Source organism: Gilliamella apicola (assembly GCF_003202655.1).
Classification (GTDB): domain Bacteria; phylum Pseudomonadota; class Gammaproteobacteria; order Enterobacterales; family Orbaceae; genus Gilliamella; species Gilliamella apicola_R.
Genome location: NZ_QGLR01000012.1, coordinates 115,344 through 173,014, shown reverse-complemented (window position 1 = coordinate 173,014; position 57,671 = coordinate 115,344). Strand labels below are relative to the sequence as shown.

At 35.2% G+C, this 57,671-nt stretch carries 50 protein-coding genes, 3 pseudogenes and 1 riboswitch (1 of these 54 only partly in view); of the genes and pseudogenes, 44 read left to right on the top strand and 9 right to left on the bottom strand.

Translation table 11 applies throughout. The features are described 5' to 3' along the window. Nucleotides 1-95 precede the first annotated feature (95 nt). Complete coding sequence (locus DKK70_RS10655) at nt 96-701, bottom strand: hypothetical protein (protein ID WP_110433975.1); 606 nt, start codon at nt 699-701, stop codon at nt 96-98. Nucleotides 702-872: 171 nt separating this feature from the next. Here DKK70_RS10655 and DKK70_RS10650 point away from each other — a divergent pair, with 171 nt between their 5' ends. The 8 genes and pseudogenes from DKK70_RS10650 to DKK70_RS17255 all read left to right on the top strand — a co-directional run. After that, nucleotides 873-1,682, top strand: coding sequence for an HAD-IIB family hydrolase (locus tag DKK70_RS10650; RefSeq protein ID WP_110433974.1), 810 nt, complete (start codon nt 873-875; stop codon nt 1,680-1,682). Between the two features lie 216 nt (nt 1,683-1,898). Beyond that, nucleotides 1,899-2,141 carry a FeoA family protein gene (locus tag DKK70_RS10645; protein ID WP_219999761.1) on the top strand — a complete coding sequence of 81 codons (243 nt, stop codon included), beginning with the start codon at nt 1,899-1,901 and terminating at the stop codon, nt 2,139-2,141. After that, nucleotides 2,138-4,456 (top strand): Fe(2+) transporter permease subunit FeoB, encoded by a 2,319-nt coding sequence (gene feoB, locus DKK70_RS10640; RefSeq protein WP_110433972.1) that lies wholly within the window; start codon nt 2,138-2,140, stop codon nt 4,454-4,456. The genes DKK70_RS10645 and feoB overlap by 4 nt, the downstream gene beginning before the upstream one ends. Nucleotides 4,457-4,474: 18 nt before the next feature. Then, nucleotides 4,475-4,711 carry a FeoC-like transcriptional regulator gene (locus DKK70_RS10635; protein ID WP_110433971.1) on the top strand — a complete coding sequence of 79 codons (237 nt, stop codon included), beginning with the start codon at nt 4,475-4,477 and terminating at the stop codon, nt 4,709-4,711. A 288-nt stretch (nt 4,712-4,999) separates the two neighbouring features. Beyond that, complete coding sequence (rpiB, locus tag DKK70_RS10630) at nt 5,000-5,455, top strand: ribose 5-phosphate isomerase B (protein ID WP_110433970.1); 456 nt, start codon at nt 5,000-5,002, stop codon at nt 5,453-5,455. Between the two features lie 208 nt (nt 5,456-5,663). After that, nucleotides 5,664-6,614 carry a transaldolase gene (gene tal / locus DKK70_RS10625; protein ID WP_110423768.1) on the top strand — a complete coding sequence of 317 codons (951 nt, stop codon included), beginning with the start codon at nt 5,664-5,666 and terminating at the stop codon, nt 6,612-6,614. A gap of 116 nt (nt 6,615-6,730) precedes the next feature. Further along, nucleotides 6,731-8,737 (top strand): transketolase, encoded by a 2,007-nt coding sequence (gene tkt, locus DKK70_RS10620; protein WP_110433969.1) that lies wholly within the window; start codon nt 6,731-6,733, stop codon nt 8,735-8,737. Nucleotides 8,738-8,978: 241 nt separating this feature from the next. Beyond that, nucleotides 8,979-9,197, top strand: a pseudogene (locus tag DKK70_RS17255) (transketolase-like TK C-terminal-containing protein); the annotation flags it as partial. Nucleotides 9,198-10,491: 1,294 nt separating this feature from the next. On the opposite strand, the gene DKK70_RS10610 reads toward DKK70_RS17255, so the two are convergent. Beyond that, the gene (locus DKK70_RS10610) at nt 10,492-11,733 is read right to left on the bottom strand and encodes an MFS transporter (protein WP_110433968.1); all 1,242 of its coding nucleotides are present in this window, start codon (nt 11,731-11,733) and stop codon (nt 10,492-10,494) included. Between the two features lie 31 nt (nt 11,734-11,764). Beyond that, nucleotides 11,765-12,532, bottom strand: coding sequence for an SDR family oxidoreductase (locus DKK70_RS10605; RefSeq protein WP_110433967.1), 768 nt, complete (start codon nt 12,530-12,532; stop codon nt 11,765-11,767). A gap of 246 nt (nt 12,533-12,778) precedes the next feature. Between DKK70_RS10605 and DKK70_RS10600 the strand changes: the two genes are divergently transcribed. The 20 genes and pseudogenes from DKK70_RS10600 (at nt 12,779) to DKK70_RS10500 (ending at nt 32,756) form a co-directional block, all read left to right on the top strand. After that, on the top strand, nt 12,779-13,492 hold the full coding sequence (locus tag DKK70_RS10600; protein WP_110434119.1) for a FadR/GntR family transcriptional regulator: 714 nt from the start codon (nt 12,779-12,781) through the stop codon (nt 13,490-13,492). A gap of 110 nt (nt 13,493-13,602) precedes the next feature. Next, nucleotides 13,603-14,850, top strand: coding sequence for an enolase C-terminal domain-like protein (locus DKK70_RS10595; protein ID WP_110433966.1), 1,248 nt, complete (start codon nt 13,603-13,605; stop codon nt 14,848-14,850). Nucleotides 14,851-15,368: 518 nt separating this feature from the next. Further along, a pseudogene (locus DKK70_RS10585) lies at nt 15,369-15,800 on the top strand (transketolase-like TK C-terminal-containing protein); the annotation flags it as partial. Nucleotides 15,801-16,105: 305 nt separating this feature from the next. After that, nucleotides 16,106-18,220, top strand: coding sequence for a BglG family transcription antiterminator (locus tag DKK70_RS10580; RefSeq protein ID WP_110433963.1), 2,115 nt, complete (start codon nt 16,106-16,108; stop codon nt 18,218-18,220). Between the two features lie 5 nt (nt 18,221-18,225). Beyond that, nucleotides 18,226-18,699, top strand: coding sequence for a PTS sugar transporter subunit IIA (locus DKK70_RS10575; RefSeq protein ID WP_034884671.1), 474 nt, complete (start codon nt 18,226-18,228; stop codon nt 18,697-18,699). Nucleotides 18,700-18,719: 20 nt separating this feature from the next. Continuing rightward, nucleotides 18,720-19,001 carry a PTS sugar transporter subunit IIB gene (locus tag DKK70_RS10570; protein WP_110433962.1) on the top strand — a complete coding sequence of 94 codons (282 nt, stop codon included), beginning with the start codon at nt 18,720-18,722 and terminating at the stop codon, nt 18,999-19,001. 66 nt (nt 19,002-19,067) lie between these two features. Beyond that, nucleotides 19,068-20,339, top strand: coding sequence for a PTS galactitol transporter subunit IIC (locus DKK70_RS10565; protein ID WP_110433961.1), 1,272 nt, complete (start codon nt 19,068-19,070; stop codon nt 20,337-20,339). A gap of 63 nt (nt 20,340-20,402) precedes the next feature. Then, nucleotides 20,403-21,452, top strand: a complete 1,050-nt coding sequence (locus DKK70_RS10560) for a galactitol-1-phosphate 5-dehydrogenase (protein WP_110433960.1) — start codon at nt 20,403-20,405, stop codon at nt 21,450-21,452. A gap of 4 nt (nt 21,453-21,456) precedes the next feature. Then, nucleotides 21,457-22,488 (top strand): zinc-binding dehydrogenase, encoded by a 1,032-nt coding sequence (locus DKK70_RS10555; protein WP_110433959.1) that lies wholly within the window; start codon nt 21,457-21,459, stop codon nt 22,486-22,488. A gap of 111 nt (nt 22,489-22,599) precedes the next feature. After that, on the top strand, nt 22,600-23,040 hold the full coding sequence (gene rpiB / locus DKK70_RS10550) for a ribose 5-phosphate isomerase B (RefSeq protein WP_034884755.1): 441 nt from the start codon (nt 22,600-22,602) through the stop codon (nt 23,038-23,040). A 7-nt stretch (nt 23,041-23,047) separates the two neighbouring features. Next, entirely contained in the window at nt 23,048-23,722 is a 675-nt protein-coding gene (locus DKK70_RS10545) for a ribulose-phosphate 3-epimerase (protein WP_110433958.1), read from the top strand. A gap of 18 nt (nt 23,723-23,740) precedes the next feature. Continuing rightward, nucleotides 23,741-25,744, top strand: a complete 2,004-nt coding sequence (tkt, locus tag DKK70_RS10540) for a transketolase (protein WP_110433957.1) — start codon at nt 23,741-23,743, stop codon at nt 25,742-25,744. A 9-nt stretch (nt 25,745-25,753) separates the two neighbouring features. Further along, complete coding sequence (rpe, locus tag DKK70_RS10535; RefSeq protein ID WP_110433956.1) at nt 25,754-26,401, top strand: ribulose-phosphate 3-epimerase; 648 nt, start codon at nt 25,754-25,756, stop codon at nt 26,399-26,401. Between the two features lie 43 nt (nt 26,402-26,444). Beyond that, a complete protein-coding gene (gene tal, locus DKK70_RS10530) occupies nt 26,445-27,395 on the top strand; it encodes a transaldolase (RefSeq protein ID WP_110433955.1) in 951 nt (316 codons plus the stop codon). A 506-nt stretch (nt 27,396-27,901) separates the two neighbouring features. Beyond that, a complete protein-coding gene (locus DKK70_RS10525) occupies nt 27,902-28,849 on the top strand; it encodes a sugar-binding transcriptional regulator (RefSeq protein WP_110433954.1) in 948 nt (315 codons plus the stop codon). Between the two features lie 217 nt (nt 28,850-29,066). Next, nucleotides 29,067-30,314, top strand: coding sequence for an NAD(P)H-dependent oxidoreductase (locus DKK70_RS10520; RefSeq protein ID WP_110433953.1), 1,248 nt, complete (start codon nt 29,067-29,069; stop codon nt 30,312-30,314). A gap of 79 nt (nt 30,315-30,393) precedes the next feature. Beyond that, nucleotides 30,394-30,777 carry a transcriptional regulator GutM gene (locus tag DKK70_RS10515; protein WP_110433952.1) on the top strand — a complete coding sequence of 128 codons (384 nt, stop codon included), beginning with the start codon at nt 30,394-30,396 and terminating at the stop codon, nt 30,775-30,777. Between the two features lie 44 nt (nt 30,778-30,821). Further along, nucleotides 30,822-31,343, top strand: a complete 522-nt coding sequence (gene srlA / locus DKK70_RS10510) for a PTS glucitol/sorbitol transporter subunit IIC (RefSeq protein WP_110433951.1) — start codon at nt 30,822-30,824, stop codon at nt 31,341-31,343. A 12-nt stretch (nt 31,344-31,355) separates the two neighbouring features. Beyond that, a complete protein-coding gene (gene srlE, locus DKK70_RS10505) occupies nt 31,356-32,384 on the top strand; it encodes a PTS glucitol/sorbitol transporter subunit IIB (protein WP_110433950.1) in 1,029 nt (342 codons plus the stop codon). Nucleotides 32,385-32,402: 18 nt separating this feature from the next. After that, nucleotides 32,403-32,756, top strand: a complete 354-nt coding sequence (locus tag DKK70_RS10500; RefSeq protein WP_110433949.1) for a PTS glucitol/sorbitol transporter subunit IIA — start codon at nt 32,403-32,405, stop codon at nt 32,754-32,756. A gap of 120 nt (nt 32,757-32,876) precedes the next feature. Here DKK70_RS10500 and DKK70_RS10495 read toward each other — a convergent pair whose 3' ends face one another. The 4 genes from DKK70_RS10495 to DKK70_RS10480 form a co-directional block, all read right to left on the bottom strand. After that, nucleotides 32,877-34,448 carry a phosphoethanolamine transferase gene (locus tag DKK70_RS10495; RefSeq protein WP_110433948.1) on the bottom strand — a complete coding sequence of 524 codons (1,572 nt, stop codon included), beginning with the start codon at nt 34,446-34,448 and terminating at the stop codon, nt 32,877-32,879. A 208-nt stretch (nt 34,449-34,656) separates the two neighbouring features. Continuing rightward, the gene (locus DKK70_RS10490) at nt 34,657-36,045 is read right to left on the bottom strand and encodes an MATE family efflux transporter (protein WP_110433947.1); all 1,389 of its coding nucleotides are present in this window, start codon (nt 36,043-36,045) and stop codon (nt 34,657-34,659) included. A 9-nt stretch (nt 36,046-36,054) separates the two neighbouring features. Further along, complete coding sequence (gene rimO, locus DKK70_RS10485; protein WP_110433946.1) at nt 36,055-37,371, bottom strand: 30S ribosomal protein S12 methylthiotransferase RimO; 1,317 nt, start codon at nt 37,369-37,371, stop codon at nt 36,055-36,057. 229 nt (nt 37,372-37,600) lie between these two features. Then, the gene (locus DKK70_RS10480) at nt 37,601-38,521 is read right to left on the bottom strand and encodes a siderophore ABC transporter substrate-binding protein (protein WP_110433945.1); all 921 of its coding nucleotides are present in this window, start codon (nt 38,519-38,521) and stop codon (nt 37,601-37,603) included. Between the two features lie 168 nt (nt 38,522-38,689). Here DKK70_RS10480 and DKK70_RS10475 point away from each other — a divergent pair, with 168 nt between their 5' ends. The 8 genes from DKK70_RS10475 to DKK70_RS10440 all read left to right on the top strand — a co-directional run bounded on the left by DKK70_RS10475 (nt 38,690) and on the right by DKK70_RS10440 (nt 46,591). Next, nucleotides 38,690-40,663 (top strand): TonB-dependent receptor domain-containing protein, encoded by a 1,974-nt coding sequence (locus DKK70_RS10475; RefSeq protein WP_110433944.1) that lies wholly within the window; start codon nt 38,690-38,692, stop codon nt 40,661-40,663. Nucleotides 40,664-41,787: 1,124 nt separating this feature from the next. Further along, nucleotides 41,788-42,171 (top strand): dihydroxyacetone kinase phosphoryl donor subunit DhaM, encoded by a 384-nt coding sequence (dhaM, locus tag DKK70_RS10470; protein ID WP_110433943.1) that lies wholly within the window; start codon nt 41,788-41,790, stop codon nt 42,169-42,171. Between the two features lie 13 nt (nt 42,172-42,184). After that, nucleotides 42,185-42,664: a Lin0368 family putative glycerol transporter subunit gene (locus tag DKK70_RS10465; protein ID WP_110434118.1), complete on the top strand. Its 480-nt coding sequence runs from the start codon at nt 42,185-42,187 to the stop codon at nt 42,662-42,664. Nucleotides 42,665-42,683: 19 nt separating this feature from the next. Then, nucleotides 42,684-43,031, top strand: coding sequence for a Lin0368 family putative glycerol transporter subunit (locus DKK70_RS10460; protein ID WP_110423750.1), 348 nt, complete (start codon nt 42,684-42,686; stop codon nt 43,029-43,031). Nucleotides 43,032-43,071: 40 nt separating this feature from the next. Next, nucleotides 43,072-44,070, top strand: a complete 999-nt coding sequence (locus DKK70_RS10455; protein WP_110433942.1) for a dihydroxyacetone kinase subunit DhaK — start codon at nt 43,072-43,074, stop codon at nt 44,068-44,070. 17 nt (nt 44,071-44,087) lie between these two features. Beyond that, nucleotides 44,088-44,738 (top strand): dihydroxyacetone kinase subunit DhaL, encoded by a 651-nt coding sequence (gene dhaL, locus DKK70_RS10450; RefSeq protein WP_110433941.1) that lies wholly within the window; start codon nt 44,088-44,090, stop codon nt 44,736-44,738. 70 nt (nt 44,739-44,808) lie between these two features. Further along, nucleotides 44,809-45,588: a triose-phosphate isomerase gene (locus DKK70_RS10445; protein WP_110433940.1), complete on the top strand. Its 780-nt coding sequence runs from the start codon at nt 44,809-44,811 to the stop codon at nt 45,586-45,588. A 19-nt stretch (nt 45,589-45,607) separates the two neighbouring features. Continuing rightward, on the top strand, nt 45,608-46,591 hold the full coding sequence (locus DKK70_RS10440) for a sugar-binding transcriptional regulator (protein ID WP_110433939.1): 984 nt from the start codon (nt 45,608-45,610) through the stop codon (nt 46,589-46,591). 64 nt (nt 46,592-46,655) lie between these two features. On the opposite strand, the gene pssA is transcribed toward DKK70_RS10440, so the two are convergent. Beyond that, nucleotides 46,656-48,011 carry a CDP-diacylglycerol--serine O-phosphatidyltransferase gene (gene pssA / locus DKK70_RS10435; protein ID WP_110433938.1) on the bottom strand — a complete coding sequence of 452 codons (1,356 nt, stop codon included), beginning with the start codon at nt 48,009-48,011 and terminating at the stop codon, nt 46,656-46,658. Nucleotides 48,012-48,163: 152 nt separating this feature from the next. Beyond that, nucleotides 48,164-49,210, bottom strand: coding sequence for an AI-2E family transporter YdiK (gene ydiK, locus DKK70_RS10430; RefSeq protein ID WP_181415989.1), 1,047 nt, complete (start codon nt 49,208-49,210; stop codon nt 48,164-48,166). Between the two features lie 107 nt (nt 49,211-49,317). Here ydiK and eco point away from each other — a divergent pair, with 107 nt between their 5' ends. The 8 genes and pseudogenes from eco to DKK70_RS10390 all read left to right on the top strand — a co-directional run. Next, nucleotides 49,318-49,812 (top strand): serine protease inhibitor ecotin, encoded by a 495-nt coding sequence (gene eco, locus DKK70_RS10425; protein WP_146210870.1) that lies wholly within the window; start codon nt 49,318-49,320, stop codon nt 49,810-49,812. A gap of 313 nt (nt 49,813-50,125) precedes the next feature. Then, on the top strand, nt 50,126-51,235 hold the full coding sequence (locus tag DKK70_RS10420; protein WP_110433936.1) for an extracellular solute-binding protein: 1,110 nt from the start codon (nt 50,126-50,128) through the stop codon (nt 51,233-51,235). 101 nt (nt 51,236-51,336) lie between these two features. Beyond that, the gene (gene potG, locus DKK70_RS10415; protein ID WP_219999759.1) at nt 51,337-52,473 is read left to right on the top strand and encodes a putrescine ABC transporter ATP-binding subunit PotG; all 1,137 of its coding nucleotides are present in this window, start codon (nt 51,337-51,339) and stop codon (nt 52,471-52,473) included. Nucleotides 52,474-52,797: 324 nt separating this feature from the next. Next, nucleotides 52,798-53,670, top strand: a pseudogene (potH, locus tag DKK70_RS10410) (putrescine ABC transporter permease PotH); the annotation flags it as partial. Between the two features lie 243 nt (nt 53,671-53,913). Next, complete coding sequence (locus DKK70_RS10405) at nt 53,914-54,672, top strand: ABC transporter permease subunit (protein WP_110434114.1); 759 nt, start codon at nt 53,914-53,916, stop codon at nt 54,670-54,672. Between the two features lie 106 nt (nt 54,673-54,778). Further along, nucleotides 54,779-54,917, top strand: a riboswitch (FMN riboswitch). A 150-nt stretch (nt 54,918-55,067) separates the two neighbouring features. Continuing rightward, nucleotides 55,068-55,706: a 3,4-dihydroxy-2-butanone-4-phosphate synthase gene (gene ribB, locus DKK70_RS10400; RefSeq protein WP_110433935.1), complete on the top strand. Its 639-nt coding sequence runs from the start codon at nt 55,068-55,070 to the stop codon at nt 55,704-55,706. A 130-nt stretch (nt 55,707-55,836) separates the two neighbouring features. After that, nucleotides 55,837-56,766, top strand: a complete 930-nt coding sequence (locus DKK70_RS10395; protein WP_110433934.1) for an alpha/beta hydrolase — start codon at nt 55,837-55,839, stop codon at nt 56,764-56,766. Nucleotides 56,767-56,881: 115 nt separating this feature from the next. Next, nucleotides 56,882-57,671: the start of a TonB-dependent siderophore receptor gene (locus DKK70_RS10390; protein ID WP_110433933.1), read on the top strand. 1,457 nt of this gene lie beyond the right edge of the window; only the first 790 of its 2,247 coding nucleotides appear in the window; the start codon lies at nt 56,882-56,884; its stop codon lies beyond the right edge, outside the window.

The window sequence follows — 57,671 nt, the reverse complement described above, 5'->3', positions numbered from 1 at the left end:
ATCAGGCCTTACAAGCCGCTTAATAAAAGTGTCCAACTTTATGGTGTCACTTCATAACTTTTCAGGCTTATTTTAAATAATTAAAAAAGCTTATATTACAACGGATTTACATCAGAAAATCTAAAAATATATTCAGGCTCTGTTAACTTACCATCCAAACTTAGACTTGATTCATAAATGCAGGTCTCGTTATCTTTAAAAAAGTTACCTGAAAACTTCACTTTTTGACCTTTTTTCATATTAGCAACTTTATCGAATAAAGGCGTATCAGGTTTAAGTAATGTTTTATGGAACGTGTCTGATATTGCATTATTCCAAGTTTTAACATATATTTTTCTGGCAATTTCAACTTCTAATACACCGTAACCATCAGAATTTGAATCAATCTTCTTAATAGTTCCTACCCAATCTTTAACTGACAAATTAGTGATACCGTTACAAATTGCCTTGCTTCTCTCTCTTAGGGCACTGCCTTTTTGCATATCGTTATCAGCCTTTATAGCTTTATCCATAGCAGTTTTACTTGCTTCAATTAATGTAGTTTGATCTTGAGGATATTGGATTTCAGGAGTTGCTTTTTTATCAGTATTATCATTGTTGCTATGTCCAAAAATAGCCACAAAAACTATAAAAATTACCGCAGCGATTAAAATCTTTTTAGTTTTAGAACTCTTCTTTTTTGGGGAGGTTACATTCGTCATAAATCATCCTTTTAATTATGTTGAAAATACATTCTAATAAAAAATTATTAAATTTCAAATGAATATTTATTTTAATCTCAACCAGATATTGTTAATACACTATATTGCATGTTTTAGAATAATTGGGCAGAATAAACATAAACTCGATTAACAACCCCAAAGGAAGCAAGCATGATTAAGTTGATTATTACTGATTTAGATGGAACGTTCTTAAACAATCAAGGCGACTATGACCGAGCTTTATTTACCCAAGTATATGAACAAATGGCGAAACAAAATGTGCAATTTGTTGCTTGCACAGGCAAACAGTGCGAACGCGTTGAAGAACTTTTTGGTGACTATAGTGATAAAATTTGGATAGTCGGTGATAGTGCTACGGCTATCAAACATAAGGGTGAATTTATTTATCGCTCTTTCATCCAAAACCAACTTGGTCAACGTATAATCAAAACACTTGAGGACGTAAGCCAAGAGCATGTTGTAATTGCCTGTACTGCAAAAGGTGCGGTCATTAAATCCGATCTACCTGCACATCTAAAACAAAAAGTGCGTGGTTCTTATGCCACCATTATTGAGGTCAGTGATTTTAAAACCGTTACTGATGATTTTATTAAAATCACAGTTTATGATGAAAAAGGTCAATGTCCAAAAACGCGTATTCACCTAACGCCTTATGATAACGACGTTTACATTGTAGTTTCCGAAGCCGCTTGGATAGATATTACCGAATACAACGTCCACAAAGGTAATACCATCAAAAAATTACAACAAATTTTAAATGTCACCTATCATGAAACCATGGCTTTTGGTGATGGTTTCAATGACATCGAACTTCTCGAACAAGCCGACTTCAGCTTTGCGATGCGCAATGCCTTCGATGAAACCAAAGCCGTAGCTAAATTTATTACCGGTCTAAATGATGAAAGCGCAGTAATGAAAACTATTCAGCTTATGTTAGGTTTACAAAGCAAAACTAATTAAAAGCAACAAATGCATGATATGGAGTTTTTTAAAGCTTTAGCATCCACCAATTTTTTAAATAGATGCAAATAATCTTTGATTTTCTCCATTAACTTCCTATTTTTCACTTATTTTAGAAGTTTTTTTCACTTTATTCGCAATTAAGAGCTAAAAATGCGAATGATTATCTTTTAAAATGTCGCATTTATTGAAATACAACCGTATTTGATAGGAAGTATGATGTCTGTATTTACGCTTGATCACCTTTCATCAGGACGAGAGGCTATTATTAAACGCTTGTTACCTGAATCGTTACCTTTTCGTCGTAAACTTTTAGCTATGGGCATGACCCCCGGATGTCAGTTGACTGTTATGCGAATTGCGCCATTAGGTGATCCAATTGAAATAAATCTTCGTGGTTTTCTGCTTTGTTTGCGTCGTCATGAGGCTGCTGCTATTGAAGTCGAGGTTGCTGCATGAAAATTGCCTTAATTGGTAACCCCAACTGTGGTAAAACCACCTTATTTAATTTGTTAACGGGTTCAAAACAGCGTGTTGGTAATTGGCCAGGGGTGACGGTAGAGCACAAGTCTGGTACGTTTAATTATCAAAATCAACATTATGATATTGTGGATTTGCCGGGGACTTATTCGATCGAGCCAGATCCCGCAGGCGTCGCGCAAGATGAATTTATTACACGTCAGTTTTTGTTAACTGATAAGAATAGCCTGATAGTTAATGTTATTGATGCCACTAATTTGCAACGTAGTTTGTATTTAACTTTTCAGTTAATTGATATGCAAGTACCGATGATAATTGTGCTTAATATGGTTGACTCATTGCAAGCTATGGGTGAGAAGTTAAATATTACCAGATTAGCTAAAGTATTAGGTTGTTCGGTTGTGGCGATTTCATCGACACAAAAGATGGGATTAGCTCAGTTTTATCAGCAAATCGAAATTAGCACTCAGGATTTAAAAGCCGCTACACCAACAATTGATACCTTAAGTTGGGATTCACAAGCCATTTTTAATCGTTACTTAACTGAGTTACCTGCGACAAGTGCGATTCATCAATTCAATCGTTGGCAATTGATAGAAGCATTGCTTAATGGTGCTGATTCTTCATTAGATTTAGTCGAAAACGAAAAGCTAGATACTTGTCGTCGTTTGTTATCGATCAATTTCGATAATCAAATAGATGTCGCTCTTGCTAGTGCGCGTTACGATACGATTGACGTTGTTTGTAAGATGGTGATCGATAAACCGCGAGAGGCGAGTATTAATATCACTGAGAAATTAGATAAATTGGCTCTAGGACGAATAACCGGTATTCCATTATTTTTGTTGGCAATGTATGCCATGTTTTTAGTTGCGATCAATTTTGGTACGGTTTTTGTTGATTTTTTTGATGGCATATTTAGCACCATTTTTGTTGATGGTTTTGCTTATCTTTTAAATATGTTACATGCACCGACATGGTTGACGGTCATTTTAGCAGACGGACTAGGGAATGGTATCACGACAGTGTCGACATTTATTCCTGTGATTGCGGCGATGTTTTTTGTTTTGTCGTTTTTAGAAGATTCAGGTTATTTAGCTCGTGCAGCGATGATTGTCGATCGTTTTATGCGATGTATTGGATTACCTGGTAAAGCTTTTGTGCCGATGCTAATGGGATTTGGTTGTGGCGTGCCAGCAATTATGGGAACGAGAACATTAGATAGCCCACGTGATCGTATTTTATCTATTTGTTTAATTCCTTTTATGTCATGCAGTGCACGCTTACCGATTTATGCTTTGTTTGCTGTCGTTTTTTTCCCTAATTATGCCTCAACTGTGGTTTTTATGTTGTATCTGTTAGGGATTTTTGTGGCGATGCTCACGGGATTCGTCTTAAAAAATACCTTACTTCAAGGTGAATTAACGCCATTTATTATGGAAATGCCTGTTTATCGAATCCCGACTCTACGTAGTATGTTGCGAATAACTTGTCAACGTTTGAAAAGCTTTGTTTTGCGGGCGGGAAAAGCGATCGTGGTGATGGTGACAATACTAAGTGTCTTAAACTCATGGGGTGTTGATGGCTCTTTTGGGCATGAAAACTCCAATGATTCAGTGTTATCAGCTATTGGTCAGAAAGTCACTCCAGCATTTATTCCAATGGGAATCGATAAACAAAATTGGCCAGCAACCGTTGGTATCTTTACTGGGATCTTTGCTAAAGAATCGGTGGTTGCTACGTTAAATTCCCTTTATTCAATGGATCATCATGAACAAGAAGATTTTTCGTTTTATGCTGGGATTAAATCAGCGTTTGCCACCATTCCTGACCATCTTATTGATTTAGCAAGTTCAATAGGTGATCCGCTTGGCTTGTCTAGCGTCAATCAAGATGTGAAAAGCGTACAAAATCAATTGTCCGTCGATTCAAGTACGATATCTAAAATAAGCAGTTCATTTGTTACGTCGACATCTGCCATTGCTTATCTTATTTTTGTTTTACTTTATACCCCGTGTGCAGCAGCATTGGGCACGATTTATCGTGAGGCAGGGCTAAAATGGATGATGTTTGTCGCGGTTTGGACATTTGTCGTCGGTTGGCTATGTGCAACGGTATATTACCAATTTAGTTTATTAGGCCAATCGCCATCAGCGCTTTATTGGTTAACTGGTATCGGTTTATTGGTTATTTTGGTATTTATCATTATGCGTAAACTTGGACGTTTACCATGTTTCAATCAACACCAGCTACCTACAGCAAAATCACACAAACAATCGGCCTGTTGTGAGTAGCGTTAAATATTCATTAATATGTTAATAACTTCTATCCGCGATTATGTTCAACTAAAAGGGCGAGTCAATTTGCAAGATGTGGCTCGTCACTTTCGTTTATCGGCAAGCGCCACCGAACCTATGCTTAATTTTTGGGTGAAAAAAGGAGTGATTAAATTAGTTAATAATGATTTATTTACATGTGCAGGCAAGCAGTGTTCGGCATGCATTAGTTGTCATTTGACCGTTTATCCTAATTATGTGTGGATTGAGTAAGTTAACCTTTAAAGTAATCACCATTAATTCTTTTGATGAGTTTGAATTATTGTTGATGTATCAAATGTGTTAATCATTAACCTTTGATTAAATTTTATTACTTTTTTTATTTCACTCCTTAATTTTTACCTAATTTTCACTTTTTTGTTGCGTAAAAAAGCCCAATAATTTTTTTCTTTGAATTTCTTTTTTGAGACCTATGTCACAAAAATAAATTTATTTATACCTCAAAATAACAAATGATATTAATATGAACTTATGTTCATTTTAGCGCGTGAAGGAGAATATATGAAGCCTATAGCAATTGGTGCGGATGATGCTGCATTCGAATTCAGGGATAGTATTGTACTATATTTAAAACAACTAGGATTTGAAACGGTCGATTATAGTAGTGATAAACAAGCAACTAATTCATTGTATCCCGATGTGGCAAATGCAGTTGCTTATGCGATTAAAGATAAAAAACATGATAGAGGTATTTTAGTTTGTGGAACGGGAATTGGAATGGCAATCACTGCAAATAAAGTTCCCGGCATTCGTGCCGCACAATGCCATGATGTATTTTCAGCCGAACGAGCAAGAAAGAGTAATAATGCTCACATTATGACCATGGGCGCAAGAGTGATTGGTATCGAATTAGCCAAAAAACTGGTTCATGCGTGGTTAGAATCTGAGTTTGAAGGCGGACGATCAAGCGAAAAAGTACAACGTATTGATTATTATGATAAGTTATATAGTAAGTGATTATCTTACTATTTTATACGATGTTTTACTTTTGAAATAAATTTAGCTAGTTTAAAATTGCTGATATTTAATTTTAATTGTACCTTGTTTTTATACTATTTTTGATAAAAATAGTCTTAACTGAACCGACTATGTCCTGTCGTTTTATTATTTAATAGATGTTATTATAACAATGTTTAAAAAAACATGTAGTAGAGGAATTAGAAGTATGAGTCAATTAGATGAATTTAAAAAGTTAACCGTAGTGGTTGCCGATACTGGTGATATCGATTCGATTAAACAGTTTTCTCCCGAAGATGCAACCACCAATCCCTCCCTTGTTTTAAAAGCTGCTCAACTTCCTCAATATCGTTATTTAATTGATTCTGCTGTTGAAACTGCGAAAAAACTTGGTGGCAGTAAAGAACAACAATTAGTTAATGCCTGTGATCAAGTAGCAGTAAATATCGGTGCTGAAATATTAAAAACTGTACCTGGTCGAATTTCAACCGAAGTCGATGCGCGATTGTCGTTTGATAAACAAGGTTGTATAGAAAAAGCCCGCAGAATTATTGAATTATATCAACAAAAAGGGATTGATAAATCGCGGATTTTAATCAAAATTGCTTCCACTTGGGAAGGAATTAAAGCGGCGGAAGTGTTAGAAAAAGAGGGAATTAACTGTAATTTAACCTTACTGTTTTCATTTGCTCAAGCGCGTGCTTGTGCTGAAGTAAATGCGTTTCTTATTTCGCCGTTTGTTGGTCGTATTTATGATTGGTATCAAGCTAAAAAACCAATCGACCCTTATGTTGCCGATCAAGATCCTGGGGTAGTATCGGTTCGTAATATCTATAACTATTATAAGCAACATGGTTATAAAACCATTGTGATGGGAGCAAGCTTCCGTAAAGTCGATCAGATATTAGCGTTAGCGGGTTGTGACCGTTTAACAATTTCCCCTAATTTATTGGCGGAAATGCAACAATCCAATGCACCAGTTGAGCGAAAATTAAATCCAAACCAAACTGTGGTTGAACGTCCAGCATTAATGACAGAAGCTGAATTTAGATGGCAACACAACAGTGATGCAATGGCAGTGGAAAAACTAGCAGAAGGAATTCGTGCCTTTGCTGTCGATCAGGGTAAACTTGAAGATATGATCGGCGCCTTGCTTTAATTAGCAATAAAAGAGGGGAGATAGTTCCCCTTTTTAATTTTACTATAACCTGTTTTATTCGTCTGTTGGCAACAGGCAATCAATGAATTATTAATTTATTTTTGGAGATTATTATCATGAATGCAACCACACTATCCCACCGCGAACTAGCAAATGCGATAAGAGCATTAAGTATGGATGGCGTGCAAAAAGCAAAATCAGGCCACCCAGGTGCACCTATGGGGATGGCTGATATGGCCGAAGTACTTTGGCGTGGATTTTTAAAACATAATCCAACCAATCCTAATTGGGCTGATCGGGATAGATTTGTATTATCAAATGGTCATGCATCAATGTTAATTTATAGCTTATTACATTTGACTGGTTATAACGTAACGCTTGATGACATAAAAAACTTTCGTCAATTAAATGCTAAAACCGCAGGTCACCCTGAATATGGCCATCTTCCGGGCATTGAAACAACCACAGGCCCATTAGGTCAAGGTATTGCTAATGCTGTTGGTATGGCAATCGCTGAAAGAACATTAGCTGCGCAATTTAATAAATCAGGTCATACTATTGTTGATCACAATACTTACGTATTTATGGGTGATGGTTGTATGATGGAAGGCATTTCTCATGAAGTTTGTTCATTAGCCGGAACCCTTAAATTAGGCAAACTGATTGCTTTTTATGATGATAATGGTATTTCAATTGATGGTGAAGTCGAAGGTTGGTTTACCGACGATACAGCCAAACGTTTTGAAGCATATGGTTGGCATGTGATTCGTGGTATTGATGGACACGATGCGAAAGCATTAGCTCAAGCGGTTGAACAAGCACAAGCAGTGACTGATAAACCATCATTATTAATGTGTAAAACAGTTATCGGCTTTGGTTCTCCAAACAAAGCAGGAAGTCATGATTGCCATGGTGCGCCACTTGGTGATGCTGAAATTGAAGCAACTCGCAAAGCATTAGGTTGGTCTTATCCTGCATTTGACATTCCAAAAGAGTATTATGACGCATGGGATGCGAAAGCAAAAGGTAAACAACGTGAAGACGAATGGAATGCTCGTTTTGATGCGTATGCTAAAGCTTATCCAGATTTAGCCAAAGAATTTAAACGCCGTATGAATGGTGATCTACCAAGCAATTGGCAACAAACAGCTAGAGATTTTGTTAATAAATTACAAGCTAATCCGGCAACTATTGCTACTCGTAAAGCCTCACAAAACGCGATTGAAGCTTTTGCGCCAGTGTTAACTGAATTCTTAGGTGGTTCTGCTGACTTAGCACCGAGTAATTTAACTATGTGGTCAGGCTCTAAAGAAATTTTAGCTAATCCAGCTGGTAACTATATCCACTATGGTGTACGTGAGTTTGGTATGTCAGCTATTATGAATGGTATTTCTCTACATGGTGGCTTTATTCCTTATGGCGCCACTTTCTTGATGTTTATGGAATATGCGCGTAACGCAGTCCGTATGGCAGCGTTAATGAAAATTCGCTCTTTATTTGTCTATACCCATGACTCAATTGGTTTAGGTGAAGATGGCCCAACGCATCAACCAGTAGAACAAATGGCAAGCTTACGTGTAACACCAAATGTAAGTACGTGGCGTCCTTGTGACCAAGTTGAATCAGCCATTGCTTGGCAATACGCGGTTGAACGTAAAGATGGTCCTACTGCACTTATCTTCTCAAGACAAAATCTTAAACAACAAGAACGTACTGAAGAGCAATTAGCTAATGTTTATCGTGGTGGTTATATCTTAAATGATTGTAGCGGTACCCCTGAACTTATCCTTATTGCTACCGGTTCAGAAGTTGAACTTGCCGTTGCTGCATATCATGAACTAACTGCAGCGGGTAGAAAAGTGAGAGTGGTTTCAATGCCATCAACCGATGCATTTGATAAACAAGATCAAGCCTATAAAGAATCAGTATTACCTTCATCTGTAACGGCTCGATTAGCTATTGAAGCAGGTATTAGTGACTTCTGGTATAAATATGTTGGCCTAAACGGTAAAATTATCGGTATGACAAGCTTCGGTGAATCAGGTCCAGCAGATCAACTGTTTGCTAAGTTTGGCTTTACTGTTGAGAATGTTGTAGAACAGGCAAAAAGTTTGTTGAAATAAATTATAGTTTGCTTAATAGTATAAAACTTCGCTAATAACTTTAGCGGAGTTTTTTTATACGTTTATTTTATGTTTCTATGAATTTTAATCTTAGATTTAAAACGCATTTATCGATTATTTTAATCACATATATATCCAACTTCCAGTAATGCAAGCCATTTTATAACCTATTGTTTATTATTTGGTTATAAATTTTTCTCCCACCTTGGCACAATCAAAAAATCGATGCTTTTGATAAGCAGATCAAACCTATAAAGAATCAGTATTACCTTCATCTGTAACGGCTCGCTTAGCTATTGAAGCAGGTATTAGTGACTTCTGGTATAAATATGTTGGCCTAAACGGTAAAATCATCGGTATGACAAACTTCGGTGAATCAAACCCAGCAAAACAACTGTTTGCTAAGTTTGGTTTTACTGTTGAGAATGTTGTGGAACAGGTGAAAAGTCTGTTGAAATAAATATAAATATAAAAACCTCCTTGTTATTGGAGTCTCTTTTGTTGCTATTTAAATATGAATATTTGAATATTCTTTTGTCTTGGTATATCAGTCAAATTATATTAAATATAATCATGTTGGATGTTCAATTGAATCCCTATCCAATGATTTAATAAATAAACGAATTAATAACCTGAAATTTGTTTATTAATTTTAACCTGATTGGTTTCACCTGAATTAAAAAATAGCAATGGCACTTAGTAACTATTTTTGGTTTTCTCAATTATGTTTTAAATCTTGGTATTGTTTAGTGTGCGAAAGCCCATGAGCAGCAAAATAAACTATGGAGTAATCTTCATTATATTTTTTTAGTATCTCTATTGTTGACTTTATCAAGTCGTCTGTTTATTTTATGCTACTAACATAACAGGATACATTTTTATTGTTAAGAACATATTGCATATCAAACTATACTCATTTTGCAAAAATGAGTATAGGAACCAATTAAGTGCATAACAATAAGTTTCGGTTTATCATACTGTTATGTTAATAAGGAATCTAATTCAGTTAAAAGTAAAGTATCGTATTTACTACGAGATAATTTACCGTTGTATTCGCCTTTTTTGGTATAGAAGATATTTTTACTATAAGCTGTAATTCTCTGTACCGTAATTTCCATTCTACCTTATATTCCTTAATTAGATAGCGAATAGGTTTCAAATCCTGCATTAATAGCAATCGCGATAATATTATTATTTAATTTTGTATTGACCTCATGATTATAAAAATAACTAGACTGACTAATTAAGGGAATTGAAATTTTAAAAAAAGAATAAAACCTATGACTAATAGTAATGGTATAAAATAAAAGTAAAGTAAAAGAGTAATTGTGAACAAAATTCTTGTATTTCTACAATATCAGTTTCTGATACTGCACTTACCACTGCAACTTTGGGACTTACATAATAAAATCCTATCGGAAAATAAAGTGCAGCAATAAAAAATAATAATTTCAATAAAAAACGGAAAAATGAGAACCTGACTAAAAAATTATAAATAAATAGTATATTATTAAATCTTTCTGGTTAACTTTGTAATTAAATCAGTAATATAGAAAGGCAAATAAAAAACTATGTGGAAATAATTCTTTTTTAATGATTATTAGAAAAAAATATCTTTTAAAACAGTAGATTGATAATTTGAAAATTATATAAGAAATCAAAATTTAAGCTACATATATTTACCTTAGATGAATATGAATAATCATTACATATTTATGCAATGATTATTTATTCGAAAAATTAATATATTAGGATTAGTTTTTATTTTTTATGCTATACATTAGAATTACTGCACCAAGTAGTGAGCAAGCCATCAATGTGTAGGAAGTGTTTGGGCTGCCAGTAATACCGTTTAAATAACCAACAAACCAAGCGCCTAAAAACGAACCTAATGCGCCTGAACAATTTATAGTACCAATGGAAATACCTAGAACATTTTTAGGTATAAGTTCTGGAACATAAGCAAAGAATGGCCCATATGGCGCATACATACATGCAGCTGCAACAATGAGTAAAAGATAAGAAACCCAAAAATATTCAATACCTAGTATATATGATGTAAAAAATGATACTGCTGCGATTGCATGTAATGGCCAAACAAATAGTTTACGATTCTGAAATTTATCTGATAACCACGAAATTGTTACCATCAAACAAATTGCAGCTAGATAAGGAACGGAGGTTAACCATCCTGTTGAAACTAAATCAAACGAAGACGCCGATTTGATGATTGATGGCATCCACATCATTAATCCATATACACCAATGTTCCATAAACCATGTATTAGGCTAAGTTTGATGACGATAGGAGAATGAAAAACAGCGCTATAATTTTTAATAGGAACAATATTTTCTTGCTCTTTATTCATTTCATTTTGTAAGTTTTCTTTTTCAGAAGTGCTTAACCATTTGACTTCATCAGGTTTATCCCGAACGATAGCAATCCAAAAAAAAGCCCAAAGAATAGCAGGTAAACCTTCAATTATAAACATTTCTCTCCATCCATATGCTTCAATTAAATAACCTGAAGCGATGGACATCCATAGTACTGTAACGGGGTTGCCAAGTATCAAATAAGTATTTGCTCGTGAACGTTCTGATTTAGTGAACCAATTGCTAATGTAGATAAGCATTGCAGGCATTACAGCTGCTTCAACAACACCCAAAATAAATCTAATCGCCATTAACATTGCTATATTCTGTACCATTCCAGTTGCAGCTGCACAAAGCCCCCACAATATCAAACACCAAAATATGAGTTTTCTAACACTTCGTTTAGATGCGTAAATAGCTCCAGGGATTTGAAAAAAAAAGTATCCTAAAAAAAACAACGCTCCAATCAACGATGAGATACTGTGGCTAATACCTAAATCTTGTTCAATTCCTGCTGCTGCTGCAAATCCATAATTAGCTCGGTCGAGATAAGCCAAACTATAGGTGATAAAAATGATTGGCATCAAATACCACCAACGTTTTATAGATAATTTTGTATTCATAATAACTCTTACCTAGATAATTTATTTTTAATTAAAGTACAGCTAACCAGCCACCATCAACGTATATTACTTGACCATTTATATAGTCTGATGACGAAGCAGAAAGAAATATTGCTGTTCCAATTAATTCTTCAGTTTTCCCCCAACGTTTTGTTGGGTTACTATTTTTAACCCAATTATCAAAAGCTTCATCTTTAATTAAAGCTTCATTCATATCAGTTAGAATGTAGCCAGGACCAATCGCATTGGCTTGAATATTAAATTGCCCCCATTCAGCTGCCATTGATTTAGTTAACATTTTTATACCACCTTTTGCGGCAGTATATGGAGCAACCGTCGGACGAGCCTGTTCACTAGTTAACGAACAGATATTAATGAATTTACCGCCTGATTTACGGGCGATCATTCTTTTAGCCGCTTCACGTGAAACTAAAAAAGTGCCGGTTAAATGAATATCTACTACACGTTGCCAATCTTTTAATTCGAGCTCAACCATTGGTTGCCGATGTTGAATTCCTGCATTATTAATGACAATATCAACATGAATACCATCTTTATCCATAAGGTTAAACGCATTAATAATTTGTTCTTCTTTAGCAACATCAATAACATAACCAGTTACTTTATAACCTTTAGCTTTTAATTTATTTACCGCTTCATTAAGAGGCTCCTGATGAAGATCACTCAGTATAATATTAGCACCAGCAGAGGCTAAACCTTCCGCGTAAGAAAAACCTAACCCTCGTGCAGAACCGGTGATCAAAGCAGTTTTTCCTGATAAATCAAATAATTTATGCATTATATTTGTCCTTTAAAATTTATTGTATGTTTAATAATATTGGCGAGATACATTGTCATACATTTACTTGTATTATGACATACAAGTTATTATTAGAATGCATTTAGTTTTTATTTTGATCAAGAAGAGAGTATTAATTTTGTGATCAAGTCTACAAAATTAATCGAGAATTTTGATAACGAATTGATTAAAAGCATTGATAAAATAGGAACAATCAGCTGTAATATCACTAATAACAATCAAAAGATGATAAAAGTAATGATTCAATCAATTCCAAAAAATAATATAGTTGATTCAGTCTATGAACAGATGTTAAGTAAAATACTAGATGGAAGCTGGCCTGAAGAGAGTAAATTACCATCTGAATTTGAATTAACCGATCTTTTTAGTGTCAGTCGTACCAGTATTCGTAGTGCGGTGCAAAAGTTACGTGATTTGGGGATTATCTATACAAAACATGGTATGGGTTCTTTTGTCTCTAAAAATTTGAATAAGAATAAAATATTGAATATTAATCAACCTATTATGCATTTAAGTCAAGAAGAATTTACTGACATGATGGTTTTTAGACAAACGGTTGAATTTAAGTGTATTGAACTTGCTGCTATCAATGCTAATGAGCAAGATATCTTAGCAATCGAAGAAGCGCTAAACCGTATGTTAATAAATAAGAATGATTACAAAAAATATTCACAAGCTGATTTAGACTTTCATATCGCGATTATAGAGGCATCACATAACAAAATATTTATTAATATTATTCATACTATTAAGGATGTGTATTATTATTATTTAGAAGAACTGAATCGAGTGTTAGGTATAACACTCGAAAGTATTGAAGCTCATATTAAAGTCTTTATGGCTATCAAAGAGCATGATGTTATTACCGCAAAACTCTCACTTGATAATGCAATGAAAACCAATGTTGTTGCAATTAATAAACTAAAAGAAGAAGTTTGATCAATGCTAATTTAAAAAACTTGCATACTATCTAAGATAGTGTTATTTTTAATTTGCGAGATACGATGTCATACAAGTTAGTTAGAAAACAAGTATACATCGGAGATTTTATGTTAAAAATAACAAATGTGAAAACTATCTTAACAGCACCGGGTGGAATAGATTTGGTTGTTGTTAAGATTGAAACTAACCAAGACGGTCTATATGGTCTAGGCTGCGCAACATTTACCCAACGAATTTTTGCAGTTGAAGCTGCAATAAACGACTACATAAAACCATTTCTTATAGGTAAAGATCCCCGTCGAATCGAAGATTTATGGCAATCAGCCGTGGTTAGTGGCTATTGGCGTAATGGTCCAGTAATCAATAATGCTGTATCTGCTATGGACATGGCACTTTGGGACATTAAAGGTAAAATGGCAAACATGCCTGTCTACGAGCTGTTAGGCGGAAAATGTCGTGATGGTATTCCTCTTTATCGTCATTGTGATGGTGGGGATGCTATTGCTGCCGAAGACAATATTCGCGCCGCCATGGAAGAGGGGTATCAATATGTGCGTTGCCAGATGGGGATGTATGGTGGTGCTGGCACTGAAGATCTCAAATTGATCAATACTCAATATGATAAAGCCAAAAATATTCACCCTAAACGTTCACCTCATAACAAAACTGCTGGTATCTATTTCGATCCTGATGCATATGCGCGCAGTATTCCTCAATTTTTTGACCATCTACGCAATAAAATTGGTTTTGATGTCGAATTTATTCATGATGTTCATGAACGAATTCAACCGATTGCAGCACTGCAAATGGCAAAAAGTTTAGAGGATTATCGTTTATTTTATTTAGAAGATCCTGTTGCTCCTGAAAATGTAGATTTTTTAAATGTTATGCGCCAACAAACTTCAACACCAATTGCTATGGGGGAACTTTTTGTCCATATTGCAGAATATAAACATCTCATTACCCAGCATTTAATTGATTTTATCCGTTGTCATATCAGTATGATTGGCGGAATAACACCCGCTAAAAAATTAGCGACACTTTGTGAATTACATGGGGTCCGTACCGCATGGCATGGTCCTGGTGATATTTCACCTGTAGGTGTTGCTGCCAATATGCATATTGATTTAAGTATTACTAACCTAGGTATTCAAGAATACACCCCAATGAACGATGACCTGAGAGAAGTGTTCCCAGGTTGTCCTGAAATTGATCAGGGCTATGCTTATCTAAATGATAGACCAGGATTAGGCATCGATATTGATGAACAAAAAGCGAAAAAATTTCCAGTGATTGGTGGATTACCATCATGGACAAATGCTCGAACTCCTGATGGAACCGCAGCACGACCATAACTACTGTAATGGATTAACTTATTTTTGTATAATTGAAGCAAAAATTATGTTAATCCTTTTAATGTTATATATTATTCAGAATCTATTTTTAAAAATTACTTTCAGTGGTTGCTTTTTACTGTTGATCATTTTAGAAATAAAGAAAAAATGTTGTTATTGCTAAAACTGATATTATTCTTATCCAAAAAAATCAGCTACGCCAATTGACTACATAATAAGATCGGTTAATCCTTTGTTATATCCATTAATTCAACTCATCAATAAGAGTAATGCAAAAACACTTTTAGTATTTTTATGACTTCGTAATACCTTAATTGCTACAACTCTTATATCATCTTGAACGATGATAGCAAGTAGAATAATAAAATTTAGACTAATAGATATAATATTGATCTCATGGATAAATAGAGTAATAACTGCTGATCGGGAAATGACCAAAATTGTTGCAACAACAGCGGCTAGCATGAAATTTATCGCTAAACTTGCATAGTGAGTTTACCCGGTGGCAATACACGGTTGATCTTAAACAACAAGAACATACTGAAGAGCAATTAGCTAATGTTTATCGTGGTGGTTATATCTTAAATGATTGTAGCGGTACCCCTGAACTTATCCTTATTGCTACCGGTTCAGAAGTTGAACTTGCCGTTGCTGCATATCATGAACTAACTGCAGCGGGTAGAAAAGTGAGAGTGGTTTCAATGCCATCAACCGATACATTTGATAAACAAGATCAAGCCTATAAAGAATCAGTATTACCATCATCAGTAACGGCTCGTTTAGCTATTGAAGCAGGCATTAGTGACTTCTGGTATAAATATGTTGGTCTAAACGGTAAAATTATCGGTATGACAAGCTTCGGTGAATCAGGCCCAGCAGATCAACTGTTTGCTAAGTTTGGCTTTACTGCTGATAATGTTGTGGAACAGGCAAAAAGTTTGTTGAAATAAATTATAGTTTGCTTAATAGTATAAAACTTCGCTAACAACTTTAGCGGAGTTTTTTTATATGTTTATTTTATGTTTTTTGAGGAATTTAATTTTAGTTTTAAAACACATTTATCGATTATTTTAGTCACTTATATATCCAACTCCCAGTAATGAAAGCCATTTTATAACCTATTGTTTATTATTTGGTTATAAATTTTTCTCCCACCTTGGCACAATCAAAACACCACACATTGGACCCAAAATCAATATCACTTTGTTTTAAGCTATCTTAGACTTTTTACTAACAAATGTGTGGAGGATGTCACATGTATTTAGATGAACGAAGTGCTATATTACTGAAAGAGATTTTGTCTCATCTCAATATAACCAGCATGGATTTGCAAGCGAGGTTAAATTTAACTCGAAGACAAATTGATTATAGTTTTAATAAAATTAATAGCTGGTTAGAAAAGCAAACTTATCCCAAAATACATCGAAGTTCAAATGGTCAATTTGTGGTTGAGCCTGATTTATTTCAATTGGTCTCCGATCTTAAACCACAAGAAAAAGCAAAGCAACGCTATATTCCCTCCGAAAAAGAACGCATTAGTTTAATCATCTTAATGTTAGTTGCGAGCACTGAAAAATTATCTCTTAACCATTTTATTTTTGGTTTATCCGTCAGTAAAAATACCGTGTTAAATGATTTAAAACTGACCCAAAATGCGCTAAACAAATACCAAATAGATATCTGTTATTTTCGAAAAACTGGTTATCAAATTAAAGGTGATGAATGGCGAATTCGTACCGCCTTCATTTATGCTCTAGAACATATTATGGAGAGTTTTTGTGGTGAATTGGCGGTTAGTGAATTCACCGGTATAAATACCGATACCATTGAAAAACATCGGCAAAATTTAGAGCAGGTCGAGGAACAATTAAAAATCCGTTTTATTGACAAAAAAATGCGGATTTTGCCTTATATCTTAGAGACAATTTTTAGGCGAATTAAAAAAAACTCGATTATCAAAGCTGATTTTTTAATCGATTATTCCGAACTATCTGATACGCGAGAATATAACGCAACTGAAATACTCATTGGTAATCGAAATAATATTCCTCAACCAGAAAGATTTTATATCACTTTGCAGTTGTTAATCTCTAATGTTCTCTTAGAACAATTACAAACCGCTAAACCAATCAATAAATATAAACAAGAATTGCGCGCAGCATTAGTCAAGATCATTGATGAATTTGAAAAAAATGCTGTCGTTGTATTACAAAATAAAGATCTCTTATTAGAAAGGCTTTATGCACATATTAAGCCAGCCTATTATCGAATTAAATATAAATTATCAACTGATTATACTAGCGCGTTTGATGAAACTGATAGTGAATTCAATATTATTCATTTTTTTATCAAACAATCTTTAAAACCGTTAGAAGAGGTTATTGGCACCAAGATTCCTGATAATGAAAGTATGCTAATAGCGTTGTTTTTTGGTGGTCATTTAATCGAAATAAATAAGAATTTTAATTCGCCAATTAAAGCCGTTATTGTTTGTTCTGGTAGTTTATCCATTCTTCGAATTATGGATAAGACATTACGATCGATTTTTCCAGAAATCATGTTTTATCCTGCCATGTCTGCCCGGCAATTTGAGCAAACCAATGTAATTTATGACGTGGTTTTTACCACCATACCTATTTATACCTCAAAAACCATGTTCGTCATCAATCAAGTTATGAACGAAAAAGAACAATATGATCTTAGATGTCGAGTTATGCGCACGGTGTATAACATTGAATGCAATATTATCGGCGTTGAAGAGCTGATGAGATTGATTGATAAATATACCATTATTCAAGAAAGAAAAAAATTAGAGCGAGCAATTGTTGACTCATTAGCTTCAACATCAAATTTACTGGAACATCAAAAAGAGACTCAAAAGAATCTTGCCGAGCTTTTAACGCTTACCCATATAACGAAAACCGATAGCGTTGAAACTTGGCATGATTCAATTCGTTTAGCTGCCCAACCATTATTAAATGAAAATTTAATTAGCCAAACTTATGTTGAGGCAATGATCTCTCGTTATCCAGAAATCAGTGAAAGTATTGTTCTGCGACTGGCTATCGCGATTCCTCATGCCGAAATTGAGAAAGGTGCAAACCAGCTTTGTATGAGTCTTTTACATATTAAGCAAGGTATTGGTAGTGAACAACTCGGCAAACTCCATTTTGTGGTGGTTATTGCTGCAACAGATAGACGATCACATTTCACAGCATTATTGCAACTAATGGAGTTAGCTAACGATCGTTCAATATTAAAAAAACTACATGATACCACTACTTCAGAACAGCTATACCAAGAAATACAAATGTTTGTGTCTCAAAATGAATTCAAATTAAAACAACAAGTTATATTACAGGAGAATTAAGTTCTATGTATTTAATCGATTTCTTAAAAGAAAAAATGATCTGGTTAGATAGCTATTGCCGTGATACGAGTGAGCTTTTTCAAATGGTCGCTAATCAGGCTTTACAGCTTGATTTAGTTACCAACGCTTTCTTATCTAAGATTAATGAGCGAGAAAGTTGTTTTCCTACAGGAATTCAACTTAATGGTTATGGTGTTGCTATTCCACACACCGATCCTGATTGCATAAAAGAGCAGTTCATCGGAATTATTATTCCGCAAAAAACTATCCAATTTAAGTCAATGGAGAATGAAAACCAGATGGTAAATGCCAAACTAATTTTTGTTCTTGGTTTAAATAAACCCCATTGTCAATTAGCCGTCTTACAGCAAATTATGAGGACAATACAAAATAAAAATTATGTTAATCAATTAATTAAAGCAAAAAGCCATAATGAAATAACCCAAATCATTCAAGATATTTCATTGGATAACAAGTAATACTATTAGGAGAGTTAATCATGAGCCAACTTAAAATATTAGTCGCGTGCGGTGCTGGAATTGCCACTTCAACCGTGGTGACAGATAGAGTCGAACGTTTAATCAAAAAACATCAAATTGATGCTGAAGTAAAACAGATAAAAATTGCCGAAGCTGCCTCACAACAACATCAGGCTGATCTTATTGTTTCAACCACAATTTTACCAACTACTTACCAAATCCCGGCCATTATTGCTACGGCTTATATCAGTGGCATTAACGAGGAGGCATTAGATGAAGAAATATTGTCTTATTTGAGATGAAAAATTAAGTCCCTAGGTAACTCAAATTTACCTACACGTTAAATATTACTGAGCAAGGAATGGAATATGGATACATTATTAGCAAGCGTGCAATATGTACTTGGTTTAGGCCCTACGGTTATTTTACCAATTGCTATTTTTCTTATCGCTATTATTTTTAAAGTCCCGGTGGGGCGAGCAATTCGTTCGGCAATTATCATTGGTATTGGTTTTGTTGGTATCAACCTTGTTATTGGATTACTTTCACAAAGTTTGGGACCAGCCGCACAGCAGATGGTTGAACGTTTCGGTTTAAGTTTAACCATTATTGATGTTGGTTGGCCTGGGGCAGCAGCGGGTTCTTGGGCATCCCCGGTTGCGGCTATTTTAATTCCTATCTGTTTAGTGGCAAATCTTATCTTAATTTTCTTTAAGATGACCAAAACGTTAAATGTTGATATTTGGAACTATTGGCACTTTATTGCAGCAGGAGCAACCGGTTTTATCGTCACAGGTGGTAACTGGTGGTTTGCAATTTTATGTGCACTTATCTATGAAGTGCTATGTCTATGGATGGCCGATAAAACGCAACACTTAGTTGAAAATTTCTATGGTCTTAAAGGAGTGTCCTTACCAACTGGTTCAACAGCAGCATTCGGTTTTGTCGGAATACCTATTGGTTGGGTTATCGGTAAAATTCCGGTGATTAAAGATTTACATGTCGATCCGGAAACCATCCAAAAACGCTTTGGTATTTTTGGTGAACCAATGATTATGGGCTTAATACTAGGTATTGTCATCGGTTTGCTTGCTGGTTATGAAATAGGTGAAACCTTTAAACTCGGAGTTTCTATGGGGGCGGTAATGTTATTAATGCCTCGTATGGTAAAAATTCTGATGGAAGGCTTAATTCCTATTTCAGAGGCAGCCCGTGAATATATGAAATCACGATTCAAGGGGCGAGAACTCTATATTGGTTTAGATGCCGCGTTATCGATCGGCCATCCAGCTAACATCTCAACAGGTTTATTACTGGTACCAATAACCCTATTTTTAGCGATTGTTATTCCCGGTAATAAAGTATTGCCATTCGGTGATCTGGCTACCATTCCATTCTATGTGTCATTCGTTGTCGCTTCACGCAACGGTAACATTCTCCACTCGGTCCTAAGTGGTACGGTAGTTATTGCTTTTGCATTACTTATGGCAACTGATTTTGGTGCAGTGCATACCGCAATGTTAGATGGGGTTTATAAATTCCCTGAAGGTGCTAGTGAATTAAGTACTTTAGATATGGGCGGTAACTTCTTTAACTGGATAATTCTTAAGTTCTCTCAATTATGGGAAACCTTTTTTTAATTAATGGTTAACAAATATTTATTTAATCAATTGGATATTGCAATTAAGTGGTAAGGAAAAAATATGAAAGCAGCAGTTCTTTATCAAAACAAGATTATTAATACTGAGGATGTTAAACCTCGAGTATGTGGCGCTAATGATGTTCGAGTCAAAGTGATGGCAGCTGGCATCTGTGGATCGGATATCCACAAGATGCAAACTCAATGGAAATATCCTTTACCGGCAGTAATGGGGCATGAATTTTCAGGCGTTATTAGTGAGATAGGTAGCAATGTTACAGGATTATCAATAGGACAAAGAGTAGCTGGCATACCATTTTTACCATGCTATACATGTGTTAATTGTAAAACTGGCAAGTTTTCACTTTGTGAACATTATCAAATGTTAGGCGCTCATTTCTTTGGTGCTTTTGCGGAAAACGTCGTTTTAAATGCAAATAATGTTCTTCCGGTTGATGATCTTGATTTTGATGAAGCCGCAATGCTTGAACCCCTTGCCATCGCACTGCATGCCACATTAGGTATTCAACCACAATTAGGGGATACCGCTGTCATTTTTGGATTGGGGGTTATTGGGATGTTAACCACCCAATGTTTAATAACCAATGGAGTAACTCAGATTATTGCTGTTGATATTAGTGATAAAAAATTATCTTTTGCAAAGAGTTTAGGTTGTCACTACACCATTAATCCGACCAGAGAAGATTTAAAAGAGAGAATTGATGATATTACCCGTGGTGTTGGCGCTGACATTGTTATGGAATGCGCTGGTTCAAAAGTGACACAAGAGCAGTGTTTATTAGTGAGTAGAAAAGGGGGCAAAATTGGTTATGTGGGTATTGCTTATTCCGATGTGTTATTGCACGAAGAAGCGTTTGAAAATATCTTTCGTCGTGAATTGATACTCAAAGGTTTTTGGAATTCCTATTCAGCGCCATTTCCTGGCAGGGCATGGACAACCGCCATTGAACTTGTTCGACAACAACGTATTAAGTTAAAACCCCTGATCTCTCATCGCTACCCACTAGTAGAAACTAAAGAAGCATTTGACATGATTTTATCTGGTCAACATGACTATAACAAAGTTCTTATTCTGCCTTATATGGAGAAATAATATTATGAAAGCATTAGTAAAGACAGCTTCAGGCTATGATCAAATGGAATTAAGAGAAATTGATGAACCTGAAGTATATGGAGATAGAGTAAAAATTAAAGTCGTTTATACCGGTATTTGTGGCTCTGATATTCATACTTTTAAAGGTGAATATAATAACGCTAATACACCAGTTGTATTAGGACATGAATTTTCCGGTGAAGTGGTAGCGATTGGTCCTGATGTTAAAAGTATTAAAGTCGGCGATCGCGTTACCAGTGAAACAACTTTCCAAACTTGTGGTACTTGTCCATATTGTCTGAAAAAAGACTATAACCTATGTGGAAATCGTAAAGGAATAGGTACTCAAATCAACGGTAGTATGGCTGAATTTGTATTATCGCGTGAAGAAAGTTGCCATGTTCTGCATGACAATATTAGCTATAAATCAGCGGCACTTACTGAGCCTTTAGCATGTTGTGTTCATGCTGCTTTAGAAAAAACAACGATTTCGCCAACAGATATTGTGCTTATTTTTGGTCCTGGACCTATCGGATTACTTCTTGCTCAAGTTGTTAAATCACAAGGAGCAACTGTCATTATGGCGGGAATTACCCGAGATCTTCCGCGCTTAGAATTAGCCGTTGAACTTGGTGTTGATCGCATTATCGATCTACAAAAAGAAGATCTAACCACTTTAGTCTTATCAATGACCAACAATATAGGTGTCGATCGTATTTTTGATTGTTCGGGTGTGATTTCCGCTGTAAATCAAGGGTTACCTTTAATTCGTAAAAAAGGCGATTTTGTTCAAGTTGGACTCTTTGCTAAGAAAACTAACGAACTAGATGAGGAGTCCATCATCCAACGTGAAATTAATTATATTGGTTCACGTTCACAAAAACCGAGTTCTTGGATTACCTCATTAGATCTATTGGCCAAACATAAAATTAATACTGAGAAGATGATCACTAAGATTTTTGACCTTTGTGACTGGCGAACAGCATTCGATAAAGTCATGGAAGGTACAGAAATAAAGGTATTAATCAAATCTTAATTTCAAATCGTAATAAGATGAATCTTTTAATAAATAATTGATAACACATCTATTTTTTAATTTAAAAACTAGGTGTGTCAAGTAACGCTTAGATAGTTATGAGGTAATAGTATGAAAATTGCAATTGGCTGTGACCATGGTGGAAAGAATTTAAAAGATACTATCATTACTCATTTAACAACCAATGGATATGAAATTATTGATGTCGGTTGTTATAGCCATGAAAGTGTCGATTTTCCAATTTATGCAAAAAATGTAGCTGAGTTAGTTGTTAGTAAAAAAGCTGAACTCGGTATTCTATGTTGTGGTACCGGTATTGGTATGTCGATTGCGGCCAATAAAATCAAGGGAATTCGAGCGGCGGTAGTTGCTGACTGTTTTTCAGCTAAAGCAACCAGAGAACATAATGATAGCAATGTTCTTTGCTTAGGTGAACGGGTTTTAGGTATTGGTTTAGCACTTAATATTGTTGATATATGGGTCACCAGTGAGTTTGCCAAAGGTCGACATAAAAGACGAGTTGATATGGTAACAGAACTCGAAAATAAGTGAGGTTGTTATGAAACAGATTGCAGCTTCTATAATGTGTGCTGATCAACTTAACTTACAGCAAGAGTTAACACAACTGGAGCAGGCAAAGGTTGATTTATTACATTGTGATGTCATGGATGGCGTCTATGTTAAAAATCTTGCCTTAGGTCCCGAACATCTTGCTTGGGTGAAATCCGCCACAACAATTTCGTTAGATATCCATCTAGCAACAGTAGCGCCGTTAAAATATGCTCAAATGTTTGCTTCGATCCAACCAAAGTATATCTCTTTCCATATTGAGGCTTGTGATGACGCATTTTCCATAATTGATTATCTACGCGAACAAAATATCTGTCCCTCTATCGCTATTAATCCATTATCACCAATTTCATTATTAGAACCTTATTTGCCCCACATCGATATGATTTTACTCATGACGGTTAATCCAGGGTTTGCTGGACAAAAAATTCAACTAAATACTATAGATAAAATTGCGCAATTAAAAATCAGATTAAGTGAGTTAGAAAATCCGCCTCTAATTGAAGTAGATGGCAATATTAATCTGCAAACCATTAATTTAATGCAAAATAGTTTGCCTGATGTTTTTGTTTTAGGGACATCCGCACTGTTTAATAAAAAAAATAATGATAATTACACGGTAAGAGTTGAGAAAATTAGAAAACAAATAGAATTAACAGAATAATATTAAGGAGTTAGCATTATGTTAGAAAAAGATTTACAACAAAAAATCGTCAATACTATAAGAACACTGTCAATTGATATGATTGAAAAAGCAAAATCAGGCCATCCAGGAATGCCAATGGGTGCAGCTCCAATGGCTTATTCTCTATTTGCTAATCATTTAAAATTCAATCCCAATAATCCGAATTGGTTTAATCGTGACCGCTTTGTATTATCAGCCGGCCATGGTTCAGCACTATTGTATAGTTTATTACATCTTTTTGGTTATCAAGTCACATTGGATGATTTGAAATCATTCAGGCAACACAAAAGTCGAACACCAGGTCATCCTGAATTTGGCTGGACTCCAGGGGTTGATGCGACTTCTGGTCCATTAGGCCAAGGTATTGCCATGGCTGCGGGTATGGCTCTGGCCGAAAGCCATTTGGCGGCACAGTATAATAAACCAGATAATCAGATAGTTGATCATTATACTTTTGCAATATGCGGTGATGGCGATTTGATGGAGGGAGTATCAGCTGAAGCGGCATCATTAGCAGGACACCTATCATTAGGTAAATTGATTGTATTGTATGATTCAAACGATATCTGCTTAGATGGCGATTTAGATATTACTTTTAGTGAAAGTGTTGCTCAACGTTTTACATCTTATAATTGGCAAGTATTAACAGTAGCGGATGGTAATAACTTATCAGAAATAAATGCCGCCATCGAAAAAGCTAAGAAATCTGCAAAACCAACACTAATTGAGGTCAAAACAACAATTGGTTATGGGGCGCCAACTAAGAGTAATAGTTCTGCTTGTCATGGTTCCCCTTTAGGTAAAGAAGAAGCGCTTGCTGCTAAACAATTTTATCAATGTGAAAATGTTGAACCATTCTTTATTCCTGAAGATGTACAACAACATTTGAAAAAATATTCTAAATTAGGTGATCAAGCTAATACACAATGGAATCAACAATATGAAAAATATTGTCAATCTTATCCTGATGAAGGAAAACAACTTGGTCGTGTTATTGCGGGTCATCTCCCTTCTAATTGGCAAAAAAATCTTCCTGAGTTCAATGATGTTAAACCAATAGCTACTCGATCCGCCTCAGGCAAAATGATTAATGCCATTGCCGATGTACTACCCGAATTTTTTGGTGGTTCAGCCGATTTAGGTTGTTCTAACAAAACGTTTATCGATGCAAGCGGCGCATATAGCAAAAATTCTCCTGCAGATAAAAATATTTGGTTTGGTGTCCGCGAATTTGCCATGGGTGGTATGTTGAATGGGATGGCATTACATCGAGGGTTACGTTTGTTTGGCTCGACGTTTTTTGTTTTTTCTGATTATTTACGGTCAGCAATTCGTATGGCGGCTTTAATGAATCTTCCTGTTACCTATGTTTTTACCCATGATAGTATAGCCGTTGGCGAAGATGGTCCCACACATGAGCCTATTGAACATTTAGCATCATTACGCGCGATGCCAAATTTAACGGTTATTCGTCCTGCTGACGCCAAAGAGACTCGAGCAGCATGGGAAATCGCCATTGACAATGAAAGTGGACCAATAGCTTTAGTTTTATCAAGACAAGATTTACCTATATTAGCTAATCCACAACAAGAGGTGACCGAAGGCGTTAAAAAAGGAGGATATATTGTATCGCCGGCGATTAACGAAACGCCTGATCTTATATTGATAGCCACTGGTTCTGAGGTCTCTTTAGCGATTGAGGCGCAAAACCAGTTACGTGAAAAAAATATTGATGCATCAGTGGTTAGTTTATCCAGTTGGGAAATATTTGCTAAAACCACCAAAAGCTATCAAGAGACAATCTTTCCAAGTTCGGTTAAAGCTCGTTTGGCTATTGAAGCAGGTTGTTCATTTGGTTGGTCTCAATTTCTTGGTGAAAATGGCGATATGATTGCTATCGATCATTTTGGTGATTCTGCGCCGGCCAAAGATCTGTTTAAAGCTTATGGTTTTACCGTCGAGAATATCATTCATCATGCGCAACGATTGTTAAAAAAATAGGAGATTAACATGATTTACATTGCTCCTTCTTTACTGGCTGCTAATTATATGCGCTTAGAAGAAGAAATTCAAAGTGTTGAACAATCTGGCGCCGATTATCTGCATCTCGACATCATGGATGGTCATTTTGTACCTAATCTGTCTTTCGGCTATGACATGCTGGCGCAAATTAAAAAAATAACGTCGTTGCCGATTGATGTTCATTTAATGCTAAGTCAACCTGAAAATTATATCGAAAAGTTTGCTCAATCAGGAGCTGATATTATTTCAGTACATGTTGAATCATCACCGCATATTCATCGATTAATTCAACAAATTAAACAATGTGGTTGTTTAGCCGGTGTGGTATTGACTCCCGGAACACCGGCGCATCATTTGGATACGGTGTTAAGTGAGGTTGATCTGGTGTTACAAATGACAGTCAATCCGGGATTTGGCGGTCAATCATTTATTAATGAAACACTAATTAATATTCAATACTTAGCTGAGTGGAAGAAACAGCATAACCTCAACTATTTAATTGAAGTTGATGGTGGAATTAATGTTGAAACCGCGCAAATATGCAAGGCAGCCGGTGCCAATGTGTTAGTTGCAGGTACTACCTTCTTCAAAAGTCATGACAGAGCCAATATAGTCAGTCGCCTAAAAGCAATATAGCAGCTATATAGCCATGTCGAATAAATATTTTAAGGATAATGTTATGAGCCAATTAGATGAATTTAAAAAGTTAACCGTAGTAGTTGCCGATACCGGTGATATCGATTCGATTAAACAGTTTTCTCCCGAAGATGCAACCACCAATCCCTCCCTTGTTTTAAAAGCAGTTCAACTTCCTCAATATCGTTATTTAATTGATTCTGCTGTTGAAACTGCAAAAAAACTTGGTGGCAGTAAAGAACAACAATTAGTTAATGCCTGTGATCAAGTAGCAGTAAATATCGGTGCTGAAATATTAAAAACCGTACCGGGTCGAATTTCAACCGAAGTCGATGCACGATTGTCATTTGATAAACAAGGTTGTATAGAAAAAGCCCGTAAAATTATTGAACTATATCAACAAAAAGGGATTGATAAATCGCGGATTTTAATCAAAATTGCTGCCACTTGGGAAGGAATAAAAGCGGCAGAAGTGCTAGAAAAAGAGGGAATTAACTGTAATTTAACCTTACTGTTTTCATTTGCTCAAGCGCGCGCTTGTGCTGAAGTAAATGCATTTCTTATTTCACCATTTGTTGGTCGTATTTATGATTGGTATCAAGCGAAGAAACCAATAGAGCCTTATGTTGCCGATCAAGATCCTGGGGTGGTATCGGTTCGTAATATTTATAACTATTATAAGCAACATGGTTATAAAACGATCGTGATGGGCGCAAGCTTCCGTAAAGTCGATCAGATATTAGCGTTGGCGGGTTGTGACCGTTTGACAATTTCCCCAAATTTATTGGCAGAAATGCAACAATCCAATGCACCAGTTGAGCGGAAATTAAATCCAAACCAAACTGTGGTTGAACGTCCAGCATTAATGACAGAAGCTGAATTTAGATGGCAACACAACAGTGATGCAATGGCAGTTGAAAAACTAGCTGAAGGTATTCGTGCTTTCGCTGTCGATCAGGGTAAACTTGAAGATATGATCGGCGCCTTGCTCTAATTAGTAATAAAAAGGGGAGATAGTTCCCCTTTATTTTTCCTTTTTATATAACCAATTTTGCTAAATTCAAAGCTTACGACTGCTAATAATCCCTTAGCTATACTCGAAATAGTTTAATTGTTATCTGATGTTAGTGGAGCAAAAGACGTCCAACTAAATTAATTCATTCTGTTAAGTAGATATGATGAATATTTCACATAGCTATATTATATAAAAATTAAATTTAGTCATTTATCTCGACATATGAAAATATCGCCAAAAACGGAATCATTTTAGCAAATACTCTTTTCATCAGTTAATCAATCACAAAATGTGATAACTGTAATAAGTTATTTATTTTTAATTGGTTTAAATATTTTTATTAAAATTTATAACCATGTTTTACTAATATTAGTGATTAACCGCTAAGCTAATATTTGATTTTTTTCGATTTATGTTACTATGGGTTAAACATTTGTTATATTGATTAACTATTGTTAATTACAAAAAATCGGCAGGAGTGATTTATGAGATGGGAAGAAAAGCGAGATTTAGTCAAAATTGCGACTTGGTATTACCAGTATGGTTGGACTCAAGCTCAAATAGCTCAAAAGATAGGTATTTCACGATCAATAATTTCTAAAAAATTACAGGATGCTAAAGATTTAGGTATTGTTGAAATTTTTATTAAAGATGAAACTGCATATACCGTTGAATTAGAACAAAAACTTGAATCTAAATTTAAACTCGAAGAAGCGATTGTTGTTGCAACCCATGATCTGTCTTATGAAGAATCCTCTAATTGGTTAGCCAAAAAGGCCGCTTATGCATTGAATAAACGAATTTTGAAAGTTAATAAATTAGGTATTTCATGGGGAAAAACAATTAGAAAATTTGTTAATGAATTTCCTTATATTACTCATAAAGAGCTAGTTATTGTCCCTTTAATTGGTGGTATGGGGACAGAAGAAGTTGACTTGCACTCTAATCAAATTTGTTATGATCTTAAGAAAAAAATGCAGTGCACCTGTAAATATCTTTATGCACCGGCGTTAGTTGAAGATCAAACCATGAAATTAGATTTATCTAAAAATAAATATATAAATGAAGTTCTTAATGAAGGTAAAACTGTTGATATGGCCATCGTCGGTATTGCTAATCCTTATCATAACAGTACTATGCAAGAGATTGGCTATATTAATAACAAAGATCTTGAAGAGTTTCGTTATTACGATGTCGTTGGCGATTGTAATTCACGTTTTTATACTTCTGACGGCGAAGAAGCTAACAGCCCGATAAATCAGAGAATTATAGGTTTAAGTTTAGCTGATTTACGTGAAATTCCAACCGTGGTTGCCATTGTATCTGGTGAAAATAAAGAAAAAGCGGTGGTGGCGGCTTTAAATTCTAACATTATAGATATTGTCGTGATGACTGACAAAATGGCTGAATATATTTTAAATACCACTCTTTAACGAATTTAATATTTAAATTTTAGTTAGCAAGCCTCTTTATTTTTATAAAGAGGCTTTTTTATAGCCAAAATTTAAACATAATAGACAAATGTCATTTAGTGTGACAAATGTCACATAATAGTGTTTTATTAATTGTGGTTAAAATTTGTTATGTTATCTTTATGATAAATACATATTAAATCTATTTAATATTAATTTTTATAAGGAGAAAACAAAAATGACTATCTATAAACAATTGTTGCAAAGAGAAGAAAATGACAACCCAATTAGAGTAGGGGTTATTGGTGCCGGTCAAATGGGAACAGGAATGATAGCGCAAATCGCCACCATTCCGGGAATGTGTGTAACAGGAATTAGTGATATCAATTTAACAGCTGCACAGCAAGCCGCCAAAGACTATAAAGCGAGTGCAAATAAAAAAAATGATATTTTGGTTTCTAAAAACTTTAAAGAAGTTATTCAAGCAAAAGAGGTTGAAATTATCGTCGATGCTACAGGAGTACCGGAAGTAGGGGCAAAAATTGCCTTAGAAACATTATTAGCCAAAAAGCATCTAGTTCTGCTTAATGTTGAAATTGATATCACAATAGGTCCTTTGATGCACAAACTATTTAGTGCTGCCGATCTAATCTATAGCGGTTCCGATGGTGATGAACCCGCAGCAACACTTGAGATGTATGAATTTGCTAAATCAATGGGCATGGAAGTTTTAGTCGTTGGCAAAGGTAAAAATAACAAATTAAAAATCGAAGCAAACCCTGATACAGCTCAAGCTGAAGCTGATTCAAAGCATATGTCATCTCATATGTTAGCCGCATTCCAAGATGGTACCAAGACAATGGCAGAAATGAATTTACTTTCTAATGCCATGGGATTTATCCCAGATGTCGTGGGCATGCATGGTGTTAAAGGTGACTTGGATTCGGTCCTTCAAGATTTAAACTTAAAAGAAAATGGCGGCGTTCTTAATAAATTTGGCGTAGTTGAATATGTTGATGGTTTAGCGCCGGGTATTTTTGTCATTGTTAAAGGACAAAATCCTAATGTTAGTAATGAATTAAATTACTTAATGAAAAAAGGTGACAGAGATCATCATATTTTATATCGCCCTTTCCACCTAGCCAGTCTTGAAACTCCGCTGACTATTGCTAAGGCCATTTTAAATCACGATACCGCTATTGTTCCTTGTGGAGCTCCTGTCTCTGAAACGGTTGCTGTTGCTAAAAAGAATATTAAGTGTGGTGAAAAACTCGATGGCATCGGTGGTTTTTGTGTTCGAGGGGTAATTGAAACTCATGCGGATATGCGGAAAAACCAAAATATCCCAATTGGGCTTATCAGCGGTAATGTCGTTGCTAAACGAGATATACCAAATGGTAAGTTTTTAACTGAAGATGATGTTGTTTTAGATGAAACAACCACAGTTTGGCAATTACGCAAACTTCAAGATGAAGTCTTCGGCTAAAAATATAACCACTGCTGAATGATAAGACTCAGCAGTGGTTAGCGCAATGAGTTAAGTTGTTGTTATCGGAGGTAAAAACATGAATATTGTCATTATCGCCAGTGTTATTTTGGTCTCGCAGTCTATATTGAGTTTAATGCAAATTAACTATTATCAAAGATATATGTACAACATCACACAACAATATTTGCATTTTAAACATCATCAGCTTTATTCATCTATTGAACGTAAATGGTTAGGGGCAACTGCGATTGTAGTTATGGTGATCGATGAAAACCAAATGGTTAAAGAATGCCAACTTTTGAAAGGAAAATCAGTCTTTGCCAAATTTAAACCGCTACCAAGATTCTATGGACATCATCTGTCACAAATTTTGATTAACTTAACGGAAGAAAGTCAAACGAGAAAACTCTCGCTAGAAGAAAGAGCAATGATAAAAATGGCAAACCAAATTTCTGGGTGATTTAACTTATCAACACATTAAAAACTAATTCAAAGGAGATAATAATGGACTATATAGAGTGGTTTGGAACCCATTTTATTGGGTTATTTCAGGCTGGCGGACAAGTTTTTGTCGGATTTATGACTGGCATCGTGCCGCTATTGATTGTGTTATTAACATTTACTTATTCTTTAATCGCTTTTATTGGTGAACAACGAGTCACCAAAGCTATCCAATTTTCTGCTAAAAACAGGTTATTGCGTTACAGTTTAATGCCAATTCTATCTGTTTTAATGTTGACTAACCCAATGGCTTATACTTTTGGTCGTTTTGTTAAAGAAGAACAAAAACCGGCTTTTTATGATTCGGTAGTCTCATTTTTGCACCCTGTAACCGGTTTGTTCCCTTATGCCAATGCCGGTGAGTTATTTGTATTTCTAGGCATTGCCAATGGTGTGATGGATGCTGGTTATAACATTTCAAGTCTTTCAGTACGCTACTTTTTGGCGGGCATTATCATTATTTTAATGCGTGGTGTTATCACTGAAATGATCACCAAATTCTTGATGCGTAAAGAAAAACTGTAGGAGAGTGACGTTATGTATAAAACAATTTTTATCGAGAAAGGCCAAGGTGGCTGGGGAACAGGTTTTTCTTTAACCCCAACGGCAGAAAAACATAAGATACTCTCTGTGACTGGCGGTGGTATTCATCCAGTTGCGCAAAAAATTGCTGAACTCTCCGGTGGTGAAGCGGTAGATGGTTTTAAAAATGCCATTCCCGAAAATGAAATTTTGTGTGCAATTATAGATTGTGGTGGTACCGCGCGAATTGGTGTTTATCCGATGAAAAAAATTCCTACCATTGATGTTATTCCATCAGCACCGACGGGTCCTTTAGCAAAACATATTACTGAAGATATTTTTGTTTCAGGAGTGAAACCGCAAAACATACTACTATCAGAAGGTAATAATGAACAATCAACGACATCTGCGCAGGATGAACAGCAGCAAACACAAACGGGGAAAGATCCACTTTTGGATCGTGAAAAATTCAAAGAAAAATATGCCCAAATAAAGCAAGAACATCATCAAAATCAAAAAGAAGGTTTATTGATAAAATTATCCCGAGGAATAGGTAAAGCAATGGGAATCTTTTATCAAGCTGGTCGTGATTCGACGGAAATGTTAATTAAAAATATTATTCCTTTTATGGCATTTATCAGCATGCTTATAGGTATTATTAATTACACCGGTATCGGTCATATTATCGCTACCACCTTGTCACCTTTAGCTGGTTCAATATGGGGGATGATGGTAATTGCGTTCATTTGTAGCTTACCATTTCTATCCCCAATCCTTGGACCAGGAGCGGTTATTGCTCAAGTTATTGGGGTCTTGATTGGTTCACAAATTGCAATTGGTGCAATACCTGTTGCTTATGCACTACCTGCGTTATTTGCGATTAATGCACAGGCTGGATGTGACTTTATTCCGGTTGGCTTGTCTTTAGGAGAAGCCGAACCTAAAACCGTTCAATTTGGCGTACCAGCAGTACTCTATAGTCGTATGCTAACCGGAATATTAGCTGTGGTTGTTGCATGGGTTATGAGTTTTGGAATGTATTAAACATTAAAAGGATTAATTATGGCAAAGAGTATCATTACTGAAATTGGTTCTATCGTTCCAGAATTCAAAGAAGAAAAAGTGATTATTTTATTTGGTCCAATGGCAACACCTGATTTACGTGAAATTTGTGTGATACATGAGTTTCATAAAAAACCTAATCAAACATTAGTTGCGGGTAAAGAATTTAGACTAGGTAGACATAAATATACCATTAAAAAGGTTGGTTGTGAGGCTAATAGAAACTTTGAAGAATTAGGGCATATTTCTATCTATTTTAAATTAAGTGATGATGGCACCTTGCCAGGTGCCATAGAAGTTGAACCAGCTGTTTTCCCTGAATTAAATATTGGCGATGATATTTGTTTTGAATGATAGATGGTAATTAATGGATTAATTTATAGGGATATTGTCATTTCCAGCAATACTCAATTTAAAAAACCATCACTATTAATTTAGTGATGGTATAGTGATTTTTAACTAAAAATTGATTATTTAAAATGGATTAGGGTCTTTTTTCAAATTATTAAATGGATATAGTTTATTCTTCCAATCTTTGATTTGAATATTCTTTTGTTCAGGTATATCAGTCAAATCATATTGCATATAATCATGTTGGACATTCAATTGAATCCCCATCCAATGACTTAATAAATAAACGAATTGATAACCTGAAATTTGTTTATTAATTTTAACCTGATTGGTTTTATCTGAATCAAAAAATATCAATGGCACTTGAAAACTATTTTGATATTCCCAATTGTGTCTTAAGTCTTGATATTGTTCGGTGTGCGAAAGTCCATGATCTGCAAAGTAAACTAAAGAGTAATCTTCATTATGTTTTTTTAATATCTCTACTGTTGATTTTATCAAGTCATCCGTTTCTTTAATACTACTGACATAACAGGAAACGTTTTTATTGTTAAGATCAAATTGCACATCAAACTGCAATCTTTTACAAAAATGCGGATGGGAACCGATTAAATGCATAACAATAAGTTTAGGTTTATCGTGCTGTTGCGTTAATAATGAATCTAATTCAGGTAAAAGTAATGTATCGTATTTACCATGGGATGATTTACCATTGTATTCGCCTTTTTTGGTATAGAAGATATTCTTACTATAAGCTGTAATTCTCGGTACCGTTATTTCCATTCTACCTAATTTTCCTTGATTAGATAGCCAATAGGTTTCAAACCCGGCATCATTAGCAATTGCAATAATATTATTATTTAATTGGGCATTGACTTCACGATTATCTAAATAACTTGATTGACTAATCAAATGCGGAATTGATGATTGGGTATTTGATGCCGGAGCGATTAATCCATCCCAAATTAATGAGGCATTATTATCGGTAAAAGGGGTATTGCTATATTTAAAGCCATAAGCGCTCATATAATCTTTACGAACACTTTCACCAATGATAACAACATAAGTTTTATGTTGAGGATTGACAGAAACAATAGGTATTGTATTAGTTTGTTGGAGTTGCTTAAGCTGTTCTTGTTTTTCCGTTAGATATATTTTTACACTTGAATATAAATCCAGACAAAATTCAAAAAAAGGATATTTAAAATTATCTAATACGGTAGTTGTGATTCTAGTCAATGTAGTTGGTTGATACTTTATGACTCCTTTGACTGGTCTATAAATACAGATAAGTAATGCTATAGCAATAACGTAATAATTTCCTATTTTAGGAAATTGAAATTTTTTAAAAAAAAGAATAAAACTTATGACTAATAGTAATGGTATAAAATAAAAATAAAGGGGTAATTGCGAACAAAATTCTTGTATTTCATCAATATCAGTTTCTGCTACTGCACTTACCACTGCAACATTTGGACTTCCATAATAAAATCCTATCGGAAAATAAAGTGCAGCAATAACAAATAATAATCCTAATAAAAAACGGAAAAATGTGAATCTAGCTAAAAAAATTAGAGAAAAATAAGTAAGCAGTATTCTATCAAATCTTTGTGGGTAACCTAATAAGTAAACTAATAAAACAGAAAGACCGATACAAACAATATGTGAAAATAATTCTTTTTTGGTAAATATCACGAAAACAGATCCATGTTAAAACAATTAGTTGATAAGCCAGAAAATTATATAAGTAATCAAATTTTAAGCAATATAAATTTAGGTTAATTTTTTTATTGAGATAACTAATAAGTTATAATTCATATATTAATATTAAGATTTTTAGATAAAAATAGTCGCCAAACTTTCAATATTTTTTAATAAATTTGGCGAGGAATTTTTATTTTTATTATCTTGAGGCTCTATTTAATATCACATCTTGCGGTAGTTTTTGGATGTAGAGCATTCTAGCAATAAGTAAAAATGCTGCTACAGCTAGACCTAATATAATTCCTATCCAAAAACCGGCAGCGCCAATTGGTTGCATAACAAGATCGGTTAATCCTAAGATATATCCAACCGGTAACCCCACTCCCCAATAAGAGATTAGGGTAATAAAAAAGATGCTTTTAGTATCTTTATAACCACGTAATACATTACTTGCTACGACTTGCAAATAATCTGATGCTTGATAGATGGCAAGTAAAATAATCAATTGTAGACAGATGGTTATTACATCGATCTCATGAGTAAATATGGTTATTATTGGTGATCTAAAAATGACCAGAATTAATGCCACGATTACCGCTATCATGAAGGATATCGCTAGACTTATATAAGCAGTTTGCTTGGCTAGAATTGGTTTATTTTTACCCAATAAGTAACCAACACGAATACTGGTTGCTACCCCCAAAGATAATGGTATAGCAAACGTTAAACTACTGATTGTGAAGATTATTTGGTGTGCAGCCACGGTTATTTGACCAAGTGGCGCAATAAGTAGTGCGACCACCGCAAACAAACTCATTTCAAAAAAATAGGCTAAAGCTAGTGGCGTGCCGAGGATAACTATTTTTTTGATGATAGCAAAATCAATGAGTTTGGTTAGTGGTGTTATGCGAATATCATGTTGGCTAGCTGTGGTTAATGTATACAAACGAATTAAAGCAAACATCAACCAAAAAATGATAGCGGCAGTAATACCACAACCAACACCACCAAAAGCAGGCAATCCAAACTTGCCATAAATTAATACATAATTAATCGGAATATTGGCAAGTAGTGCTATAAATATAATCACCATAGCGGGTTTAGTGTTAGATAAGCCTTCGCATTGATTACGATAAACCAAAAATAATAAGAAGGCAGGTACTCCCCACATAATTGCGCGTAAGAATGAAACGGCTACATCAACCATCTCTGGATCGATAGGATGATCAGCTGAGCTTCTTAGACTAATTATTTTGTCGGAATTGTACAAAACTAGCATCATGATGATGGATAAAATTAACGCAATCACCACCCCTTGACGAGTCTGATCGGCTACTTGCTCACGTTTGGCCGCACCATTTAAGTTAGAGATTATAGGGGTTAAAACCGTTAATAATCCTTGGCCAAACAAAACAGTAGGCAACCAAATTGATACAGCAATGGCTACCCCCGAAAGAGCAGTTTTGCTGTAATTACCCGCCATAATGGTGTCGACAAACGTGATTGCTGTTTGTGATATTTGGGCAATCATCACCGGTATAGCTAACGTGATTAGGTTTTTTATTTCGTGTCGATAATGTAGCTTCATTGGAAATATTTACTGTATTACAGTACCCCATAAATCGTATTCATCTGAATGTTCAATGTTGACTTGAACAATATCGCCGACTTTAACAGTTTTCTCTTCATTCAAATAGACAACACCATCAATTTCTGGCGCATCCGCCATACTTCGTCCGATGGCACCTTCTTCATCAACCTCATCAATTAAAACCGATAAAGTTTTGCCAATTTTGTTTTGTAGTTTTTGGGTCGAAATCGTTTGTTGTAATTGCATAAAACGATGGAAGCGTTCTTGTTTTATCGCTTCTGGTATCTGATCTGCTAATTGATTTGCCGCTGCACCTTCAACAGGACTATAAGGAAAGCAACCCACGCGATCTAATTGCGCTTTTTCTAAAAAGTCGAGTAATAACTCAAAATCTTGTTCAGTTTCGCCCGGATAACCAACAATAAAGGTTGAACGCAAAGTAATTTCCGGACAAATTTCACGCCAATGATGAATTCGCTCTAATGTTCTTTCGATCGTCCCCGGGCGTTTCATTGATTTTAAAACCGTTGGGCTGGCATGCTGTAACGGCACATCTAAATAAGGTAAGATTTTTCCTTCAGCCATTAATGGAATTAAATTATCGACACTAGGATACGGGTACATATAATGTAGACGTACCCAAATTCCAAGGGTTGATAGTTGTTCACAAAGGGTATAAATATCGGTTTTTAACGGCATACCATTCCAAAAGTTGGTGCGGTTTTTGATATCAATACCATAAGCTGAGGTATCTTGAGCGATGACTAAAAGTTCTTTTACTCCGCTATCAACTAACCGTTTTGCTTCATCTAGTACATTACCAATAGGACGACTGACCATTTCTCCTCGTAAAGAAGGTATGATACAGAACGTACAGCTGTGGTTACAGCCTTCTGAAATTTTCAAATAAGCGTAATGCTTCGGTGTTAATTTCACTCCTTGTTCTGGCACAAGGCTAGTAAATGGATTATAACTCGGTTTAGGTGCATATTTGTTTACATGTTGCAGTACGGCTTCGTAACTGTGTGGTCCTGATATTTCTAGCACTTTAGGATGCACATTACGGATCTGATCTTCTTTGGCGCCAAGGCAACCAGTCACAATAACCTTACCATTTTCGTTTAGCGCTTCGCCAATAGCTTCTAATGATTCTTGTACCGCACTATCAATAAAGCCGCAAGTATTAACAATAACTAAATCAGCATTATCGTAGCTAGGCACAACTTGATAACCTTGAGTACGTAACTCGGTTAAAATTCGCTCAGAGTCAACTAAATTTTTAGGACAACCAAGGCTCACAAATCCTATAGTAGGGGATGACATATTCATAGTAATTATAGTAATTTTAAATTAATTGCGGTAATTTTCGACAATCTAAAAACGATTGAATTTAGATTAAGATAACAGATGAACATTCTAACATAATTAAACAGGGCGAAATAAAAATTTTTAATTTGATATAAAGAACGATGGATATGGATAAAATCTAAAAAAAGCTCTTATAACAATAAGAGCTTTTACAATTATAGGAAGTTAATTCGGGAGAAAAAGCTTATTTTAATGCATCTATTACTTCATCAATTTGTAGATCTAAACTTTCAGCACCGCCACCAGATAAGTACCAAAGATCTGGAGTTAAGTAGACAACTTTGGTTTGGCTTTTCGCTAACACTTTTGAGTCGAAAAAGTCACCTGACATTGCTGATTGACCAATAGCTTTACTTCGGTCGACAACATAAATAATGTCTGGTTTAACTTTACTAATATAACTGTTATCAATAAAGATTGGTTTTGGTTTACCAACACTATTGGTTGGTTGCAATGCGAATGGCGCAGCGCGTTTAACTTTTAATACATCGTGAATTAACGCTGCGCTTGAACTTGCATTGATTAGAATCATTTTCCCGTCATTATGGATAGCTACAATTGCTTTTTTATCGCTCGCTTCAGCTATCGCACGTCCACTGGTAATTTTGGCCTCAATTGATTGAATTAAATTACTCGCTTTTTCTTCAGTGCCGGTAATATTGCCTAAAATATTGATGTGGTGTTTAGTTGATTCAAGATAATCTTTGGCATCAACGCTTAAATTAATTACTGGTGCTATTTTATTTAATACTTCGGTTCGACTAGCTTGACGACCATCAATGATGATAAGTTGTGGTTTAGCTTTTTCTATTGCCTCAATATTAGGCTCTTTCATATTACCAGTGTCGGTAATATCTGCACTTTTATATTGTTCTAGATAAGAAGGAAGAACGGAAAGTGGTGTTCCTGTAACAATTGAACCTTTACCTAATGCATCTAACGTGTCTAAGGCGCCATAGTTCATCACAACAACTTTACTTGGCGATTTAGGTACCACTACCGATTGCTTATTATCTGGGCTTACTGTGATTGATGATTGACAACCAGTTAATCCTAAAATAAGAGCAGTTAGCGTACTTAATAGTACCTTTTTTTTGGTATTCATGGTAATTCCTTTTGCTACTTTGAAAATGATAACTATTATTATTTAAACATTATTAATTGTCTAGTGATAAATAAATTTTGGTAAAGATATTGATAATTATTCTCATATAATATATCGTTACGCACAAATTGCATTGAAAATATCAATATAAATAATAGGGTTAAACAAATGAATACTAGGTTTAAGTTGGCAACACATGTCATAAATACAAGTATTTTATTATCACTATCAGGTTTAGCGATGGCAGCCGATGATAAAAATACCGATACTATGGTGGTAACAGCATCAGGATTTTCACAACAGATTAAGGAAGCACCGGCAACGATTTCGGTAATCACACCGGAAGAGATTAGCAAAAAACCTTATCGTGACGTTACCGATGCTCTTAAGGATATTCCAGGTATCACCGTAACAGGCGGTGGTGATTCAACCGATATTAGTATTCGAGGAATGGATGGCAAATATACTTTAATGTTAATTGATGGTAAAAAAGTGAACACTCGTGAAACTAGACCAAATAGTGATAATTCCGGTTTTGAACAAGGCTGGTTACCACCATTAACAGCCATTGAACGTATTGAAGTCGTTCGAGGACCAATGTCTTCCTTGTATGGTTCTGATGCTATGGGTGGGGTAATCAATATTATTACTAAAAAGGTATCAAATATCTGGCATAGTGGATTACGAGTTGAATCAATTATGCCTTATCGTTCTGATGAAAAAAATACCTATATAGGTAGTTTTTCAACGACTGGACCAATTATTGACGATATTCTCGGTATTCAATTATATGGGCAATATACAAATCGTCATGAAGATGAGTTTTTAAATGGTCATTCTGGACAGAAATTACGCAGCTTGAATGGTAAATTATCACTTAATGCTACTGATAACCAAAAATTTGATCTCGATTTTGGTCGTTCGTTACAAAATAGTACTTCAATCAGAGGTAAAACAAGAGAAAAATCAAGAGATAAAGATTATAAGCGTGATAATGCTAGAAATTCTTTTGCGCTAACTCATAATGGTTTATTTGATGATCTATCGACGACTTCTTTTATTGCTTATGAAGAAAACAATAATCCAGAAAGAAAAATGAAAATTCGTAATACCGATCTAGATTCTCGAGTGACGATTCCTTTTAGTATTAATATGCTAACGGTAGGGGGTAAATATAATTACCAAGAGCTTCATGATAAAGGTAATGAACTTACTAGTGATATTACTAAAATTGATCGCTGGAATTATGCATTGTTTGCCGAAGATGAAATAAGCATTTTCGATAACTGGAGTATCACGGCTGGTTTACGTTATAACAAAGATGAAAACTATGGTAGCAACTGGAATCCAAGAGTCTATAGTGTCTGGAATATTGATGATAATTTTACCCTGAAAGGCGGTTACTCAACCGGTTATGCAACGCCAAAATTGCGTCAAGTTGTTTCTGACTGGGGACAAGAAACAGGTGGGGGATATTGGGATGGTGTAGTTGTTGGTAATCCTGATTTAAAACCTGAAAAATCAAATAATTTTGAAATTGGTCTAGGATATACCAATGATTACGGTATTGATGCTTCTGCAACAGCTTTTTATACTAAATACAAAGATAAGATTCAATCTTACTATATTTGTGATAATAAAAATATCGAAGAGAAAACATGTTCTTATAAAAACTTTAGTAAAAAATTTCATTTTATCCAAGGTTTAGAAAATGTAGATAAAGCAGATCTTAAAGGTATAGAGCTCTCATTCAAAACCCCATTATTTACCGATTTCTTATTAAGTACTAATTATTCTTGGACTAAAACAGAACAAAAAACAGGTAATAATAAGGGTAAACCTTTAAACCGTACACCTAAACAAAAATTCAATACTCAGCTTGATTGGAATTTAACGCAACAATTGGATTTATGGACTAAAGTTGCCTATTACGGCGTGGAATCTACTACGGATCGTAGTGGCAAAAAAATTGAGTATCCTGGTTATACCTTCTGGGATGTGGGAACGTCTTTCCAACTAAACCAAAATGCTAAGATTTATGGTGGTGTTTATAACTTATTTGATAAAGATGTTTCAAACGATGATTTTGGTAAAACTTTAGAAGGTCGTCGTTACTTTGTTGGTACTGAAATTAATTTCTAATTAGTACTTATCATCAAAAAATGTAATTATAAATATTGAGTGGCTGTTAATACAGCCACTTTTTTATTTAATAAATAAACTATATTAACATTTTAATTTATTAGTTATGATTGAGGATTATTTGACAAAGGTATTTCAAATTAATCATGTCCAAATAAGGATGTTTCAAACGATGATTTTGCTAAAAGCTTAACAGGTCGTCATTACTTTGTTGCTACAGATATTAATTTCTAATATTTAAAATTTATCAGCTAGCTAGTTTTTTAACTGCTGGTTGAGAATTATTTATTTAGCTCAAAATAGCAATTTATTAAAGTTCAATTAATACTTTTTTTAAGATTATTACCATCGGTCAAAAATAACTTTTCTACTATGAAAAATTACCCCTCCTAATACGAATTTCTTACTAAGCTTGTTTTCTTTGAAGCAAAAGTAAATCAATTAAAAATCACGGCTAGAAATCCTACAACCCAAATACGACTATAGCGAAAAACGTAAGTGAAAGTTGACGACTAATAGCATGATGCAAACACTTAATAACGATTTAAATGAGATAACTAATAATTTTCGATTAGGCGAAATATAAAATGTCAGCTGTTGATCTCTTCTATAATGTCGAATAAACGACAATCGTATCTTTAACCCTATCGGATGTGTATCAGGCAGTTAGGAAATAACTAATCAGGGGTTAATTTAAACAGATTGAAAATGCCGATGATAATAATTGCCTGATTTTAGGTTTATTGAATGGTTTTTTATTTGGTTTATTAAATAAAAAGTTAAAAAATGTGTTTTAAATAACTAACATTTGCCAAATCTTATTTCAATAAAGACCTGCATGATACAATTATTTAATCTTTTGTTTTGCGTGCGATCTTATGAACGACATGTTATCTGATTAAATGATATTACTTTTTAATATTTCTCACCAATATTTACCATAAATTCATCTCTTTTTACATTGACAACATTTCAGCTATTTCCATTTGATTAGGCAGAAATCGCGGTTAACTAGTTAATATTTAGATCTTAGTCACAAAATTGCTATAAAACCATTTGCGGAGAAAATTTATTGGTTATAATTGAACAAAAGATTAATAAGTAAACATTTGTTCGGAGGTTTTATGGTCAGTATCATTTTAGTATCTCATAGCAGGAAGATCACTGATGGGCTAAAAGAGATGATTGAGGAAATGGTTGATTCAACAGGGGATGTGAGAATTTTTTCGGCAGGGGGGACAGAAGATGGCCGTTTAGGAACTGATTCTGTTGCCATTTATAACATTATTAAACAATCAAGCCAGCATAGTAACATTCTGATTTTTGCAGATATAGGTAGTGCAATATTAAGTACCGAAACCGCAATTGATCTAATTGAAGATGAAGAGCTAAAAAGTAAAGTCATATTAGTTGATGCGCCATTAGTCGAAGGTGCTTTTTATGCATCAATTCAAGCTATGGTTGATAAGGATGTGGAAGGTATTTTAGCTGAGTTACAAAATATTTAGAGAGAGAATGGCTATGAAATTTTTTCGAAGTTTTGTTGGTTATTGTATCGCGGGCATGATAGTGATGGCTGTTTGGTCACAATTAGGTACTTATGGCATTTTTGGTGGTTATCTTGCGGCGATAATCATTATTGGGCCAATGTGGTATATGAATCATTACATTAATTTAACCGGTAACGAAGATGATGCGGCTTTTGTTGATATGGGGTTAGCTATCGCAGTATGTGGCATTATGAGAGATACCTTTATTCAGGGAGGCGATGCTTTTTCAACCTCTTTACCAACAATTTTATTAGTTGGTTGTGGGGCCGCCCTAGGGGGAATTACTGCGGCATTTATTGAAAAAGACATGGCTAAGAAAAAAGAGTTTGTTAATGAAAATCCAAGAGAACCAGGACTTAGACGTTCTGATTTTGAAAAATTAAAAGAGGCCAAAGAGAAAATCTTACGCGCTAAAAGAATTAAAATTTTTCAAAAAAAGAGTTCAATCTAGGATTAAGGAGTGAATGATTATGACAATACAATTAGCTATTGCAACGTTAATCGGTGGTTTCATTTTCCCTTTTGTCATTCGAATGGCCTGGGGAAGAATGGTTGATAATTGGGGGCCAATCGGTGGGTGGATGGCAGCGGCATTTATTGTAGGTACCGTATGGTGTATCAATCATGGTATAGCCACACCGATGATTACTCAAAGTGGTACCGTTTGGGTAGATCAGGGGTTAGCTGCTGGTGTTGGCGTTTGGGTTGCTTCAGCATTAACCGGTGGCAGCAAGCGTAAATCAGTTAAAAATATCGTTGCTGCGGTTAGCGCAGGTATTGTAGGTGGATATGTTTTGTCACTTTTTCTTGTTTCTTAAGTAAAAGACAAAAGGTTGAAGGATAGAAAGGAGTAACACAATGAAAAGATTAATTAATGATGGTTATGATGTGGTTGAAGAGCTGTTAGAAGGTTACTGTTTAGCACACAGTGATTACGTAGAACTCAAGCAAGATTGTAATCGAGTAATTGTAAGTAAAAAAATGAGCTCAGAACCAAGAGTAAGAATTATCGTTGGTGGTGGCTCTGGTCATGAACCTGCTTTTTTAGGCTATGTTGGTAAAGATTTTGCTGATGCGGCAGCGGTGGGTAATGTAAATACCTCGCCATCCCCTGAATATTGTTATGCAGCGGTAAAAGCTGTCGATGCCGGCAAGGGATGCCTTTTTGTTTATGGAAATTATGCCGGCGATGTAATGAACTTTGATATGGCTGCCGAACTTGCTGCCGAAGAGGGTATTCGCGTCGAAACGGTAACCACAACTGATGATATTTATTCATCAGAAAATGTTCAAGATCGTCGTGGTGTGGCTGGTAATGTATTTGTGTTTAAAGTTGCTGGAAGTGCCGCTGCTAAAGGTTATGATTTAGATAAAGTGAAGGCACTTACCCAAAAAGCCAATGCAAATACTTATTCTATTGGTGTGGCATTATCTTCATCAACACTACCAGTTACCGGCGAGCCGATTTTTGAAATGCAAGATGGTGATATGGAAGTAGGAATGGGGATCCATGGTGAACCAGGCATCGAAAGAACTAAACTAGAAAAGGCTGATGTTGTGGTTAGTCAATTAATCGATCATATCTTAGCTGATTCTAAACTAAAATCGGGTGATGAAATTGAGTTACTTATCAATGGACTGGGCGGTCTGGCATTGATGGATCAATATATTTGTTATCGAAAAGCTCATCTTTTATTAGCAGAAAAAGGCATCAAGATTTATAAATCATTAGTTGGTAATTATGTTACGTCAATGGATATGGTTGGTATGTCTATTTCAGTTATAAAACTTGATCAAGAACTTAAACAACTGTTGGATCATCCTTGTGATGCCCCTTATTTTAAAGTTGCTTATTAACCACAAGGAGAATCGAGATGTGTGCTCTGATGCTAAATAAATCATATTTTATTGAGACTTTTAAAAAATTGGCTGCAATGGCTGAAGAAAATCGTGACCACTTAAGTAAATTGGACTCAGATATTGGCGATGGTGATCATGGAATCAATTTGACCATCGGTTTTCGTGAAGTTGAAAAACAGTTACCTCAACTCTCTGAATCAGTAACTGATATAGCCGAATTAATGAAAAAAGTAGGTATGATTCTCTTAAGTAAAGTTGGAGGAGCATCAGGGCCATTATATGGCAGTTTTTTCATGAAAATGGCGACGCATATAATTGGAAAACAAGAAGTGACATTTAAAGAATTTTGTCAAATGTACCAAGATGGCGTTGAAGCTGTTCAAATGAGAGGAAAAGCTGAATTAAATGATAAAACGATGCTCGATGCTTTAATTCCTGGTCTTGCAATATTAAAAGATTATCAAGAAGGTGATGATCCTATAAATACTTTAGAAAATTGTGTAAATGAAATGAAGTTAGGTTCAGATAAAACTATTCCGCTAATGGCCAAAAAAGGTCGAGCGTTACGCTTAGGTGAACGTGCAGTTGGTCATCGAGATCCCGGCTCTGAATCGGCTTGGATGATTATGAATGTATTTTTACAACAACTCAAAACGATATCCTAATCAATGGCTTAGCTATTGATTGCAATTAACGAATTTTAAATAATATTTAGTAGATACTGGAAGGTTGAATATGAAAAAAATCTATATTGGTACAAGTTGGAAGATGAATAAAACTTTAGCTGAGGCGTTACTTTTTTGTGAACAACTTAAAACCTTTTATCCGGAAAATCTGAAAAGTCATATTCAACCATTTGTTATTCCTCCATTTACTTGTGTTCGGGATGTCACCGATTATATCAATAATCACCAGATTAACTGTTTAACTGGCGTGCAAAATATGCATTTTGCCCAATCGGGGCCTTTCACCGGTGAAATTTCAGCCAATATGGTTGCCGATACTGGTGCCACCATAGTTGAAATGGGGCATTCCGAACGACGAGAATATTTTGCCGAGACAGATAGTTTTGTGAATAAAAAAGTTCATGCTGCATTAAACTACAATTTAACCCCATTAATTTGCATAGGTGATAGTGCCCAAGAAAAATCTTGGGGTGTATCAGTCGAAACTGTGGTTAAACAAATGAAGATTGCTTTATTTGGCATTGATAAAAATCAGGTGACTAAGGTTATTATTGCTTATGAACCAATATGGGCAATAGGTGAACAAGGAGTACCTGCGACCCCTGATGAAGCAGAATATATCCATACTAAATTACGTTCTGCACTGATTGAACTTTATGATATCGATACCGCTAATCAAGTAATTTTACTCTATGGTGGTAGTGTAAATCTCGAAAATTCTCCATTATTTATTAACCAACCGAACATTGATGGATTATTTATTGGACGTAGTGCATGGCAAGCTAAAGATTTTTGTACTATATTATCTGCTATTAATCAGCAAAGTTAAGATAATAAAGGCAAGCCTAATGGATATATTTGAAGATAAACAAGAGTCAGAGCTACTTACGGAAATTGCCGTTGCTTACTATGAATATGAACAAACTCAAGAAGAGATTGCTCAGCGATTTGGTATTTCCCGTATTAAAGTAGGTCGCTTGCTGAAAAAAGCGCGAGCGGAAGGCATTGTTGAAATTAATGTCAAATATCATCCGGTATTTAGTTCGCGTATTGAACAACAATTTGTTAATAATTTTGGGATTAAAAGGGCGCTAATAGCTTTAGATCACCAAGATGAAGATGAGCAACGACGACAAGTTGCGGCACTTGTTTCGAACTATCTATCCAGTACCTTAAAGAATGGCATGACAATTGCTGTTGGCCAAGGGCGTAATGTTGCCGCTATTGCTAGCCATGTAGGGGTTTTTCCTGAAAAACAGTGTAAATTTATTTGTGGTATTGGTGGTACCCAGCGAGTTGGCGAGATTATTGACGCCGATCATATTAGCCGTAGTTTAGCAAGAAAATTCAGTGCCAGTAGTGAAACTTTATATGCGCCAGCTTATGTTGAAAACCGTGAACTCAAACGTGCGTTTATGCAGAATCGAGTAATTAAAGATACCATAGAACGTGCAAGTAAAGCTGACATCGCCTTAGTGGGTATTGGTGATATGAATGAAAACTGTTACATGGTGCAATTAGGATGGTTTACGCCACAAGAAGTGACTTATGCAACATTGAATCAAGGTGTTGTCGGAGATATTGCCGGTTATGGCTTCTTTGATATTAATGGTAATCCAGTTGATACCAACATGAACGATCGGGTAATTGGTTTAAGTATTGATGAGTTACGTAATATCCCATGTGTGATTGCTATAGCATCAGAAAACACTAAAGCGACGGCAATTTTAGGTGCACTTCGTTCAGGGGTGATTGATATCATTGCAACCAGTGCTTCAAATGCTAGAACGGTACTAAGTTTACAACAAAGTAAAATGCCTACAACAAAGTAAAATTCAATTTGGATTAAACGCTATTTGTCACCAAGCGACAAATAGCGTTTTAATTAACTTGAGATTATAGTAAGCGTTTAATAATTCGATCTACCCGAATTCGGCTTAAACGTTTAATTAATTTATGTACATGTTTTGGATAGAATTGGCTAGCTTGAATTTGCTGGAAGTGGGTGACTAAGGTCGTTTTTTCACGGATTGTGGCAAGTTCTTGCTTAATCTGTTTTTGCAATTCATGTTTTGGATCGTGGATTAATAGTGCATTTTCCAGATCTAAACGCCAAGCTCGAGGATTAAGGTTATTACCAGTAATCATCATCCATTCATCATCGACCCAAATCCCTTTTAAGTGATAGGTTTGATCCCCATCTTTCCATAATCGAATGATTAACTGTTCTTTATCTATATAACTTTGTAGCCGTTCAACAAAACGTCTTAAGTTGATTTCATACAAATAAGGTAATCCACCCGAGATATTAAAAGGTTGATCTTCAGGAATATAAAAGTCGTTGGCAACTTTATCACCAATGATGATTTCCACTTGTTTGCCTTTTCTTAGAAGGCGAATAATATCGCGGACTAATATGTTTGGTAAATTAAAATAGGGGGTACAAAAAGTGATTTTTTGTTCAGTAATATTGATTAGATGATGAATAATCTTATTAAGTTGATTATTGCGACCAAGGCCAACTAGTGGTGAGATGGATAGGGTATCATTATCAGTATCGCCTACATATTGGTACTTGGCATCGGTAAGATGTTGGCGTAATGCTTTAATTGCCGCTTTGATTTGTTTCCGGGTTTTATGTTCATTAACATCTAAGTGTTGCACACCCTCAAGTGGTAGGAAGTTGTCATTTACATAATTAACCATAGCGTCAGATAAGGCTTTATTGGTGATAAAGTGATATCTGTCATAACGATATTTATCAAATTTATGTAAATAGACGTTGTTAATACTTGCCCCACTATAAATTACGGTATCATCAATAATTAAGCCTTTTAAATGTAGTACACCGAGTACTTCACGGCGATTAATCGGTACACCATAAGTTGGGATATCAATATTTGGATATTGTTGTTTTAAATCATAGTAGTAACGAGCATTGGTTTGAGTTTTATCTTCACCAATTCTTCCCCGTTGCGCTCGATGCCAATCAACAAAAATCTTGATATCTAAATTGGGACGTTCAGCTTTGGCTTGGTAAAGAGCGTCAAGAACTTCGCGACCGGCTTCATCTTTTTCTAAATAAAGTGCAACAATATAGATACGCTGTTGGGCTTTTTTGATATGTTCAAGCAAAGCAATTCTATAGGAATTTGGATCGTAGATAATTTGATATTGTTCAGCTTTTTGCTGAATTTTAGCTAACTCATCAAGATGTTTTTGATGATTATATTTTATAAAAGGTATTCGCATGATCTAAATATCATTAAATCTGACACAAAGTGTAGAATATCACAAATTATGTCAGAAAATAACACTCCTGTTTTTCATAGTTTAACCTATGGTTAAATTAATTTTTTATTCAAATTGTTTTTTAATGCAAATTAATATTATTAACGTTAAATTTAAGCTTGTTCATTAACCCAAGTTTGAATGATTTTGTAACTTAATGCTAATACCACAGGACCGATAAATAATCCCATAATACCAAAAGCCAGAATGCCACCAATTACGCCAAATAGAATAAGCAGAAAAGGAAGATCGGCACCTTTTTTAATTAAATAGGCTCGCATTACGCTATCTAATGTTGTTAATATAATGGCAACTACAATTAATACAATACCTGATACCACGTGACCATCCCAAAATTGCCAAAAAATACAGCCAAGCATAACAATAACTGGCCCAATTTGTGCAACGCAGCAGATAAATAAAACTAATGTTAATATGCCAGGAAATGGCATTTTAGTAATTAAAAAACTTAAACCACCAATTAAAGCTAAGGTAATAGCCGTGACAACAACGCCTAATGCGACTGCACGTATCGATTGGCCAGCTAAGGTAACGGTAGTTGTTCCATATTGTTTGGATAAACGATTAGCAAAAACATAAACATATTTGGTAATACTCTCTCCTCTAAGGAACAGTAATAAACTAAATATAATCATCACGCCAGCATGAAATATAAAAACGCCAATATTAGTCACCTGTTCTAAAAGCCAACCAATCATTATGCCAATATAGGGTTGAATATCGGACATCAATTGCGTGCCATCCGTTTTGATAAGTTCAAGCCATTTTTGGTGAAGTTCTTCGCCAAACATCGGTATACTCATTAACCAGTCGAAAGTAGGTAATTCCCGATGAGAAAGCGTTCTAACCCATTCAATTAAATAATGTCCATTCTGAGCAACACTGCTAATGATGAGAATAAAAGGAATAACACAGACAAATGCCAATAGTAAAGCCATGACTAAAAGAGATAACCAACGTTTATTAAAAAGTTTTTGTTGGATTTTTATCATCAATGGCCAAGTTGCAATAACCACCATTACCGCCCAAAAAAAGCCAAATAAGAATACTTCGATCACCCGATAAGTTACAACAATAAGTAAACCTATTAATAATAAGTTTAAAATAAGTTTCAGCAAGTCATCAGTTTTTTTTTCCACTGGCATTTTTACCTCATATTCTTTAATCTAGATAGTGTTATTATACGCATTATGTTTTAAAAAGAATATGATGTTGTATAAAATAGACAATTTATTGGAGGTATAAAATGAAAAAATTAATGTTATTAGTTTTAATGGGTATGGCACTATCGGCTTGTACAAGTGGGCAAAAGGTTCAACAAACTGAGCAAAAGTTAAATGAAATAGCACCTTATCCCGATGCTAAAGCAGACGCTACTCGTTATGTAATTCATCTACCAGGCTTAAAAGATGAAGCTAACGCTAAAGTAGAAATACTAATTGGTAAAGAGATGAATGTGGATTGTAATACCCGTAGTTTAGGTGGAACTGTTAAAGAACAAGAGCTTAAAGGTTGGGGTTACTCATACTATGTTGTTGAAGAAGCTAAAGGTAGCATCTCTACTATGATGGCTTGCCCTGAAGGTACTAATGAGAATAAATTTGTTACAATCAATCATAATTTAGGTTTATTAAATTACAACAGCCGTTTGCCATTAGTATTCTATGTTCCAAAAGATGTGACGGTTAAATATCGTATATGGCAACCGGAAGCAAAAATTTTGCAAGCTAACGCCGAATAAAAAAAGTAAATTAATTGTTAATAGCTCGCTAATAAAGGGTTGATTGATTAAAATCTAGTCACTCAATCCTTAATCTTAGAATATTTGATTTTTTAAGTAGACATCTGGAAAAAAAAAGGTATTTTATCCCACGTAATGCAAGGTTAGCTCTACTTGTTCATTAATTATATTAATGACTTGTGATTGCCTGATTACCTCGGTTTCGCCATATTATTAAATTCAATAATAATGGTAAAATTTGGGGGTCCGTTGTATTTAACAATGGGCTTGTGTCTAACATGTAATATCCCTAACTAGAGGAGAAGTGGTGAGCATGTTTACTCAACGTAAAACAATTCTTTCAATCATCGCTGGTGTATCACTAGCACTATCTCAATCTGCTATAGCAAAAGACCGTGTCGTGCATTTTTATAATTGGGCAGGTCAAATTGGTAATAGTACAATCTCTGATTTTGAAAAATCAACTGGTATTAAACTGGTTTATGATGTGTATGATTCCAATGAAGCGCTTGAAGGTAAACTAATGGCCGGTCATTCAGGTTTCGATGTGGTTTCGCCTTCAGACAGTTTTTTAGCTAGACAGATCAAAGCTGATATCTATTTACCATTAGATAAAAGTAAATTACCTAATTGGAACAACCTCGATCCTAATTTAATGAAGTTAATGGCTAACCATGACCCCGATAATAAGTATGCAATTCCATATGTATGGATGACTACAGGTATTGGTTATAATATTGATAAAGTTAAAGAACGTCTTGGTGAAAATGCCCCAGTTGATAGTTGGGATTTAGTTTTTAAACCTGAAAATATGGAAAAACTCAAAGATTGTGGTGTGGCATTCTTAGATGCGCCAACTGAAATCTTTGCTAGTGCGCTTAAATATTTAGGTAAAGATCCAAACAGCACTGATGCTAAAGATTATACAGAAGCTGCTTATGGAGTGTTGGCAAACGTCAGACCAAATATTCGTTATTTCCATTCATCTCAATATATTACTGACTTAGCAAATGGTGATATTTGTGTGATTTTAGGTTGGGCAGGCGATATTTTACAAGCTCGCGACAGAGCTAACGAAGCGAATAACGGTGTTCATATTAATTACAACATCCCGAAAGAAGGTGCACTGGTTTTCTTTGATACCCTTGCAATTCCAAAAGATGCAGCTAATCCTGATGAAGCACATGAGTTTTTAAACTTTATTTTGAAACCAGAAATTGCAGCTCAGGTGACTAATGATGTTAACTTTGCTAGCCCAAATAAAGTTGCAAACGATAAGTTTGTAAAACCTGAAGTGAGAAATGATCCAGCGGTTTATCCAAAACCAGAAGTGATGGAAAATTTATTCACTTTAACGGTAAAAGAACCTAAACTAGAACGTGTGATTACTCGCACATGGACAAAACTGAAAACGGGTAAATAACCGTTTGAAAATGTCAACTAATTGACTTATATATTCTAGACGGGGAGATTTAAAATCTTTCCGTCTTGTTTTTTTTGGCTTGTTGTTATGAGGAAAAAAGCGTGAACGATAAAACAACAATTCAGGTACAGCCTAAAAAAAAGATGATAACTCCATTATTGGAGATCAAAAATTTAACCAAAGTTTTTAATGATGATTATTATGCCGTTGATGATGTCAATTTAACCATTTATACCGGAGAGATTTTTGCCTTATTAGGTGCTTCTGGTAGTGGTAAATCAACATTATTGCGGATGCTTGCCGGTTTTGAACAGCCGACTTCCGGACAAATTATTTTAGATGGGAAAGATTTATCACAAGTACCACCTTATAATCGTCCGATTAATATGATGTTTCAATCGTATGCTCTTTTTCCTCACATGACGGTTGAGCAAAATATTGCCTTTGGTTTAAAACAAGATAAATTAGATAAAAATGAAATTAAACATCGAGTTGAAGAGATGTTGGCACTTGTTCATATGGAACAGTTTGGCAAACGTAAACCTCATCAACTTTCAGGTGGTCAAAGACAACGTGTTGCTTTAGCCAGAAGCTTAGCGAAAAGACCGAAATTACTACTGTTAGATGAACCAATGGGCGCATTGGACAAACAACTTCGTGATCGTATGCAACTTGAAGTGGTTAGCATCTTAGAACAAGTAGGCGCAACCTGCGTAATGGTTACCCATGATCAAGAAGAAGCGATGACTATGGCAGGCCGTATTGCGATTATGAATAAAGGCCAGTTTGTGCAGATAGGTGAGCCTGAAGAGATCTATGAACATCCAAATAGCCGTTATAGTGCAGAATTTATTGGCTCTGTAAATGTTTTTGACGGCATTTTACAAGAGACCTTAGAAGATGGATTAATTATCAGTTGTCCGATGATTAAACATCCATTAAAAGTCGATTACGATTCACCGGCGGTTGAAGGTGTACCTATTCAAGTCGCATTACGACCGGAAAAAATTAAACTTTGTGATGAAATTCCAGCCGATGGCTACAACGTTGCCACGGGTGAAGTGGTTGAAATTGCTTATTTAGGTGATCTGTCGATTTACCATGTTAAATTACAAAGTGGACAGATTATTATTGCTCAACTACAAAACGAACACCGTTATCGTAAAGGAATGCCAACTTGGGGTGATACTGTCAACTTAAGTTGGGAAATTGATAGCTGTGTTGTGCTGACCGAATAAACACAAGAGGATAAATTGATGCGATCCATTTTATGGGGTTTGTTGTTAAATGCCTTAGTGTTACTTGGTGTTTATTTACGTTTTGTAACCATCAATGCATTTGACAATCTGTTTTTAGATGCGTTATTTACGTCAATGGTATTGAGTTTATTAGTATCATGTGTTGGCGCATATTTGGCACATTATAAACCATCTAAATTTGCTTATCGGTTGATTATAGCCGGCAGTATTTTATATATACCTGCTGGATTAGGTTTAGTGGCGATCTATTATGCTTATCGTAAGTTGCGACTACAACGTGATGATTCTGATTTGATGACACTCTACGGCCGTCTATTAGTAATAGCTATTCCATATTGTTGGATGTTGTTGCTATTTTTATTACCGTTTTTGATTGTATTTCGAATCAGTTTTTCCGAAGTGGCGATAGCCGTACCACCTTATACTGAACTACTAAGTTATGAAGATGGCCTAGTTAATATTGTTTTAAACTTTGGTAATTATTTTAATTTACTCGAAGATACTATTTATCTAGACTCGTATTTACAATCATTAAAAGTTGCTGCAATTTCCACATTGCTATGTATTTTGCTCGGTTACCCTTTGGCTTGGGCTATTTCACAATGTAAACCGTCAACCAGAAATATTTTATTGTTATTAATCATTTTGCCATCATGGACTTCGTTTCTAATTCGGGTTTATGCTTGGATTGGAATTTTAAATCCTAATGGTCTATTAAATAATTTCTTAATGTGGTTAGGGGTTATAGATCAGCCATTAATCATAATGAAAACCTATCTGGCGGTTTATATCGGTATTGTCTATTCTTATTTACCATTTGTGGTATTACCAATTTATACCTCATTAAGTAAAGTAGACACAACACTGATTGAAGCGGCGTTAGATCTTGGTTGTAAACCAATTAAAACCTTCTTCAAGATTATTGTACCGTTAACCAAAAATGGTGTTATTGCCGGAGGCATGTTGGTATTCATTCCTGCGGTAGGTGAATATGTTATCCCAGAATTATTAGGTCCATCCGATGGTCTAATGATTGGTACACAGCTATGGACTGAATTCTTCAATAATCACGATTGGCCAGCCGCGTCAGCAGTGGCAACAGTGATGTTATTGATATTAATTGTACCTATCTACTACTTTAATAAGTTCCAGAACCGACAAATGGGAGGTAAATAAATGAATAATTTACCATTAGTCATGCGCTCAGCATTGATTGTTTTTATTGCTGCATTATTCGGTTCAATAGTGCTATCGGTTTTGATCTCTGCATCAGGATTTGCACTATTAGGTAGTGCTAGCTTATATGTCGGATGCTTGCTATTTAGCCTTATTTTAACAACTATTGTAGTAATCGCGTTATTAGTGAGATGTTTAAAAGGATTGATTCTCTTAGTAGTATTTTCCTTTTTATATATCCCTATGATTATTCTGATTGTTTATTCGTTCAATAGTTCAAGGCTGGTAACGGTATGGGCAGAATTTTCAACCAAATGGTATTTTGAGTTAATACATAATGATACTTTACTCAAAGCAGTAGGATTGAGTTTGACTATCGCGGCAGGTGCTGCCTCATTAGCGATTGTACTGGGTACTTTAGCTGCTTTTACTATCATTCGCTTTAGACGATTCCGTGGCTCTAACCTGTTCTCGTTTATGACTACGGCACCGTTAGTTATGCCTGATGTCATTACTGGTTTAGCCTTGTTATTGCTATTTGTCGGAATGGGACAAGCGCTTGGTTGGCCAAAAGAACGCGGTGCATTGACTATTTGGATGGCGCATGCAACATTCTGTACCGCCTATGTGACTGTTGTTATTAGTGCTAGATTGCGAGAGTTAGACAAGTCAATCGAAGAAGCGGCTTTAGATCTCGGTGCTAATCCATTAAAGGTATTTTTCATAATTACTTTACCAATGATTGCACCAGCACTGGTTTCTGGTTGGTTATTGGCATTTACTTTATCACTTGATGATGTGGTTATTGCTAATTTTGTTACCGGACCGGGGGCAATGACATTACCAAAACTGGTATTTTCTAAAGTTCGTTTAGGTGTCGATCCACAAGTTAATGCCTTAGCGACCATTATTTTACTAATTGTTGGTATTATCGGCTTTATTTCATGGCTTTGGATGCGTAACGCCGAAAAACGGCATTTAAGAGAGATTCGCATGCGATAATCTATCTATTAATTATTGCCGCTTTTGCGGCAATTTTTTTATCCTTATAAAATATACGTGTTTTTTTAGCCATTTTATATTATAGTGTGCGCAGTCAGGTTACTGACAAAATTCTCAGGGCGGGGCGCAATTCCCCACCGGTGGTATAGCCCACGAGCGCTTAGTAAAATTCTATTTTATTAAGGACAGCAGATTTGGTGAGATTCCAAAGCCGACAGTTAAAGTCTGGATGAAAGAGAGTAGCTTATCTTTTCTATATTTGCGCTATAGCAAAATCACTATGGTCAAGCACTTGCCCTGATTCTGGTATTTAATATATTTAATGCTTAATAAATTTAGTTTAGTTAATTAAGAATAAATATATTTAGTTTAATAAAACAGGATAGGTATCTACCATGAATCAGTTTAATTTAAATGAATTCGGAACCCCAATTGAGCGCGTAAAAAGAGCAATCGCGTCAATCAAAGCTGGATCTGGCGTATTAGTTTTAGATGATGAAGATCGTGAAAACGAAGGGGATATTATTTGGGCAGCCGAAACAATCACAACCGAGCAAATGGCACTAACTATTCGATATGGTAGTGGTATCGTCTGTCTATGTATGCCGCAACCCTATTGTGATAAATTGGAACTACCAATGATGGTTGCCAATAACACGAGTAAAAATCATACCGCTTTTACCATTACTATTGAAGCGGCAAAAGGTGTTACCACCGGCGTGTCAGCGGCGGATAGGGTCACTACAGTAAAAGCTGCGGTCGCCGACGACGCTAAACCAAGTGATTTGAATCATCCCGGACATGTCTTTCCATTAGTTGCCAAAGAGGGTGGGGTATTAAACCGTCGGGGACACACCGAAGCCTCTGTGGATTTAGTGGCATTAGCGGGCTATAAACCAGCAGCAGTGATTTGTGAATTAACGAATGATGATGGTTCAATGGCTAGAGCGCCACAAGTTGTTGCGTTTGCAAAACAGCATCAGCTACCGGTAGTCACAATTGAAGATATAGTGGCCTATCGCCAATCAAATTAACTATAACCACGATTAACTGTCGAATTGATTATTCGACAGTAATTTCAGCTTTATTTAGTTTAACATTGGTAAACTCAACATATTTAGCCTATCTTATAGTTAATTGATAATTGATATTCTGGTGCAATTTATGTCACGATTAAGTTTTTTTTATATCCTAATGGTGTTTGTCATCACTGGTTGCCAGTCAAAATCTCATCTGTCGAAAGTTGTGACTATCCCGAATACTCATATTGAACTATTTCATTCAAAAACCAATGGCGATTATAAAGTAACGATTTATACTCCTAATAAACCGACTCCCGACGGTGGTTGGCCAATTATTTATCTACTTGATGGTGACAGTTACTTTTTAGCAACTAAGCAAATAATTACAAATCAAACGTGTGAACGTTGCATTATTCAAGAAGGCATCATTGTTGCCATAGATTATTTTAATCAAACACGGCGTGATGTTGATTTTTTACCTAAACCAGAGAATTATGTTTTTGAAGTTTTGCCCAATAAGCAAATAAATTTGGCCAGTAGGTACGGCGGAGCAGATGCTTTTTACGATTTTTTAACCCAAGAGCTTAAACCGGAAATAGAAAAGCGCTATGTTATTAATCCTAACCAGCAAGCCATTTTTGGCCATTCCTATGGTGGATTATTTAATTTATACATTTTTTTAACTAAACCAGTGGTTTTTAATACTTATGTGATATCCAGCCCATCTCTGTGGTTTAGTGATGGTTATATGTTTAGTGTGTTATCAAAATATCTACTAAGTCATCAACATTCTTTAAATCAACCCGTTAATTTGTTGATCTCTGTGGGCGGTGCCGAACAATCTTTACTGCCTGTTGAGCAGGCATTACCCGAACAGCAGCGAAAACTGCTATTAAAACACCGCCAGAATCGAAAAATGGTCGATTATGCAAAACAGCTATTTACTCGATTAAAACAAGCTAAACTTAATCAGCTCGCCATAAGTTATAAAGTCTATCCTGAACAATCGCACAAAACAGCGGCTATTATTGCGCTACAAGATAGCATTCAATTAAATTTCAAAGTTAAATAAAAATTTATTTAATCCAAATATCCCTAATTAGCTTGAATATAAATGAATTTCATTTATATTACTTCGGCTTAATTAATAATGATAATCATTATTAATAAAATATCAGGGATAATATATGAATACAAAATATAAATCGACTTACTTATTAGCAACACTCATCAGTTTTATTTGTCACAATGCCTATGCAGATAATGGCGATTCATCAGTTCATAACGACACAGATTCCGATGAAGTTATGGTCGTCACCGCCGCAGAGCAGAGCAAACAAGCGTTAGGTGTTTCAGTGATTACCCAAAAAGAATTAAGTAAAATGCCACCTAGAAATGATATTTCAGAAATCATTCGCACCATGCCTGGTGTTAGTTTGACCGGTAACTCTACTAGTGGTCAACGCGGTAATAATCGACAAATCGATATTCGCGGAATGGGACCAGAAAATACCTTAATTTTAGTTGATGGACGACCAGTAAAAAGCCGTATGTCAGTTCGCTATGGCTGGCGGGGTGAAAGAGATACTCGCGGTGATACCAATTGGGTACCTGCTGAAATTATCGAAAGGATTGATGTTTTGCGTGGTCCAGCCGCCGCGCGTTATGGTGATGGTGCTGCTGGTGGTGTCGTGAATATTATCACAAAACAGCCGACTAAAGAGTGGCATATTTCGTGGAATAGCTATTTAAATCTACCTTCACATAGAGAAGAAGGGGCAACCAAAAGGACCAATTTTTTATTAACTGGTGGCTTAACGGATAATTTAAGTATGCGTTTATATGGTAATCTCAACAAAACTGAGGCTGACGATTGGGATATCAACAAAAAACATCAAATTAATCCATCTTCGGTTAGTGCCGGGCGTGAAGGGGTGCGTAATAAAGATATCAATGGCATACTTCGTTGGGATATCA

What these genes read in the sequence shown, in the direction of transcription:
- DKK70_RS10480 (WP_110433945.1), bottom strand. Translation starts at nt 38,521, where the DNA reads ATGAATACCAAAAAAAAGGTACTATTAAGTACGCTAACTGCTCTTATT.
- DKK70_RS10600 (WP_110434119.1), top strand. Translation starts at nt 12,779, where the DNA reads ATGATAAAAGTAATGATTCAATCAATTCCAAAAAATAATATAGTTGAT.
- rpiB (WP_034884755.1), top strand. Translation starts at nt 22,600, where the DNA reads ATGAAAATTGCAATTGGCTGTGACCATGGTGGAAAGAATTTAAAAGAT.
- DKK70_RS10555 (WP_110433959.1), top strand. Translation starts at nt 21,457, where the DNA reads ATGAAAGCATTAGTAAAGACAGCTTCAGGCTATGATCAAATGGAATTA.
- dhaL (WP_110433941.1), top strand. Translation starts at nt 44,088, where the DNA reads ATGTGTGCTCTGATGCTAAATAAATCATATTTTATTGAGACTTTTAAA.
- DKK70_RS10565 (WP_110433961.1), top strand. Translation starts at nt 19,068, where the DNA reads ATGGATACATTATTAGCAAGCGTGCAATATGTACTTGGTTTAGGCCCT.
- DKK70_RS10465 (WP_110434118.1), top strand. Translation starts at nt 42,185, where the DNA reads ATGAAATTTTTTCGAAGTTTTGTTGGTTATTGTATCGCGGGCATGATA.
- DKK70_RS10575 (WP_034884671.1), top strand. Translation starts at nt 18,226, where the DNA reads ATGTATTTAATCGATTTCTTAAAAGAAAAAATGATCTGGTTAGATAGC.
- DKK70_RS10405 (WP_110434114.1), top strand. Translation starts at nt 53,914, where the DNA reads ATGATTATTCTGATTGTTTATTCGTTCAATAGTTCAAGGCTGGTAACG.
- tal (WP_110433955.1), top strand. Translation starts at nt 26,445, where the DNA reads ATGAGCCAATTAGATGAATTTAAAAAGTTAACCGTAGTAGTTGCCGAT.
- DKK70_RS10605 (WP_110433967.1), bottom strand. Translation starts at nt 12,532, where the DNA reads ATGCATAAATTATTTGATTTATCAGGAAAAACTGCTTTGATCACCGGT.
- DKK70_RS10580 (WP_110433963.1), top strand. Translation starts at nt 16,106, where the DNA reads ATGTATTTAGATGAACGAAGTGCTATATTACTGAAAGAGATTTTGTCT.
- DKK70_RS10545 (WP_110433958.1), top strand. Translation starts at nt 23,048, where the DNA reads ATGAAACAGATTGCAGCTTCTATAATGTGTGCTGATCAACTTAACTTA.
- tkt (WP_110433969.1), top strand. Translation starts at nt 6,731, where the DNA reads ATGAATGCAACCACACTATCCCACCGCGAACTAGCAAATGCGATAAGA.
- DKK70_RS10655 (WP_110433975.1), bottom strand. Translation starts at nt 701, where the DNA reads ATGACGAATGTAACCTCCCCAAAAAAGAAGAGTTCTAAAACTAAAAAG.
- DKK70_RS10490 (WP_110433947.1), bottom strand. Translation starts at nt 36,045, where the DNA reads ATGAAGCTACATTATCGACACGAAATAAAAAACCTAATCACGTTAGCT.
- DKK70_RS10420 (WP_110433936.1), top strand. Translation starts at nt 50,126, where the DNA reads ATGTTTACTCAACGTAAAACAATTCTTTCAATCATCGCTGGTGTATCA.
- DKK70_RS10515 (WP_110433952.1), top strand. Translation starts at nt 30,394, where the DNA reads ATGAATATTGTCATTATCGCCAGTGTTATTTTGGTCTCGCAGTCTATA.
- DKK70_RS10635 (WP_110433971.1), top strand. Translation starts at nt 4,475, where the DNA reads ATGTTAATAACTTCTATCCGCGATTATGTTCAACTAAAAGGGCGAGTC.
- DKK70_RS10395 (WP_110433934.1), top strand. Translation starts at nt 55,837, where the DNA reads ATGTCACGATTAAGTTTTTTTTATATCCTAATGGTGTTTGTCATCACT.
- srlA (WP_110433951.1), top strand. Translation starts at nt 30,822, where the DNA reads ATGGACTATATAGAGTGGTTTGGAACCCATTTTATTGGGTTATTTCAG.
- rpiB (WP_110433970.1), top strand. Translation starts at nt 5,000, where the DNA reads ATGAAGCCTATAGCAATTGGTGCGGATGATGCTGCATTCGAATTCAGG.
- tkt (WP_110433957.1), top strand. Translation starts at nt 23,741, where the DNA reads ATGTTAGAAAAAGATTTACAACAAAAAATCGTCAATACTATAAGAACA.
- rimO (WP_110433946.1), bottom strand. Translation starts at nt 37,371, where the DNA reads ATGTCATCCCCTACTATAGGATTTGTGAGCCTTGGTTGTCCTAAAAAT.
- rpe (WP_110433956.1), top strand. Translation starts at nt 25,754, where the DNA reads ATGATTTACATTGCTCCTTCTTTACTGGCTGCTAATTATATGCGCTTA.
- ribB (WP_110433935.1), top strand. Translation starts at nt 55,068, where the DNA reads ATGAATCAGTTTAATTTAAATGAATTCGGAACCCCAATTGAGCGCGTA.
- DKK70_RS10500 (WP_110433949.1), top strand. Translation starts at nt 32,403, where the DNA reads ATGGCAAAGAGTATCATTACTGAAATTGGTTCTATCGTTCCAGAATTC.
- DKK70_RS10455 (WP_110433942.1), top strand. Translation starts at nt 43,072, where the DNA reads ATGAAAAGATTAATTAATGATGGTTATGATGTGGTTGAAGAGCTGTTA.
- DKK70_RS10570 (WP_110433962.1), top strand. Translation starts at nt 18,720, where the DNA reads ATGAGCCAACTTAAAATATTAGTCGCGTGCGGTGCTGGAATTGCCACT.
- DKK70_RS10520 (WP_110433953.1), top strand. Translation starts at nt 29,067, where the DNA reads ATGACTATCTATAAACAATTGTTGCAAAGAGAAGAAAATGACAACCCA.
- DKK70_RS10610 (WP_110433968.1), bottom strand. Translation starts at nt 11,733, where the DNA reads ATGAATACAAAATTATCTATAAAACGTTGGTGGTATTTGATGCCAATC.
- DKK70_RS10460 (WP_110423750.1), top strand. Translation starts at nt 42,684, where the DNA reads ATGACAATACAATTAGCTATTGCAACGTTAATCGGTGGTTTCATTTTC.
- DKK70_RS10475 (WP_110433944.1), top strand. Translation starts at nt 38,690, where the DNA reads ATGAATACTAGGTTTAAGTTGGCAACACATGTCATAAATACAAGTATT.
- DKK70_RS10445 (WP_110433940.1), top strand. Translation starts at nt 44,809, where the DNA reads ATGAAAAAAATCTATATTGGTACAAGTTGGAAGATGAATAAAACTTTA.
- feoB (WP_110433972.1), top strand. Translation starts at nt 2,138, where the DNA reads ATGAAAATTGCCTTAATTGGTAACCCCAACTGTGGTAAAACCACCTTA.
- DKK70_RS10650 (WP_110433974.1), top strand. Translation starts at nt 873, where the DNA reads ATGATTAAGTTGATTATTACTGATTTAGATGGAACGTTCTTAAACAAT.
- DKK70_RS10440 (WP_110433939.1), top strand. Translation starts at nt 45,608, where the DNA reads ATGGATATATTTGAAGATAAACAAGAGTCAGAGCTACTTACGGAAATT.
- DKK70_RS10525 (WP_110433954.1), top strand. Translation starts at nt 27,902, where the DNA reads ATGAGATGGGAAGAAAAGCGAGATTTAGTCAAAATTGCGACTTGGTAT.
- DKK70_RS10645 (WP_219999761.1), top strand. Translation starts at nt 1,899, where the DNA reads ATGATGTCTGTATTTACGCTTGATCACCTTTCATCAGGACGAGAGGCT.
- tal (WP_110423768.1), top strand. Translation starts at nt 5,664, where the DNA reads ATGAGTCAATTAGATGAATTTAAAAAGTTAACCGTAGTGGTTGCCGAT.
- dhaM (WP_110433943.1), top strand. Translation starts at nt 41,788, where the DNA reads ATGGTCAGTATCATTTTAGTATCTCATAGCAGGAAGATCACTGATGGG.
- srlE (WP_110433950.1), top strand. Translation starts at nt 31,356, where the DNA reads ATGTATAAAACAATTTTTATCGAGAAAGGCCAAGGTGGCTGGGGAACA.
- DKK70_RS10595 (WP_110433966.1), top strand. Translation starts at nt 13,603, where the DNA reads ATGTTAAAAATAACAAATGTGAAAACTATCTTAACAGCACCGGGTGGA.
- DKK70_RS10560 (WP_110433960.1), top strand. Translation starts at nt 20,403, where the DNA reads ATGAAAGCAGCAGTTCTTTATCAAAACAAGATTATTAATACTGAGGAT.
- eco (WP_146210870.1), top strand. Translation starts at nt 49,318, where the DNA reads ATGAAAAAATTAATGTTATTAGTTTTAATGGGTATGGCACTATCGGCT.
- pssA (WP_110433938.1), bottom strand. Translation starts at nt 48,011, where the DNA reads ATGCGAATACCTTTTATAAAATATAATCATCAAAAACATCTTGATGAG.